Source organism: Streptomyces netropsis, assembly GCF_014203545.1.
In the GTDB taxonomy this organism is placed as follows: Bacteria; Actinomycetota; Actinomycetes; order Streptomycetales; family Streptomycetaceae; genus Streptomyces; species Streptomyces netropsis.
Genome location: NZ_JACHJG010000008.1, coordinates 168,846 through 224,438 on the forward strand (window position 1 = coordinate 168,846; position 55,593 = coordinate 224,438).

The 55,593-nt window shown below is 70.3% G+C and carries 57 protein-coding genes and 1 tRNA gene (2 of these 58 running past the window's edge); 27 read left to right on the plus strand and 31 right to left on the minus strand.

What is annotated here, in order from left to right; translation table 11 throughout:
- Both FHS38_RS20230 and FHS38_RS20235 read right to left on the minus strand, forming a co-directional pair.
- A protein-coding gene (locus FHS38_RS20230) for an MSMEG_1061 family FMN-dependent PPOX-type flavoprotein (RefSeq protein ID WP_184735331.1) crosses the window boundary here: on the minus strand, positions 1-424 show its 5' portion. Its footprint begins 236 nt before the window's first position; only the first 424 of its 660 coding nucleotides appear in the window; it begins with the start codon at positions 422-424; the stop codon falls past the left edge of the window.
- A gap of 154 nt (positions 425-578) precedes the next feature.
- The gene (locus FHS38_RS20235; protein WP_184735333.1) at positions 579-1,616 is read right to left on the minus strand and encodes a D-alanine--D-alanine ligase family protein; all 1,038 of its coding nucleotides are present in this window, start codon (positions 1,614-1,616) and stop codon (positions 579-581) included.
- Positions 1,617-1,752: 136 nt separating this feature from the next.
- Between FHS38_RS20235 and FHS38_RS20240 the strand changes: the two genes are divergently transcribed.
- Complete coding sequence (locus FHS38_RS20240) at positions 1,753-2,319, plus strand: hypothetical protein (protein ID WP_184735335.1); 567 nt, start codon at positions 1,753-1,755, stop codon at positions 2,317-2,319.
- A gap of 136 nt (positions 2,320-2,455) precedes the next feature.
- Here the strand turns inward: FHS38_RS20240 and FHS38_RS20245 are convergent, their stop codons facing one another.
- The gene (locus FHS38_RS20245) at positions 2,456-2,998 is read right to left on the minus strand and encodes an RICIN domain-containing protein (protein WP_184735337.1); all 543 of its coding nucleotides are present in this window, start codon (positions 2,996-2,998) and stop codon (positions 2,456-2,458) included.
- 351 nt (positions 2,999-3,349) lie between these two features.
- Between FHS38_RS20245 and FHS38_RS20250 the strand changes: the two genes are divergently transcribed.
- Together FHS38_RS20250 and FHS38_RS20255 are read left to right on the plus strand one after the other, a co-directional pair.
- Positions 3,350-4,372, plus strand: a complete 1,023-nt coding sequence (locus FHS38_RS20250) for an ArsR/SmtB family transcription factor (protein WP_184735339.1) — start codon at positions 3,350-3,352, stop codon at positions 4,370-4,372.
- Positions 4,373-4,437: 65 nt separating this feature from the next.
- Positions 4,438-4,511, plus strand: a tRNA-Met gene (locus FHS38_RS20255).
- A 101-nt stretch (positions 4,512-4,612) separates the two neighbouring features.
- On the opposite strand, the gene FHS38_RS20260 is transcribed toward FHS38_RS20255, so the two are convergent.
- Positions 4,613-6,997, minus strand: coding sequence for a collagenase (locus FHS38_RS20260; protein WP_184735341.1), 2,385 nt, complete (start codon positions 6,995-6,997; stop codon positions 4,613-4,615).
- 276 nt (positions 6,998-7,273) lie between these two features.
- Between FHS38_RS20260 and FHS38_RS20265 the strand changes: the two genes are divergently transcribed.
- Complete coding sequence (locus tag FHS38_RS20265; protein ID WP_184735343.1) at positions 7,274-8,476, plus strand: M6 family metalloprotease domain-containing protein; 1,203 nt, start codon at positions 7,274-7,276, stop codon at positions 8,474-8,476.
- Between the two features lie 60 nt (positions 8,477-8,536).
- Here the strand turns inward: FHS38_RS20265 and FHS38_RS20270 are convergent, their stop codons facing one another.
- From FHS38_RS20270 to FHS38_RS20290, 5 genes are read right to left on the minus strand one after another with little or no spacing between them, the layout of a single operon-like run.
- Entirely contained in the window at positions 8,537-9,517 is a 981-nt protein-coding gene (locus FHS38_RS20270) for an ABC transporter ATP-binding protein (RefSeq protein WP_184735345.1), read from the minus strand.
- Positions 9,514-10,536 (minus strand): ABC transporter ATP-binding protein, encoded by a 1,023-nt coding sequence (locus FHS38_RS20275; protein WP_184735347.1) that lies wholly within the window; start codon positions 10,534-10,536, stop codon positions 9,514-9,516. The genes FHS38_RS20270 and FHS38_RS20275 overlap by 4 nt, the downstream gene beginning before the upstream one ends.
- Positions 10,536-11,522 (minus strand): ABC transporter permease, encoded by a 987-nt coding sequence (locus FHS38_RS20280; RefSeq protein WP_184735349.1) that lies wholly within the window; start codon positions 11,520-11,522, stop codon positions 10,536-10,538. The genes FHS38_RS20275 and FHS38_RS20280 overlap by 1 nt, the downstream gene beginning before the upstream one ends.
- Entirely contained in the window at positions 11,519-12,454 is a 936-nt protein-coding gene (locus tag FHS38_RS20285) for an ABC transporter permease (RefSeq protein ID WP_184735351.1), read from the minus strand. The genes FHS38_RS20280 and FHS38_RS20285 overlap by 4 nt, the downstream gene beginning before the upstream one ends.
- A gap of 14 nt (positions 12,455-12,468) precedes the next feature.
- Positions 12,469-14,217: an ABC transporter substrate-binding protein gene (locus FHS38_RS20290; RefSeq protein WP_184735353.1), complete on the minus strand. Its 1,749-nt coding sequence runs from the start codon at positions 14,215-14,217 to the stop codon at positions 12,469-12,471.
- Between the two features lie 128 nt (positions 14,218-14,345).
- On the opposite strand from FHS38_RS20290, the gene FHS38_RS20295 reads away from it, so the two are divergent.
- From FHS38_RS20295 to FHS38_RS20335, 9 genes are all read left to right on the plus strand, one after another.
- Positions 14,346-15,716, plus strand: a complete 1,371-nt coding sequence (locus FHS38_RS20295) for an aminopeptidase P family protein (protein WP_184735354.1) — start codon at positions 14,346-14,348, stop codon at positions 15,714-15,716.
- A 58-nt stretch (positions 15,717-15,774) separates the two neighbouring features.
- Positions 15,775-16,923 carry an NAD(P)/FAD-dependent oxidoreductase gene (locus FHS38_RS20300; RefSeq protein WP_184735355.1) on the plus strand — a complete coding sequence of 383 codons (1,149 nt, stop codon included), beginning with the start codon at positions 15,775-15,777 and terminating at the stop codon, positions 16,921-16,923.
- 72 nt (positions 16,924-16,995) lie between these two features.
- A complete protein-coding gene (locus tag FHS38_RS20305; RefSeq protein WP_184735356.1) occupies positions 16,996-17,310 on the plus strand; it encodes a (2Fe-2S)-binding protein in 315 nt (104 codons plus the stop codon).
- Entirely contained in the window at positions 17,291-18,754 is a 1,464-nt protein-coding gene (locus tag FHS38_RS20310; RefSeq protein WP_184735357.1) for an FAD/NAD(P)-dependent oxidoreductase, read from the plus strand. Before FHS38_RS20305 ends, FHS38_RS20310 begins: the two co-directional genes overlap by 20 nt.
- A gap of 82 nt (positions 18,755-18,836) precedes the next feature.
- Entirely contained in the window at positions 18,837-19,745 is a 909-nt protein-coding gene (locus tag FHS38_RS20315) for a dihydrodipicolinate synthase family protein (RefSeq protein WP_184735358.1), read from the plus strand.
- A gap of 42 nt (positions 19,746-19,787) precedes the next feature.
- Positions 19,788-20,792: a proline racemase family protein gene (locus FHS38_RS20320; RefSeq protein WP_184735359.1), complete on the plus strand. Its 1,005-nt coding sequence runs from the start codon at positions 19,788-19,790 to the stop codon at positions 20,790-20,792.
- Positions 20,789-22,174 (plus strand): aldehyde dehydrogenase family protein, encoded by a 1,386-nt coding sequence (locus FHS38_RS20325; RefSeq protein WP_184735360.1) that lies wholly within the window; start codon positions 20,789-20,791, stop codon positions 22,172-22,174. The genes FHS38_RS20320 and FHS38_RS20325 overlap by 4 nt, the downstream gene beginning before the upstream one ends.
- Before the next feature lie 57 nt (positions 22,175-22,231).
- Positions 22,232-22,906, plus strand: a complete 675-nt coding sequence (locus FHS38_RS20330) for a GntR family transcriptional regulator (RefSeq protein WP_184735362.1) — start codon at positions 22,232-22,234, stop codon at positions 22,904-22,906.
- 225 nt (positions 22,907-23,131) lie between these two features.
- On the plus strand, positions 23,132-23,926 hold the full coding sequence (locus tag FHS38_RS20335; protein WP_184735364.1) for a matrixin family metalloprotease: 795 nt from the start codon (positions 23,132-23,134) through the stop codon (positions 23,924-23,926).
- Between the two features lie 103 nt (positions 23,927-24,029).
- On the opposite strand, the gene FHS38_RS20340 is transcribed toward FHS38_RS20335, so the two are convergent.
- The 4 genes from FHS38_RS20340 to FHS38_RS20355 all read right to left on the minus strand — a co-directional run bounded on the left by FHS38_RS20340 (position 24,030) and on the right by FHS38_RS20355 (position 26,522).
- On the minus strand, positions 24,030-24,527 hold the full coding sequence (locus FHS38_RS20340; protein ID WP_184735366.1) for a peptidylprolyl isomerase: 498 nt from the start codon (positions 24,525-24,527) through the stop codon (positions 24,030-24,032).
- 12 nt (positions 24,528-24,539) lie between these two features.
- A complete protein-coding gene (locus FHS38_RS20345) occupies positions 24,540-25,007 on the minus strand; it encodes a Fic family protein (protein WP_184735368.1) in 468 nt (155 codons plus the stop codon).
- 248 nt (positions 25,008-25,255) lie between these two features.
- Positions 25,256-25,516 (minus strand): hypothetical protein, encoded by a 261-nt coding sequence (locus tag FHS38_RS20350; protein WP_184735370.1) that lies wholly within the window; start codon positions 25,514-25,516, stop codon positions 25,256-25,258.
- A gap of 127 nt (positions 25,517-25,643) precedes the next feature.
- Positions 25,644-26,522 (minus strand): ATP-grasp domain-containing protein, encoded by an 879-nt coding sequence (locus FHS38_RS20355; RefSeq protein ID WP_184735372.1) that lies wholly within the window; start codon positions 26,520-26,522, stop codon positions 25,644-25,646.
- A gap of 214 nt (positions 26,523-26,736) precedes the next feature.
- Between FHS38_RS20355 and FHS38_RS20360 the strand changes: the two genes are divergently transcribed.
- Positions 26,737-27,495 (plus strand): class I SAM-dependent methyltransferase, encoded by a 759-nt coding sequence (locus FHS38_RS20360; RefSeq protein ID WP_184735374.1) that lies wholly within the window; start codon positions 26,737-26,739, stop codon positions 27,493-27,495.
- Here the strand turns inward: FHS38_RS20360 and FHS38_RS20365 are convergent.
- Positions 27,440-28,477 (minus strand): NADP-dependent oxidoreductase, encoded by a 1,038-nt coding sequence (locus tag FHS38_RS20365; RefSeq protein ID WP_373301833.1) that lies wholly within the window; start codon positions 28,475-28,477, stop codon positions 27,440-27,442. The genes FHS38_RS20360 and FHS38_RS20365 overlap by 56 nt on opposite strands.
- Positions 28,478-28,576: 99 nt before the next feature.
- On the opposite strand from FHS38_RS20365, the gene FHS38_RS20370 reads away from it, so the two are divergent.
- The 5 genes from FHS38_RS20370 to FHS38_RS20385 all read left to right on the plus strand — a co-directional run bounded on the left by FHS38_RS20370 (position 28,577) and on the right by FHS38_RS20385 (position 31,397).
- Complete coding sequence (locus FHS38_RS20370) at positions 28,577-29,548, plus strand: GlxA family transcriptional regulator (RefSeq protein WP_184735376.1); 972 nt, start codon at positions 28,577-28,579, stop codon at positions 29,546-29,548.
- Between the two features lie 149 nt (positions 29,549-29,697).
- A complete protein-coding gene (locus FHS38_RS20375) occupies positions 29,698-30,138 on the plus strand; it encodes a YdeI/OmpD-associated family protein (RefSeq protein ID WP_308433552.1) in 441 nt (146 codons plus the stop codon).
- Positions 30,135-30,275: a YdeI/OmpD-associated family protein gene (locus tag FHS38_RS36130; RefSeq protein WP_308433551.1), complete on the plus strand. Its 141-nt coding sequence runs from the start codon at positions 30,135-30,137 to the stop codon at positions 30,273-30,275. The genes FHS38_RS20375 and FHS38_RS36130 overlap by 4 nt, the downstream gene beginning before the upstream one ends.
- A 232-nt stretch (positions 30,276-30,507) precedes the next feature.
- Entirely contained in the window at positions 30,508-30,663 is a 156-nt protein-coding gene (locus tag FHS38_RS20380) for a DUF6131 family protein (protein WP_184735378.1), read from the plus strand.
- Between the two features lie 335 nt (positions 30,664-30,998).
- Positions 30,999-31,397 carry an STAS domain-containing protein gene (locus tag FHS38_RS20385; RefSeq protein WP_184735380.1) on the plus strand — a complete coding sequence of 133 codons (399 nt, stop codon included), beginning with the start codon at positions 30,999-31,001 and terminating at the stop codon, positions 31,395-31,397.
- Positions 31,398-31,523: 126 nt separating this feature from the next.
- On the opposite strand, the gene FHS38_RS20390 is transcribed toward FHS38_RS20385, so the two are convergent.
- Entirely contained in the window at positions 31,524-31,697 is a 174-nt protein-coding gene (locus FHS38_RS20390; RefSeq protein WP_184735382.1) for a CsbD family protein, read from the minus strand.
- Between the two features lie 60 nt (positions 31,698-31,757).
- Here FHS38_RS20390 and FHS38_RS20395 point away from each other — a divergent pair, with 60 nt between their 5' ends.
- On the plus strand, positions 31,758-31,907 hold the full coding sequence (locus FHS38_RS20395; protein ID WP_184735385.1) for a hypothetical protein: 150 nt from the start codon (positions 31,758-31,760) through the stop codon (positions 31,905-31,907).
- A gap of 34 nt (positions 31,908-31,941) precedes the next feature.
- On the opposite strand, the gene FHS38_RS20400 is transcribed toward FHS38_RS20395, so the two are convergent.
- Positions 31,942-32,922 carry a sensor histidine kinase gene (locus FHS38_RS20400; RefSeq protein ID WP_184735387.1) on the minus strand — a complete coding sequence of 327 codons (981 nt, stop codon included), beginning with the start codon at positions 32,920-32,922 and terminating at the stop codon, positions 31,942-31,944.
- A gap of 426 nt (positions 32,923-33,348) precedes the next feature.
- Here FHS38_RS20400 and FHS38_RS20405 point away from each other — a divergent pair, with 426 nt between their 5' ends.
- On the plus strand, positions 33,349-34,503 hold the full coding sequence (locus FHS38_RS20405; RefSeq protein WP_229822638.1) for a vanadium-dependent haloperoxidase: 1,155 nt from the start codon (positions 33,349-33,351) through the stop codon (positions 34,501-34,503).
- 229 nt (positions 34,504-34,732) lie between these two features.
- Here FHS38_RS20405 and FHS38_RS20410 read toward each other — a convergent pair whose 3' ends face one another.
- From FHS38_RS20410 to FHS38_RS20435, 6 genes are all read right to left on the minus strand, one after another.
- Positions 34,733-36,454, minus strand: a complete 1,722-nt coding sequence (locus FHS38_RS20410) for an acyl-CoA dehydrogenase family protein (RefSeq protein WP_184735391.1) — start codon at positions 36,452-36,454, stop codon at positions 34,733-34,735.
- 100 nt (positions 36,455-36,554) lie between these two features.
- Positions 36,555-37,106: a PadR family transcriptional regulator gene (locus tag FHS38_RS20415; RefSeq protein WP_184735392.1), complete on the minus strand. Its 552-nt coding sequence runs from the start codon at positions 37,104-37,106 to the stop codon at positions 36,555-36,557.
- 127 nt (positions 37,107-37,233) lie between these two features.
- The gene (locus FHS38_RS20420) at positions 37,234-38,148 is read right to left on the minus strand and encodes a LysR family transcriptional regulator (RefSeq protein WP_184735394.1); all 915 of its coding nucleotides are present in this window, start codon (positions 38,146-38,148) and stop codon (positions 37,234-37,236) included.
- Positions 38,145-39,326: a glycine C-acetyltransferase gene (locus FHS38_RS20425; protein ID WP_184735396.1), complete on the minus strand. Its 1,182-nt coding sequence runs from the start codon at positions 39,324-39,326 to the stop codon at positions 38,145-38,147. Before FHS38_RS20425 ends, FHS38_RS20420 begins: the two co-directional genes overlap by 4 nt.
- An 85-nt stretch (positions 39,327-39,411) precedes the next feature.
- Entirely contained in the window at positions 39,412-40,440 is a 1,029-nt protein-coding gene (tdh, locus tag FHS38_RS20430) for an L-threonine 3-dehydrogenase (protein ID WP_184735398.1), read from the minus strand.
- Positions 40,441-40,550: 110 nt separating this feature from the next.
- Positions 40,551-42,149: an MFS transporter gene (locus tag FHS38_RS20435; RefSeq protein WP_184735400.1), complete on the minus strand. Its 1,599-nt coding sequence runs from the start codon at positions 42,147-42,149 to the stop codon at positions 40,551-40,553.
- A gap of 156 nt (positions 42,150-42,305) precedes the next feature.
- Here FHS38_RS20435 and FHS38_RS20440 point away from each other — a divergent pair, with 156 nt between their 5' ends.
- On the plus strand, positions 42,306-42,827 hold the full coding sequence (locus FHS38_RS20440) for a MarR family winged helix-turn-helix transcriptional regulator (RefSeq protein WP_373301832.1): 522 nt from the start codon (positions 42,306-42,308) through the stop codon (positions 42,825-42,827).
- 39 nt (positions 42,828-42,866) lie between these two features.
- On the opposite strand, the gene FHS38_RS20445 is transcribed toward FHS38_RS20440, so the two are convergent.
- From FHS38_RS20445 to FHS38_RS36135, 4 genes are all read right to left on the minus strand, one after another.
- Entirely contained in the window at positions 42,867-43,535 is a 669-nt protein-coding gene (locus tag FHS38_RS20445) for a dioxygenase family protein (RefSeq protein WP_184735404.1), read from the minus strand.
- Between the two features lie 38 nt (positions 43,536-43,573).
- Positions 43,574-44,521 (minus strand): AraC family transcriptional regulator, encoded by a 948-nt coding sequence (locus tag FHS38_RS20450; protein WP_229822637.1) that lies wholly within the window; start codon positions 44,519-44,521, stop codon positions 43,574-43,576.
- A 9-nt stretch (positions 44,522-44,530) separates the two neighbouring features.
- Complete coding sequence (locus FHS38_RS20455) at positions 44,531-45,583, minus strand: chitinase (RefSeq protein ID WP_184735406.1); 1,053 nt, start codon at positions 45,581-45,583, stop codon at positions 44,531-44,533.
- 153 nt (positions 45,584-45,736) lie between these two features.
- Positions 45,737-47,740 carry a S9 family peptidase gene (locus tag FHS38_RS36135; RefSeq protein WP_229822634.1) on the minus strand — a complete coding sequence of 668 codons (2,004 nt, stop codon included), beginning with the start codon at positions 47,738-47,740 and terminating at the stop codon, positions 45,737-45,739.
- A gap of 117 nt (positions 47,741-47,857) precedes the next feature.
- Between FHS38_RS36135 and FHS38_RS20465 the strand changes: the two genes are divergently transcribed.
- Positions 47,858-48,079 (plus strand): response regulator transcription factor, encoded by a 222-nt coding sequence (locus FHS38_RS20465; protein WP_184735410.1) that lies wholly within the window; start codon positions 47,858-47,860, stop codon positions 48,077-48,079.
- Between the two features lie 66 nt (positions 48,080-48,145).
- Here the strand turns inward: FHS38_RS20465 and FHS38_RS20470 are convergent, their stop codons facing one another.
- Entirely contained in the window at positions 48,146-48,634 is a 489-nt protein-coding gene (locus FHS38_RS20470) for a hypothetical protein (RefSeq protein ID WP_184735412.1), read from the minus strand.
- Between the two features lie 349 nt (positions 48,635-48,983).
- Between FHS38_RS20470 and FHS38_RS20475 the strand changes: the two genes are divergently transcribed.
- The 4 genes from FHS38_RS20475 (at position 48,984) to FHS38_RS20490 (ending at position 51,856) form a co-directional block, all read left to right on the plus strand.
- On the plus strand, positions 48,984-50,213 hold the full coding sequence (locus FHS38_RS20475; RefSeq protein WP_184735414.1) for an MFS transporter: 1,230 nt from the start codon (positions 48,984-48,986) through the stop codon (positions 50,211-50,213).
- 36 nt (positions 50,214-50,249) lie between these two features.
- Positions 50,250-50,693, plus strand: coding sequence for a hypothetical protein (locus FHS38_RS20480; protein WP_184735416.1), 444 nt, complete (start codon positions 50,250-50,252; stop codon positions 50,691-50,693).
- A gap of 111 nt (positions 50,694-50,804) precedes the next feature.
- The gene (locus FHS38_RS20485; protein ID WP_184735418.1) at positions 50,805-51,368 is read left to right on the plus strand and encodes a GNAT family N-acetyltransferase; all 564 of its coding nucleotides are present in this window, start codon (positions 50,805-50,807) and stop codon (positions 51,366-51,368) included.
- A gap of 74 nt (positions 51,369-51,442) precedes the next feature.
- Positions 51,443-51,856 (plus strand): Rossmann-fold NAD(P)-binding domain-containing protein, encoded by a 414-nt coding sequence (locus tag FHS38_RS20490; protein WP_184735420.1) that lies wholly within the window; start codon positions 51,443-51,445, stop codon positions 51,854-51,856.
- Between the two features lie 340 nt (positions 51,857-52,196).
- On the opposite strand, the gene FHS38_RS20495 is transcribed toward FHS38_RS20490, so the two are convergent.
- The 4 genes from FHS38_RS20495 to FHS38_RS20510 all read right to left on the minus strand — a co-directional run.
- Positions 52,197-53,336, minus strand: a complete 1,140-nt coding sequence (locus tag FHS38_RS20495) for a T6SS phospholipase effector Tle1-like catalytic domain-containing protein (protein WP_184735422.1) — start codon at positions 53,334-53,336, stop codon at positions 52,197-52,199.
- Between the two features lie 800 nt (positions 53,337-54,136).
- Positions 54,137-54,367 (minus strand): DUF5959 family protein, encoded by a 231-nt coding sequence (locus FHS38_RS20500; protein WP_184735424.1) that lies wholly within the window; start codon positions 54,365-54,367, stop codon positions 54,137-54,139.
- Positions 54,368-54,498: 131 nt separating this feature from the next.
- Positions 54,499-55,038: a hypothetical protein gene (locus FHS38_RS20505; protein ID WP_184735426.1), complete on the minus strand. Its 540-nt coding sequence runs from the start codon at positions 55,036-55,038 to the stop codon at positions 54,499-54,501.
- A gap of 212 nt (positions 55,039-55,250) precedes the next feature.
- A protein-coding gene (locus tag FHS38_RS20510; protein WP_229822633.1) for a hypothetical protein crosses the window boundary here: on the minus strand, positions 55,251-55,593 show its 3' portion. Its footprint extends 248 nt past the window's final position; only the last 343 of its 591 coding nucleotides appear in the window; its start codon lies off the right edge, out of view — the gene reads right to left on this strand; the stop codon is at positions 55,251-55,253.

Genomic DNA, 55,593 nt, shown 5'->3' on the forward strand with positions numbered 1-55,593 from the left:
GCCGGTCGAGAAGTCCGGGCCGTGCGGAGACACAGGCCCGACCGTTCACACGGAGCGTGCTGGTGCGGCCGGGGATGACGAAGAGCAGGCCGACCTGGCCGTTCTCCAGCACGTTCAGCATGCTGTCGAGGCGCTTGTTGCCGGTGGCGTCGGGGATGACGAGGGTCCGCTCGTCGAGCACGGTCACAAAGCCGGCCGGACCGCCGCGCGGGGTCGAGTCGCAGCGGCCGTCCGCATCGGCGGTCGCGACGAAGACGAGGGAAGAGAGTCCCACCAACTCCCGTGCCTTGTCGGTGAGATGTCCCGTCTCCTTGCGGACCGCGGCGGTGCCCGGCAGCTCGTACAGCGAACGCAGCCCCGCGACGTCCCGTACGGAATCCTTGCGCAGCTCGTCGAACAAGCTGGTGGTGACGGCGTCAGTCATGCATCGCACCCTAGAACAATGTCTTCGGGGCCTCCCGCGAGGGGGCCGTGGCCTCGGCCGGCGGAAGGTTGCCGTGCGGGGCGGGGCCGGACACCGGCCGCGGTCCGGCCCCGCAGCCGGCGCCAGGCTCACCGACGCTGCGGGGCGTCCCCGCTCAGCGCGTCGCGAGGTCCACGATGCGCTGGATCAGGTCGGGGTAGGTCCAGTCGGCCCCTGCCGCTGCGAGCGGCAGGAGGCTCGCCGCCGTCAGGCCCGGGAGCGTGTTCACTTCCAGGCACATCGGCTCGCCGTCGGCGTCGCAGCGGAAGTCGGTGCGCGAGTACGCATCACCGCCGAACCCCAGAGCACCGTGCGCGCGCAGCGCCAACTCCTGCAGTCGGGACGCGAAGTCGGCCGGGACGCGCGCCGGACACACTTCACTGACCGCCCCCGGCTGGTACTTGGCCGTGTAGTCGAACATCGGCGTCGTCAGCTCGATCTCGATCACGGGGAGCACCTGGTCGCCGACCACGGCCACGGTGAATTCCCGCCCCGGAAGGAACGGCTCCACCAGCAGCTCGACATCACCGGAGTGCACCTCGGCCGCAACCTGTGCCAGCTGCGACGGCGAGTCGACCCGGTAGACCGACACGCTCGAACCGTCCGCAACCGGCTTGGCCACCACCGGCCCGGCCGCCACCAGTCGCTTCACGTCCTGCGGCACCTCACTCACCCCAGGCCGCCACAGCACCCGCTCGGCCACCGGCAGACCTGCCGCACCCAGCACCGCCTGCGCCCGCCCCTTGTGCCACGCCGCCGCGCAGACCGCGCTGTCCGCACCCGTGAACCGCACACCGGCCATCTCCAGCAGCGCCTGCACGTGCCCGTCCTCGCCCCAGCCGCCGTGCAACGCCAGGAACACCAACTCCGCGCCGCGGAGGAGCTCCAGGACCGGACCGCCGGTCAGGGCGGCGTGCATGCGCCCCCGCAACTGATGCCGGTCCGCCAGGGACGGCGGCTCCTTCCCGACCGCGACCCCGTCGACCACATCACCGGGGTGCAGCGGCCCGGCCAGGACGGGTACCGCGGCGGCCGGGTCGACCAGCACCACCTCGTGCCCCCTCTCGAGCAGAGCCCGGGCAACCGACCAGCCCGAGGCCAGGGAAACGTCCCGCTCCGAGCTCTCTCCACCGCACAAGATCACAATTCGCATACCGGGATTCTGCCGCACTCCCCCTGCACGATCTCGACGCCGGTCGCGAGCATCCTGGTGATGATCCGATCTGCCGGCGTTCCGTGTGGGCCGGGCTGGGATCGTCCGGCGCGGGTGCGGGCCGTACCGTGGCGGGGTGACTGACACCGTCGAGGCCGTCGAGGCCGCTCTGCGCCAGCGGGAATGGGTCCCGACCGAGGACGAACAGGCACTGGGCGGGGAATTCCTCTTCCGCCGTGGTGAACTGCAGAAGGACCCGCGCCCGGTGATGCCCGTGCGACCGGAACCGTGGGGCCCCTGGACGACGCAGTACCTGGCATGGCTCACCGATCTCGTGACCATGGCGGACGTACTCGTCGACCAGTGGCGGACCCGGCCGGCCGCCGGGAGCCCCATGGTGACCCTCATACGGGCCTACGTCGCCCCGGCGCGACCCTTCGGCCCGCTCGCCCACCATATGGAGCAGGCATGGGTGACCGACCCGCCGGCCCTGCCCACGCCGGACGAGGTCACGCACCACGCCGAGCAGCACGGATGCTCCCGGGAGGAGGCCGAGCGGAACCTGAGCGACCGCGCGGTCAAGGCATGGGAGGACGGCTGCCTGCCGGTCGCCGCGCGCAGACAGATCGACGACGTCACACGCAGCATGATCGGCACCGGCTCCGTGCTCGCCACAGCCGTCATCGGCGACGCGGGCCACTGAAGGGGCCCGGTGGCCGCGGCGGCGTGAGCAGGGCGTGCCCCGAGACCGGGTCGGCCAAGGCGCTCACATCCGCTGCCGGTACCGCGCCAGGCGCGGAGGAGGCCGCACGCGGGCGCGTGCGGCCTCAGGGGCGCGGTTACGCCGCGTACCGGGACCAGATCTGGCCGGCGCTGCCGAGGCAGACCACCTGGCGCACCTCGCGGCGGCTGCCGGACGGCATACCACCGTCGTCCAGGCACAGACCTGAGGCGACGTTCTTGATGGAGACGGCGTTGTTGCCGAGGTCGACGATCTCCCAGCGCTGGCTGAGGGTGTTGTTGCAGGTCCGCTGGATGATCCCGGCCCCGGGCTGACCGTTCAGCGTGTCGACGCACTTGCCGGAGTGGTTGGGTCTGATCACGGTGGTCGGGTCACCCACGAAGAACTGCGTCGCGAACTTCTGCTGTTCGCCGCTCTTGCAGTTGAACTGCTGGACGACGGCGCCGTCGTCGCGGGAGGCGGCGCGGACGTCCAGGCACTTGCCGGTGGCGCCATTGGTGTACTTGTGCACCCCCACGGGCTGGGCCGGACCGTCCGGAGCGCCGGCCGCCTGCGCGGACGTGACGGCACCCACGAGGCTCGCCGAGGCGGCGAAGGCAACAACGGCCGCGTGTAAGCGGAAGGAAGACATGCGGGACATGACGACTCCTTGACGTTGGATAGCTCTATGTCACGTGAAACACGCACAATTCATGACGTAGCAGCCGGACGACCGCGGCCCGGAGACGGGCCGGGCCCGGAGACGCGGTGCCGGCCCGCTCAGTGTCACCGCGGGTCACAGCGATATTCAAAGCCTTTCGATGTGCCTTGAATCCGGACAGCGCGTCTCCTCGCACGGTGCCTTCCGGCCAGATCTCCCGGGGCCGGCCGCCCGCCGTCGAACGGTCCGGCTACCTTCGTCCGCAAGTGCCGCTGTCATCTGCCGTCCCGCCCGTTCGGACCGGCAGGACGCGGCCTTGCTCGTCGCACCGCGAAGTCGACCCCTGGAGAGGTGACCTTGCTGCGTATCCACTTCGCTCCCGACGACTTGGCACGCGTGCGCATAGCGCCCTCGCCCGACCCGCTCGCGGAAACGATCCTGAGCCTGCCGGTCCTCCAGACCGACCGGCTGGGCGGCGCCGCTCTGGCCGGATGGCGCGAGCGCACCCGCAGGAGCCTGCGGCCCGGGATGCGCCCACTGCTGGACCTCGCGCCGGCCGGCGCGGGAGAGTACGTCCCCGAAGCGTTCACCCATGCGACCACCGCCACGCTCGCCGGCAGCCTCGACCACACCTGGTCCCTGCCCCGCCGCCAGTGGGCGGCGGACTTCCATGCCACTGAGCGGTTACGGCCGCGCGTACCGCGCTGGATCCATGAACTCCACCGGGGAGAGCGGAAGTGGAGCAATCTCCTCCACCGAACCCTCCACGACTACCACGCCGTGGCCGTCGCCCCCTACTGGGCCCAGCTCCTGGCCGCAGCGCACACCGACCGCACTCAACGGGCGCTGACCGCGGCCGATGCCGGTGTCGGCGCGCTCCTCGCGACGCTGCATCCCGAGATCCGCTGGGCCTCGCCCGTCCTGTCCGTCCCGTGCGACACCACCGCGGATGTGTGGCTGGAAGGCCGCGGTCTCCTGCTCGTCCCGACGTTCTTCTGGCCCAAGCCCCTCGCACTGCTCGACAACGCGGAGCCCGAGCGGCCTCTCGTCCTGCGCTACCCCCTCGCCCGCGACCTCGCCACCTACCGGTCCGTCTGGGCGGCAGCCGCTCCGGCGGGACCGGACGGCGCCCTCGCCTCGCTGGTGGGCACCACCCGGGCACGGGTGCTCCAGGCGGTGGCGACCCCGGCGAGCACCACCGAGCTGGCCCGGCGCACCCACACGTCCCCCGCCACGGCCAGCCACCACACCACCGTCCTTCGCACCGCGGGCCTGCTCACCACGGAACGGGACGGGACCGGTGTCCGTCATGCGCTGACGCCGATGGGACGGGCGCTGTTGCACGGAACGGGCATGTCTCCGCCGGCATCGTGAGCGTGGCGTCGTGAGAGCCGTTGGCGCGGCCGGCCCGGCTGATGCCGTACTGTTGACCCTACCGACGCGGGGTGGAGCAGCTCGGTAGCTCGCTGGGCTCATAACCCAGAGGTCGCAGGTTCAAATCCTGTCCCCGCTACTGACACGTGAAGGGCCCGGCATTCCGTCGGGCCCTTCACTGTGTTCATGCCCGCCGCGACGTGTTTTCCGTCGGGCCACGCGCCCGGATCACGGCGGCCGTCAGCCGCGGAGGGGGCCTTCGCAGGTGAAGTCGGCCGAGCCCGCGGGACGGTCGGTCCAGATGTCGACCTTGCCGAAGGAGCAGTTCATGTCGGCGAAGTTGTTGGTGCCCTTCTTCGTCCGCTCGAGTATGAAGTAGTCGACCGTATCGGACATGTCCTTGAAGACCAGGTCGGCGTTGCCCGGGCCGCTCAGGTTGGCGGTGATCCGGCCCGTGCAGGTGAAGCGGGGGCGCTGCGGGTCGCCGTTGCTGCGGCAGTCGGGCGTGTTGCCGGTCGTGGCGGTGAAGGACGCGCGAACCGTGGCCGGGTGACCGGCGTCCAGCCCACCGACGGGCGTGAACGTGGTGTTCGGCACGTACAGGTCCTTCACCTTGGCGATCTGCTTGTCCAGGAACGTGTCGTACGCGCGCTGAAGGTTCGAGTCCCTGCCGAGACGGTTGCGCCAGGCGTCGAAGCCGGCCGGGTCGTCGGCCCGTGTGTATCCGTACATCTCCTTGAGCAGTGACGGGCGTTCGGCCCAGAGGAACTCGAAGAACGTTCCGGCGTAGGAGTAGAAGCGGAAGCCGTCCCTGTCGTACTCCGCGTGCAGCAGCTGGTCGACGCTCATGCGCGGCTTGCCGCCGGCCGTGTCGTTGATGATGCTCTGCACCAGCGACTTGCGGACCTTGATGCCGCCGTCGCGGGTGGCGCCGTCGAAGAACTCCGCCGTGCCCTCGTCCATCGCGGTGGTGCGGTCGCCCTGGTACCACGGCCCCTCGCCGAAGAGGCCGGGCACCGCCCAGCGGCCGTTGAGGTAGTGCGTGTACTCGTGGCGGAACAGCTCCTCCAGCGTGAGGGTCGAGTCCTGCGGGACCCGGCGCTCGTAGGTGTAGAAGGTGGCGCCGTTCTCGATGTAGATGCCGCCGTTGTTGGTGCCCATGCCCGTCAGCAGCGGGTGGTAGATCTCGTAGTCGGAGCGCGAGGCGTACAGCACGATGTTCAGGCTGGTGTTGGTGTCGCCCGCCAACGGCCGCTCGGTGCCCAGGACCCGATGGAACTGCGCTTTGACCTGCTTGCTCGCGTAGTAGAGGCGGTCGACGGTGGACCGTGGCAGGGCCGTGCGGACCTTGATGCCGCCGTTGTCGTACGTGTAGGTGGAGGGGAAGATGCGGCGCTCGATGTCGGCCTTGCACACCCCGTACTGCTTGCATGCGCCGAACTCGTTGAGCCAGGTGACGACCTTGGCCCAGGGTTCGCTGCCCTCTCCGAAGTTGCCGGCCGTGGTGGTCAGCAGCCCGCCGAGGTCGGAGGCGATCTCGCCCTTGAGCGCGTCGATCTGGCCCATCCGCCCGTACTCCCCGACGGCGTCGCGCGCCACCCAGGCGTTGGACGTGCCCTTGAGGTGGGTGTAGCCCGCGAAGGCCTTGAAGGCAGCGCGATAGGAGCGGTCGGCGGTGACGGCGGCGTGGAAGGCGCTGTCGTGGTTGCCCGGGTAGACGCCCAGGTAGTTGAGGGAGAGGGCGGCGAGCGCGGCGCCGGCCCAGGAGGCGTCCTTGGCGGTGTCGGGGTGGGCCGCGTCCATGGTGGCCAGGACGCGCTTCATCAACGGGAGCTGGTGCTGACGCAGACCGGGTGAGCTCGCCGCGTAGAGGGCCTCGCGCAGGGACTCGGCGTTGGTGCGGGTGACGTCGAAGGTGCGGGCGGCCGAGCCGAAGGAGTGCACCGCGCGGCGCATGGCCTCCACGGTCGGTGCGTCGGTGATGTCGATCTCGCTGCGCGAGAAGTCGTGGTAGGCGACCGCGTGGAGGTAGGTGAACATCTCCAGCAGGTGACTGCCGTTCTTCCCGTCGTGCGCGGAGGCCAGGCCCTCGATCCGGCGGGAGACGGCCTGCACGTGTGCCCTCGACATGACCGGGACCAGCCGCTGGTCCCAGGTCCACAGAATGTCGCGCAGGCAGCCGTCGGCGGTGACGGCCCGGTCGGCGAGGAAGTCGGCGAACTGCTCGGGACCGAGCCTGGTGACGCCGTCGAGCGTGCAGGGAACGGCGGTGTTCCCGACGGTGATGGTGGGAGCGGGGGACTTGGACTTCCCCTTCCCCTGGTCGGCCTTGCCGTTGCCGGTCTTCGGTCTGTCGGCGCGCAGGCCCGGCACGCGCCCGTCGGTGAGGCCGCCCGGCGCGGACGGGGACTGGATGGCGGGCCGCGGGGCCTTGGCCAGTCGGGTGACCTCGTCGAAGGGGTTGGGCGTGAGGGCGTCCGGGCGCGCGGTCGTCGCGGGAACCGCCGTGGACGAGGACGCGGGCGAAGGAGAGTCCGCGTAGCCGGGCTGGACGGCGGTGGCGCAGAGCGTTGCCGCTATCGCGGCGGTGAGCAGGGATCTGCGCAGGGTTCTGGACTGGTACACCGATGACTCCTGTGTGGGAGGTGTGAAGTGAGCCGCACGCGAAGAAGGACGACGGCGTGCGTGCTGATGGCGGCGCAACGGTGCTTCAGCCGCCTTCCGACAAGCGGTACGTGGGGGACTGCTGCGGCGCCATGTGATGTGTAACGTAGTAATGTGAAATGTTACTGACAAGCCCTCAGCGACCCTGAGTTCGGTAAAACGCCAAGCGGATGACTGGATTCCGAATTCCCGTCAGTCCGTCAACTGTGCCGCCAACGACGGGAGTTTCACGCAGCCATGAGAAGAGTGCATCCTTCGAGGCCGGTGCTGCCGACCCTGCTGTCGACGGTGCTCACCGTCGCACTGTTGCTCTGTACGCCGCCCGCCTGGGCGGGAACCGGCGCGGGGGTACGCGACAGGGCGCTCGCGTGCGCCCTGCCCGGCACCACCGGCTGGACCGACGTCGGCCACGACACCGACTACTCCGTCTTCAAACGCCCCACCGGGGTCATCAAGGTCGCCATGATCTTCGTGGACTTCCCCGACGCGCCCGCCACCGAGTCCCCGGCCGCCGACAGTGCCCGCATCACCCCCGGCGCGGACTGGGTGAGGAAGGCCTCCTACGGCAAGACGTGGCTGTCCATCACCCAGCACCGGCAATGGGTGCGCATGCCGCACCGCTCCACGGACTACGGCTTCGCCCGCGGACTCAGCCACGAGACGCACGAGGCGTACCTCAAGGACGCCGTGACCGCGGCCGATCCGTACGTGGACTTCTCCCGCTACGACATGGTCCATGTGGTCCCCACCCGCAACGCGTCGGCCATCTCCTTCACCCCGACCTACATCTACGAGCCGGGCACAGCGGGCGTGGTCGCCGACGGCAGGCGCGTCACCTGGGCGGTGACCTTCGGTCAGGACATGTGGCACTGGGACCACCGGCTGGTGGGCCACGAGACCGCGCACGCCTTCGGCCTGCCCGACCTCTACGCCTTCGACGCGGGCGGCGACACCCACCGCTTCACCGGAGGCTGGGACGTGATGGGTCTGATCGGCGGAGCCGGCTCGCAGTACCTGGCCTGGCAGTCGTGGAAGCTCGGCTGGACGCACGACAGCCAGGTCGTCTGCCGGGCGTCGAGGGGCAGTGACACCGTCCGCATGACCGCCGTGGAGTACGGCGGCGGCACCAAGATGGCCGTGATCCGCACCGGCCCGACGACCGCCTACGTCGTCGAGTCACGACGAGCGGTGCGGGCGGACGCGCGGGCCTGCTCGACCGGCGCCCTGGTCTACGCGGTGGACTCGTCCGTGCCGACCGGCAAGGGGCCGGTCCGGGTGATGGACGCCGAGCCCGACACCACCCCCGCGAGCGGCTGCCGGCCGCTGGACGACGCCCCCTACCGGGCGGGCCGGTCGTTCACCGACCCCGCCGCCGGCGTCCGCATCGACGTACTGCGGTCCGGGGGCTACGGCGAGACCGTCCGCGTCACCAAGTCATGACCCCATGAGCGCCTCCTCACGCCCTGGGTCCCCTGGACCCAGGGCGTGAGGAGCGCCCGGTCAGGGCTCCTCGGGGAAGTGGCAGGCCACCTGCCGCGCCTCCCCCGGTACCGCGATCCTCAAGCGCGGGGCCTCGCTCCGGCAGATCTCCCGCGCCTTGGGGCAGCGCGGATGAAAGGTGCAGCCGGGCGGGGGCGCGGCCGGGCTCGGCGGGTCGCCGAGCAGGGTGATCCGCTCCCGCTGCCGTTCCGCGGCCGGGTCCGGGAGCGGGACGGCGGAGAGCAGGGCCCGTGTGTACGGATGGGCCGGGGCCGTGTACACCCGCTCCTTGTCGCCGACTTCGACGATCCGCCCCAGGTACATCACGGCCACCCGGTCGCACACCCGCTTCACCACCGACAGGTCGTGGGCGATGAAGAGATAGGCGAGGCCGAGCTCCCGCTGCAGCCGTTCCATCAGGTTGACGATCTGGGCCTGTACGGAGACGTCGAGGGCCGAGACCGGCTCGTCGGCGACGATCAGGCGGGGGCCGGTGGCGAGGGAGCGGGCGATGCCGATGCGCTGCGCCTGCCCGCCGGAGAACTCGTGCGGGTAGCGGTCGATGTGCTCGGGGATGAGGCCCACGAGTGCCATCAGCTCCGCCGCCCGCTTGCGCGCCTCCGCCGCCGAATGCCCCTGCACCAGCAGCGGGTCGGCGATGATCCGGGCTACGGTCTGGCGCGGGTTGAGGGAGGAGTGCGGGTCCTGGAAGACCATCTGCAGGTCCCGGCGGAGCGGTTTGAGTTCGCGCTGCCGGAGATGGCTGATGTCGCGGCCGTCGTAGGTGATCGATCCGGCGGTCGGTTCCAGGAGCCGTACGATCATGCGGCCGGTGGTGGACTTCCCGCAGCCGGACTCGCCGACCAGCCCCAGGGTCTCGCCCGCCGCCACCTCGAAGGAGATGCCGTCGACGGCCCGTACGGGAGCCGCACGGCCCCGCTTGCCCGGGAAGGTCATGGTCACATCCCGGACGGAGAGCAGGGGTTCGGCCGTCGCGGTCATCGGGTGCCTCCGCACGTGTGGGCAGCGGTGTGCAGGGACAGGTGGCAGGCGACCAGATGGCCGTGGGACGGGGTGAGCTCGGGCCTGGTCCCCGTGCAGCGGGCGCGGTCGGCCGGCGTCGCGGCCGCCGCGCGCGGACAGCGCGGCGCGAAGGCACACCCGGGGGCAGGGGTGAGCAGGGAGGGCGGGCTGCCCGGGATGGCCCGCAGCGGCTGGTCGTCGCCGTCGTCGAGGCGGGGCAGGGAGTCGAGCAGGCCCCGGGTGTAAGGGTGGGCCGGTTCGGCGAACAGGGAGTCCACCGGGGCCTGTTCGGCCACTCGGCCGCCGTACATCACCAGCACGTCCTGGGCGACGCGGGCGACGACGCCCAGGTCGTGCGTGATCATGACGACGGCGAGTCCGCGCTCCTCCTGCAGCCGGGCGATCAGCTCCAGGATCTGCGCTTGGACGGTGACGTCGAGGGCGGTGGTCGGCTCGTCGGCGATGAGCAGCTCGGGTTCGCAGGCGAGCGCCATGGCGATCATGACGCGCTGTCGCATGCCGCCGGAGAACTGGTGCGGGTACTCCCCCGCCCGGCGTGCGGGCTCCGGGATGCCGACTTCGCCGAGCATCTCGACGGCCCGTCTGCGGGCGGCCGCGCGGCGGGAGCCGAAGTGGACGCGGTGGTGTTCGGCGATCTGCTCGCCGACGGTGTAGTAGGGGTGAAGGCTGGAGAGCGGGTCCTGGAAGATCATCGCCATCCGGCGGCCGCGCAGCCGGCGCAGTTCACGTTCGGGGAGGCCCACGAGTTCCCGGCCGTCGAGGGTGATGGAGCCGGTGACCTCGGCGTCGGTGTGCAGGCCCATGACCGCCATGGAGGTGACGGACTTGCCGGACCCGGATTCGCCGACGATGCCCAGGGTCCGGCCGCGGTGCACCGTCAGGGCGAGGGAGTCCACGACGCGTGCGGGGCCGTGCTTCGTGGGGAAGGTGACGTTGAGGTCCTTCACGTGGAGCAGGGGCGGCTGTGGGGCGGCCATCAGTACCTCACTCGCGGGTCGACGACGGCGTAGAGCAGGTCGACGGCCAGGTTGGCGACGACGATGAAGGCGGCGGCCAGCAGGGTGACGCCGAGGATGACCGGCTGGTCGCCGGTGGACAGTGCGCCGTAGAAGAGCCGCCCGATGCCGGGGAGTCCGAAGATGGACTCGGTGATGACCGCACCGGCGAGCAGTCCGCCGAGGTCCATACCGAAGAGGGTGAGGATCGGGGTCATGCCCGCCCGCAGCCCGTGTTTGACGACGACGGTGCGGCGCGGCAGGCCCTTGGCGCGGGCGGTGCGGATGTAGGGCTCCGCCATGGTCTCGATCATCGAATTGCGGCTCTGGCGCGCGTACATCGCGGCGTACAGCACGGCCAGCGCCAGCCAGGGCAGGAGCAGGTTCGACGCCCAGTCCAGGGGGTCGTGGCCGAACGGGACGTACTGCGGGTAGGGCAGCAGTCCGGCCACCCGGATGAGGCCGTAGATGAGCATCATCGAGGTGAAGTAGACGGGCAGGGAGGCGGCGGCGACGGCGCCGACCATCAGGGCGCGGTCGGTGAGGGTGTCCTTGTGCAGCGCCGCGGTGACCCCTGCCGTGAGTCCGAGCAGCAGCCAGAGCACGGCCGCACCCAGGGCGAGGGACGCCGAGACCGGCAGGCGGTCCATGAGCAGGTCCCAGACGGCCTGGGAGTTCTCGTAGGAGTAGCCGAGGCAGGGGAAGTCGCAGTGCAGGGCGTACTGACCGCTGCCCACGGTCCGGCCGGTGAAGATGCCGGTGACGAAGTCCGCGAACTGCCGCCACAGTGGCTGGTCGAGGCCCATGTGGGCGCGGATCGCGGTCAGTCGTTCCGTGCTGCACGACTTGCCGCAGGCGGCGGCCGCGGGGTCGGAGGGCAGCACGTAGAAGATGGTGAAGGTGACGGCGGCGATGGCGATGAGCACCCCGATGACGCCGAGGAGCCGGCGGCCGATGTAGAGGATCATGCGCGGCCGCTCCTGGGGTCGAGGACGTCGCGCAGCGCGTCGCCGAGCAGGGTGAAGGCGAGCACCGTCAGGAACAGGCAGGTGCTCGGGATGACGAAGTACATGGGGTCGGTGTCGTAGAAGGCGACGCTCTCGGCGATCATCTGCCCCCACGAGGGGGTGGGCGGTCGGACGCCGACGCCCAGGTAGCTCAACGCCGCCTCGGTGGCGATCATGCCGGGGATGATGAGGGTGGTGTACGCGATGACGGGCCCGAGGACGCCGGGGAGGATGTCGCGGGTGAGGATGCGCCAGGGCCCCGAGCCGCTGACGCGGGCGGCGTCGACGTACTCGCGGTGTTTGAGCGAGAGGGTCTGGCCGCGGACGACGCGGGCGATGCCGGGCCAGCCGAACAGCCCGATGACGGCGGTCATCAGCACGATCCGGTTGACGTCCTTCGCCACCGACATCATCGCGATCATGAAGATGAGGGAGGGGAAGGACATGGTGAGGTCCATCAGGCGGGAGAGGACGGTGTCGGTGCGGCCGCCGAAGTAGCCGGCCGCGATACCGGCCGCCGTTCCGGCGACGACGACGATCGCGGTGGCGGTCAGGGCGATGAGGAGCGATACCTGGGCTCCGTGGACGACCCGGGCGAAGAGGTCGCGGCCGGTGACGGGTTCCACGCCGAGCCAGTGGTCGGCGGAGATGCCGCCGAGCGGGCCGAGGGGCTGGCCGCCGAGGTAGGGGTCGACGGCGCTCTTGTCGAACTCCTCGGGTGTCCAGCCGGCGAGTGAGCTCAGCAGCGGGGCTCCCGCGGCCATGAGCAGGAAGAGCGCGACGACGAGGAGCGAGATCCGCACGGAGGCGCGCCGGCCCAGTTCGGTGCGGGCGAGCCGCCAGGGGCCGCTGCCCGAGGGGACGCCGGCCGCCGGGGGTGTGATGGTGGTCATGGGGGTACCGGTCCTCAGCCCTGGCTCTTGGCGGGGTCCTTGAGGCCGACCGTGGCGTAGTCGATCTGGCCGCCGAAGGAGGTGTGCCCGTACGCGCCCGCGATGTTGGTGCCCAGGACCAGCGGCCAGCGGCGGATCAGCACCGGCACGGCCGGGGCTTTGGCGAGGATGTCGCCGTCCAGCCGCTGCCAGGCCCGGCCGGCCTGCTTGGCGTCGGTCATGGCGGCGATCTCGTCCATGCGCTTCATCGTCGCTGTGTCGCGGAAGAGGGAGTGGTTGCCGGAGTTGCCCTTCTCCTTGATGAAGCGACCGTCGAAGACGAAGGGCAGGAAGGTGGAGCCGGAGGGGTAGTCGGGGCACCAGCCGGTGTAGACCATGTCGGTACGGTTCTTGGTGTCGCCGATGGTGGCGTAGAAGGCGGACGGGTCCACGGTCTCGATGGTGACCTTGATGCCGGCCTTGGCGAGGGACTGCTGTATCGCCTCGGCCCGGCCCTTGTCGCCGGACGAGACCGTGATCTTGGTGGAGAAGCCGTCCTGCTTGCCGGCCTCCTTCAGCAGCTGCTTGGCCTTCTCGACGTCGCCGGTGGCGGGGATCTTCAGGGTGTCGGGCTGCCTGCCGCCGAAGAGCGCGGCCGGCATGTAGGCGGTGGAGGGGTCGTTGAAGGCGGGGCCGCCGGAGGCCGTCAGGACGGCGTCCCGGTCGAGGGCGTACTGCACGGCCCTGCGGACCTTGACGTTGTCGAAGGGGGCCCGGCCGGTGTGCATCTGGACCATGTCCGTGCAGTTCTGGGACTCGGCGAGCAGTCGCTTCCGTACCTCGGCCCTGGGCAGCACCTTGGCCGCGCTCTCCGGCCGCAGGGCGTACCAGGGGACGGCGGAGGCGTCGGCGCCCTGGCTCGCGATCATCCGGTCGTCGATCTGGTTCGCCTTGAGCCCCATAAGGACGACCAGCTTGTCCGGGTGCGCCTTGCGCACCTCGTCGGTCTTCGGGTCCCACTTGTCGTTGCGTACGAGGACGAGCTTCTTGCCCCGGTCGTAGGAGTCGATCTTGTAGGGCCCGGAGGAGAAGGGCCGGTTGTCGTACCGCGGGCCCTTGTCCTGCCCCTGGGGTACGGGCGCGAAGGTCGGCATCACCGTGGCGCTGGGGAACTCCGCGAAGGGCTTGTTCAGTTCGAAGACGATGGTGTGGTCGTCCGGGGTCCTGACGGAGTCCAGGTGCTTGCCCTGGGCGGGGCCGCGGTAGCCCTCGACGCCGGAGAGATAGCGGGCCGCGTAGTCGGCGCCGCCGGGGAGGTCGGGAGAGAAGGACCGCTCCACGTTGTATTTCACGTCCCGCGCGGTGACGGGCGAGCCGTCCTCGTACTGCACCCCCTTCTTGAGGTGGAACGTCCACGTCCTGGCGCCGTTGGAGGAGGTGCCGAGGTCGGTGGCGAGGTCGGGCACCAGCTGATTGCCCGGTGTGCCGGGGGCCGACTTGTAGGTCACCAGCGTCCGGTAGAGCAGCCGGGTCCCGAAGTCCATTTCGCTCATGACCCAGTTGCGAGCCGGGTCGAGGTGGGTGAAGTCCTGGTTGGACAGCACGGTGAGCGTGCCGCCCTTCTGCGGGGTGCCGCCGATCACGGAGCCCTCGCCGGCGACGGCGGGGTTCTTGCCGTTCCTGCCGTCGCCTCCTGCCTGCTTCCCGCCGGAACATCCGGCCGCGCCGAGCGCGAGGGGGGCCGCCAGTACGGCGGCGAGGGCGGTACAGGTGCGCTTGTTCATCAGTGGTCACTCCGTGAACAGTCGAACAGTCAGCTGACTGAAATGTGACCCGTAACATAGTAATGTGAAATTGCACTGACAAGGTGTCAGTCACTCCGTTATCCACCTGTGTCCGAGGAGGAGTCCCCATGAACGAACCAGCGGTCGCCGCGCTCCGCACGGTAAGTCACGACCTGCCCGTTTCACCGGAGTTCGAGACCTTCATGGCCGGCGACTGGGCGGCGACCCCGCTGCCCGCCGACATCCGGCTACCCGTGGCGGACATCACCGCCGCACGCCGGAAGAGGCTCTCCGCGCTCTTTCCGGGCGAGCGGCTGATCGTGCCGGCGGGGGAACTGAAGGTCCGCTCCAACGACTGCGACCACCGCTTCCGGCCGCACAGCGCCTACGCGTGGCTGACCGGGCTGACCGGCGAGGACCAGGCCGGTCACGTACTGGTCCTGGAGCCGGACGGCCCGCACCGGCACGAGGCGGTGCTCTACGTGCGGCCGCGCTCTCCGCGCGACGGCGCGGAGTTCTACCGCGACCGGCGCTACGGCGAGTTCTGGGTCGGCGCGCGCCCCGACCTCGGCGAGAGCGAGCGCATGACCGGCATCCGCTGCGCCCACCGGGACACCTACGACCAACTGCCGCCCGGGCGCGACGCGTCCCGCGACACCGACCTGGCCGCCGCCCTGAGCGAACTGCGGCTGGTCAAGGACGCGTGGGAGGTCGAGCAGCTGCAACTGGCCGTGGACCACACCGCCGCCGGCTTCACGGACGTCGTGCGGGCGCTGCCCCGCGCGCTGGCACACCCGCGCGGCGAGCGGTGGATCGAGGGCGTCTTCGCCCTGCGCGCCCGCACGGAGGGCAACGGCACCGGCTACGAGACCATCGCCGCGTCGGGCGCGCACGCGTGCGTGCTGCACTGGATACGCAACGACGGGCGGCTGAACCCCCGCGAACTGCTGCTTCTGGACGCCGGCGTGGAGACCGACACCCTCTACACCTCCGACATCACCCGCACCCTGCCGTTGTCCGGGCGCTTCTCGCCCGTCCAGCGGCAGGTCTACGAACTCGTCCTCGCCGCCCAGGAGGCGGGCATCGCCGCGCTCAAGCCGGGTGCGAGCTTCCGCGACTTCCACCGGGCCGGCATGCGGGTGATCGCGGAGGGCCTCGCCGAGTGGGGCGTGCTGCGGAGCGCCGAAGGTGACCTCCACCGCCGCTACACCCTGTGCAGCAGCGGGCACATGCTCGGCCTCGACGTCCACGACTGCGCCCAGGCGCGGGCGGACGCCTACCTCGACGGCGTCCTGGAGGAGGGGCAGGTGCTCACCGTCGAACCCGGGCTCTACCTCCAGCCCGACGACGAGACGCTGCCGGCCGCGCTGCGCGGGATCGGGGTGCGCATCGAGGACGACCTGGTGATCACCGCCGACGGGGCGCGGTTGATGTCGGGGGCACTGCCGCGGACCCCGGACGCGATCGAGGCGTGGATGGGCGAACTGATGGAAGGGTGAGAAGAGTTATCCGGGGACGACCCTTGGCAGCGGTAGTGCAATGTGAAATATTACTGCTGTGCCCACGAGAAACTCCTCGGACGTCATCGTCGTCGGAGCGGGCGTGATCGGCGCCGCCTGCGCCTATTACGCCGCCCGTTCCGGCCTCTCCGTCACCGTGATCGACCGTGGTCCCGTCGCGGGCGGGACCACGGGGGCCGGCGAAGGCAACCTGCTGGTCTCGGACAAGGAGCCCGGCCCCGAACTCGATCTGGCCCTGCTCTCCACACGCTTGTGGCGGGAGCTGTCCGAACGGCTCCCGGCGGGCATCGAGTTCGAGGCGAAGGGCGGACTGGTCGTCGCCTCAGGCGATCCGGGGATGAATGCCCTGCGGGACTTCGCCGCGGCGCAGACGAAGGCGGGCGTGCAGGCCGACGAGGTCCCGGCTCCCCTGCTGCGCGATCTGGAACCGCACCTCTCCCCCGCCCTCACGGGCGGTTTCCACTACCCCCAGGACGCCCAGGTCCAACCCGCCCTCGCTGCCGCCCACCTGCTGCGCGCCTCGGGCGCCCGCATCCGCACCGGCGAGGAGGTCACCGCGGTCCTCACCGGCGCGGGCGGCGAAGTGCGGGGCGTACGGACACCGGCCGGCGATCTCCACGCGCCGTACGTGGTGAACGCGGCAGGCACCTGGGGCGGCGAACTGGCCCGGCTCGCGGGGGCCTTCCTGCCGGTGATGCCGCGCCGGGGCTTCGTGCTCGTCACCGAACCGCTGCCGCGCGTCGTGCGGCACAAGGTGTACGCGGCCGACTACGTCGCCGATGTGGCGAGCGGCTCGGCGGCCCTGCAGACCTCGGCCGTGGTCGAGGGCACCCCGGCGGGGCCGGTCCTGATCGGCGCCAGCCGTGAACGGGTCGGCTTCGACCGCACCCTGTCGGTGGAGGTGCTCCGACGCCTCGCCGACGGGGCCACCGCCCTGTTCCCGATGCTGGCCAAGGTGCGGGCGATACGGACCTACACGGGGTTCCGCCCGTATCTGCCGGACCATCTGCCCGCGATCGGAGCCGATCCCGGCGTGCCCGGACTGCTGCACGCCTGTGGCCACGAAGGCGCGGGGATCGGCCTCGCCCCGGCCACCGGTCTGCTCGTCGCCCGACTGCTGACGGGCGACGAACCGCCCTTGGACGTACGGCCGTTCCTTCCCGGCCGGTTCGCGCCCGCCGCCTGACTCCTTGACCGTCCCCTTCTGCCCCTGTCTCATCGCGTCTGTTCCCGTCCCGTCCCCGAGAGGAGGCCCGCAGTGACCCGTACCCCCGCCGACCTGGTCAGGGCGGAGCCCGGTCCGCCGTTCGAGATCACCTTCGACGGCCGTACGGTCACCGCCCTGCCCGGCCAGTCCATCGCCGCCGCACTGTGGGGGGCCGGCATCCTCGCCTGGCGCACCACACGCGAAGGCGGCCGCCCGCGCGGGGCGTTCTGCGGCATCGGGCAGTGCTACGACTGCCTCGCCACCGTCAACGGGGAACCCAACCGACGGGCATGCCTGGTGCCCGCCCGGCCCGGCGACGCGATCACCACCCAGGAAGGCCACGGCCATGCCGAGCTCAGCGTCTGAGCCGTACGACCTCACGGTGATCGGTGCGGGCGCGGCCGGTCTCGCGGGTGCCGGGGCAGCTGCCCGCCTCGGACTGTCCGTCGCGCTCCTGGACGCTTCCGGGCAGCCCGGCGGCCAGTACTTCCGGCACCCCGCCCCTGCCCTGGGCGCCCGGCGACCACAGGCCCTGCACCACGACTGGTCCGCCTTCACCCACTTGCGCCGGGGCCTCGCGAGCGGGGGCATCGACCACCGCACGTTCCACCACGTCTGGACCGTGACCCGGGACAGCGACGGCCTGTGGAGCGCGCACGCCCTCACCGGAGCCGACGGCGACGGCGACCGCCCGGCCCGCGTGCGAGCCCGCGCGATCCTGCTCGCGACCGGCGCCTACGAACGGCAACTGCCCTTCCCCGGCTGGACACTGCCCGGCGTCGTGGGCGCCGGCGGCGCCCAGGCGATGCTCAAGTCCGGGCTCGTCCTGCCCGGGAAGCGGATCGTCGTCGCGGGCAGCGGCCCCCTGCTGCTCGCCGTCGCCTCCTCGCTCGCGGGCGCGGGCGCGGACGTCCCCGTCGTCGTCGAGGCCTCCGGCTACCTCGGCTACGCCCGGCATCCGCGGGCACTGGCCACCAACCCGCACAAGCTCCTCGAGGCCGCCGTGCACGGCTCGGCGCTGCTGCGCCACCGGGTCTCTCTGCGCACCCGCAGCGCGGTCACCGAGGCACACGGCACCGACCGTGTGGAGGCCGTCACGGTCTCCCGCATCGACCGCCACTGGCGGCCGGTGCCGGGCACGGACCGCCGCATCGCCTGCGACGCGCTGGCCGTGGGGCACGGACTGATACCGCAGACCGAGCTCGTCACCGGGCTCGGCTGCGCGACCCGGCGCACACCGGACGGAACACAGGCCCTCTCCCTGGACGACTTTCAGGAGACCTCGGTCGCGGGCCTGTGGGCCGCCGGGGAGACCGGGGGGACCGGCGGCTGGCAGCTGGCCCGCACCGAAGGCGAGTTGGCGGGCATCGCCGTGGCCGCCCGGCTGCGCGGCGAGCCGACGCTCACCGGCAGTGCGCGCGTGCGGAAACTGCGCCGCCGCCGCGACCGCATGCGCGCCTTCGCCGACGCCATGGCCGCCGCCCACTCCCCCGGCCCCGGCTGGAGCGACTGGCTCACGGACGACACGGACGTCTGCCGGTGCGAAGAGGTGACCGCGGGCCGGATCCACGAAGCGGTCACCTGCTTCGGCGCCCATGACGCGCGCACCGTCAAGCTCCTCACCCGTGCGGGCATGGGGTGGTGCCAGGGACGGATGTGCGCGACGGCCGTGGCCTGCCTCGCCGCGTCGGGTACGGCGGAGGGGACCGTACCGCCGTCGGCCGAGCGCAGGCCGCTCGCCGTGCCCGTCCCCCTCGGGGTGCTCGGCGCGCTCGAAGAGCCACCATCCACCGCCGAGAGCGCCGACTAGCCTCTGCGGCACCTCTTTTGACCGTATCCACTTTGACCGTATTCACGTCAAGGAAACGTCACCCATCGGAAGGGTTACCGGCATGACCGCCACCTCCTGGAACACCGACCGCCCCTGGCGCGGCATCATGGTCGCCACCGCGCTCCCGCTGCGCGAGGACCTCTCCGTCGACCACGACGCCTACGCCGAGCACGTCCGGTGGCTCCTGGAAAGCGGCTGCGACGGCGTCGTCCCCAACGGCTCCCTCGGCGAGTACCAGACCCTCACCGACGAGGAGCGCGTCCGCGTGGTCCGCACCGCCGTCGAGGCGGCGGGCGACGGCGCGCGAGTGATGCCCGGCGTCGCCGCCTACGGCAGCTCCGAGGCGCGCCGCTGGGCGGACCAGGCCGCTGAGGCGGGCTGTGGCTCCGTCCTGCTGCTGCCGCCGAACGCCTACCGCGCCGACGAACGCGCCGTACGCGCACACTACGCCGAGGTCGCGGCGGCAGGAGTGCCGGTCGTGGCGTACAACAACCCCATCGACACCAAGACCGATCTGACCCCCGCCCTCCTGGCCCGGCTGCATCTCGACGGCAGCATCGTGGCGGTCAAGGAGTTCAGCGGCGACGTCCGGCGCGCCTACGAGATAGCCGAACTCGCCCCGGAACTCGATCTGCTCATCGGCGCGGACGACGTCCTGCACGAGCTCGCCACCGCCGGAGCCGTCGGCTGGATCGCCGGCTACCCCAACGCCTTCCCCACCACCTGCGCCGAGCTCTACCACGCCGCCGTCGCCGGAGACCTGGAGACGGCCCTGCCGCTCTACAGGTCGCTGCACCCGCTGCTGCGCTGGGACTCCAAGACCGAGTTCGTGCAGTCGATCAAGCTCTCGATGGACATCGTCGGCCGCCACGGCGGCCCCACCCGCCCGCCGCGCTTCCCGCTCACCGGGGAGGCCGAGGCCCAGGTCCGCGCCGCCACCGAGAAGGCCGTCGCCGACGGCCACCGCTGACCGCCGCCGACCGCCGAAAGGCCCACTGCCGAAAGGACGCTCGTGCGTACCCGTCATGTCTTCCATGCCGTCGACTCGCACACCGAGGGCATGCCCACCCGCGTCATCACCGGCGGCGTCGGGGTGATACCCGGCACCACCATGGCCGAGCGCCGGCTCCACTTCATCGAGCACCTGGACCACCTTCGTACGCTCCTGATGTACGAACCACGCGGTCACGCCGCCATGAGCGGCGCGATCCTCCAGCCGGCCACCCGGCCCGACGCCGACTACGGGGTCCTGTTCATCGAGGTGTCCGGGCTGTTGCCGATGTGCGGACACGGCACCATCGGGGTCGCCACCGTGCTGGTCGAGACCGGGATGGTGCCGGTCACCGAGCCCGTCACCACCGTGCGGCTGGACGCGCCGGCCGGACTGATCACGGTGGAGGTGCGGGTCGAGGACGGCGCGGCGAAGTCCGCCACACTCACCAACGTGCCGGCCTTCTGCGTCGGCCTGGACCGGAAGGTGACCGTACCCGGGTACGGGACGGTGACGTACGACCTGGCCTTCGGGGGCAACTTCTACGCCTTCGTCGAACTCGAAGCGCTGGGCCTGCCCCTCGACCGGGACCGCAAGGACGAGCTCCTCGCCGCCGGGCTCGCCGTCATGGACGCCGTCAACGCCTCCGCGGACCGGCCCGTCCACCCCGAGCGCCCCGAGATCAACGGCCTCAAGCACGTCTACCTCGCCGCGCCCGGCTCGGACGCCTATCGCTCGCGGCACGCCATGGCCATTCACCCGGGCTGGTTCGACCGTTCCCCCTGTGGCACCGGAACGTCCGCCCGGATGGCCCAGCTGCATGCCCGTGGCGCCCTCCCGCTCGACCGTGACTTCGTCAACGAGTCCTTCATCGGCACGGAGTTCACCGGCCGCCTGGTGGGAGAGACGGAGGTCGGCGGGCTGCCCGCGGTCGTGCCGACCATCACCGGCCGCGCCTGGATCACCGGCACCGCCCAGTACTTCCTCGACCCGGACGACCCCTTCCCCGGAGGCTTCCTCCTATGACCACCCAGCAGAAACCGGCCGACGCGACCTCCTTCGTCTCCCGCAATCCGGCCGACCCCTCGGACGTCCTCGCCGAGTTCACCGCACCCGGCGCCCTCGCCACCGCCGATGCCACAGACCGGGCCCGCGCCGCCCAGCCGGGCTGGCTGCACGGCGGAGCGGCCGCACGCTCCTCGGCCCTTTCGGCGATCGCCGGGGCGGTCGAGGCCGCCGCCGACGAGCTGGCCGCGCTCGCCGTGCGGGAGGTGGGCAAGCCGATCGCCGAGGCACGGGCCGAGGTGGCCCGCACCGCCGCGATCTGGCGGTACTACGCCCAGGCCCCCTACGAGCCCACCGGCGCCGTCCACGAGACGGCGGCCGGCCCCGGACTCCTACTGACCCGCCGCCGCCCGCACGGCGTCGCGGGCCTGATCACCCCCTGGAACTTCCCCTTCGCCATTCCGAGCTGGAAGGCCGCGCCCGCCCTGGCGGCCGGCAACACGGTCGTCCTCAAGCCCGCGCCCGAGGCCACGGCCTGCGCCCTTCGCCTCACCGAGATCGCCCAACAGATCCTGCCGAGCGGGGTGTTCACGCTCGTGCCCGGCGGGCCGGCCGAGGGGGGCGCCCTGCTCTCCACCGCCGATGTCGTCTCGTTCACCGGCTCGACGGCCGTGGGCGCCACGGTGGTCCGCGCGGCCACCGCCCGGGGCATCCCGGTCCAGGCCGAAATGGGCGGACTCAACGCGGCGATCGTGCTGCCCGACGCCGACATCGAACGGGCCGCCGCCCACATCGCCTCGGCCATCGCCGGATACGCGGGGCAGAAGTGCACCGCCACCAGCCGGGTGATCGCCGTCGGCGCTGCCCTGGAACCCCTGCGCGAGGCGCTGGCCGAGGCGGTGCGCGCACTCCCCGTCGGCGACCCGGCCGATCCGGCCACGGTGTGCGGACCGCTCATCTCGGCGTGGGCGCGCGACCGGGTCGGTGCGGTCCACGGCGACGTCGCCGTTCTCGCCGCCGGCGCCACCCCCGACGGGCCCGGCTGGTACGCCGCCCCGACGCTGGTCGAGAAGGTGCCGCAGGGCCACCGGCTGCTCGGCGAGGAGGTCTTCGGCCCGATCGCTGCCCTGCTGCCGGCCGACGACCTGGCCGATGCCGTACGGATCAGCAACTCCGTCCCCTACGGCCTGGTCACCTCCGTCCACACCGCCGACCTCGGCGCGGCGCTGCACGGTCTCGACGGGCTCGACACCGGCATGGTCCGCGTCAACGCCCCGTCCACCGGCGTCGACTTCCATCTGCCCTTCGGCGGCGCCAAGGCGTCCGCGCACGGACCGCGCGAACAGGGCCACGCGGCAACGGAGTTCTTCACGTCGAGCCGGACCTACACCCTGACGCCCTAAAAGCAATGTGACATTGTACGCTGGTGGTCCAGTCCATCGGGGCACGAAAGGGACACCATGGGGCACCTCAAGCAGCGCAACCTCATCACCGCCACGGAGCGGCTGCGCGATCAGGTCGCCCACGCCCTGAGGGCCGCCCTGATCTCCGGTGAACTCCGCCCGGGCCAGGTCTATTCGGCACCGGGTCTCGCGGAGGACTTCGGCATCTCCGCGACACCCGTGCGCGAGGCCATGCTCGACCTGGCCCGGGAGGGCCTGGTCGAGCCGGTCCGCAACAAGGGCTTCCGGGTGACCGAGGTCAACGAGCGTGACCTCGACCAGTACACCGAGATCCGCACGCTGATCGAGGTGCCGATGGCGGGCCGGATCACCCGCACCGCGGCCCGCGAGGACCTCGAGGCCCTCCGCCCCGTCGCCGAGGAGATCGTGCGCGCCGCGCGCGACCACGATCTCATCGGCTATCTGGAAGCCGACCGTCAGTTCCACCTCTCCCTGTTGGCCCTCTCCGGCAACGAACGCCTCGTCGAAACCGTCAGCGACCTGCGCAAGCGCTCGCGTCTGTACGGGCTGACCGGCTTGGACGAGCGCGGCGAGCTGATCCACTCGGCCGAGGAGCACCTGGAACTCCTCGATCTGATGCTGGCCGGCGACGCCAAGGGATCCGAGAAGTGCATGGCCCGGCACCTCGGGCATGTGCGCTCGCTGTGGGCGAAGGGCGCAGGCCGCGCGTAGGAGCCGCCGCAGGCCGCGCGTAGGAGCCGATCCAACTTTTGACGCGTTCCGGCAGGACTGTGTCGGTTATGGCCACGGCGGCCTGTTCGGGCGAGGGTTTTCGACAGGGTGAGACACGCCCTCGGCGACCGAAGTGCGGAGTCGCGGAGGAATGTTCACGATGGAAGTAGGCCCGGGCACACGGAATCAGGGGGGATCGAAGCAGGCCGAAGACCGGGAGACGAGATGGCTGAGCAACGGTTCACGATCGGGCTCGAGCACGCCACCAGAGGCGCGGAGGACTCCGAGCTCGTCAAGGTCCAAGAGTATCTGTCACGTTACGGCTACCTTCGCGACAGCGGGGAGCGCGGTCGGCTCGACAATGCGACGAGCGACGCGGTGGCCACGTTCCAGCGTTTCTATGGGCTCGAGGAGACGGGTGAGGTTGACCGGGCAACCATAGAGGCGATGGAGAAGTTCCGCTGCGGAGTGCCCGACACACGGAGCGTCGAACGGGTGCTGGACGGCGCCAGTGCCGAATTCGTACTGAGAGGCTGCAAGTATGAGCAACAAAATCTGACGTACCGGTTCTTCAACGGCACTCAGGACATCACTGCGGAAGACGAGCGGGGCTCGGTCGGGAACGCCTTCGAGACCTGGGCCCATGCGCTGTTCGGCATGAGCTTCGAGGCGACCACCTCGTCCGACGCGGACTTCGCGGTCGGATGGGCCAGTGGATCACATGGCGACGGCTCCAGCTTCGACGGCATCGGCAATACGCTCGCCCACGCGTTCTTCCCTCCGCCGTGCGGTGGACCCAATGCCGGAGCTCTGCACTTCGACGACGCCGAGAAGTGGAGCATGACGGGCAACATTCCGACCTTTGACACGGAGACCGTCGCGCTGCACGAGATCGGGCACCTTCTGGGGCTGGATCATTCCCAGGTGGCCACAGCGGTCATGGCGCCTACGTACAGCGGAGTCCACCGGACTCTTTCCCAGGACGACATCGACGGAATCCGCACGCTCTACCCGGCGTGACGCGGCGGCGGGATCTCCGGGGGGCCAGGACCCCAGGGCCTGGGGCCATCGGCCGGAGTCGTCTCCGGCCGATGGCCCCGAGAACCCACTTGATGAGGCGGTGTTACTCGCCCACGACGCCCGACGCGGAGATGACGACCTTGGCCCGGGGGGTGCCGGACTGGCTGCCCAGGGACTCGATCTTCGTCACGAGCTCCTGGCCCTCGACGACCTCGCCGAACACCACGTGCTTGCCGTCCAGCCACGACGTCACCACCGTGGTGATGAAGAACTGGGAGCCGTTGGTGTTCTTGCCGGCGTTGGCCATGGACAGCAGGAACGGCCGGTCGTGCTTGAGCTTGAAGTTCTCGTCGGCGAACTTCTCGCCGTAGATGCTCTTGCCACCGGTGCCGTCGCCGCGGGTGAAGTCACCGCCCTGGAGCATGAAGTCCGGGATGACCCGGTGGAAGCCCGAGCCCTCGTAGCCGAAGCCGTGCTGGCCGGTGGCCAGCTCGCGGAAGTTCTGCGCCGTCTTGGGAACGACGTCGTCGTACAGCTTGAAGACGATCCGCCCGGCGGCGTCGCCGTCAATGGTGATGTCGAAGAAAACGTTGGTAGACATACGGACATCCTGTCATGGCTCCGACCCTGCACTGGGCACCCCATGGGCGGGTCGCCCATGACCCGGGTGGTGTATTGCTCCATACGGCCCGCACCCGGCGCCGACATGCGGGGTTCCGGCGGCCCGGCGGTGGGCCGCGCGGATGAGGACGGCGAGCAGGACGACGAGGTCCACGGCGCCGGCGGAATCGTCCGCGTAACGCGCGGTCTGCAAAGGGCCGACCCGATCGAGCCGCACTCCGTCCCTCTCCAGGACGTAAGCGAGGGCCAGCAGCGCCAGGCGGGCGTTGCCGTCCGAAAAGGGATGGAAGAAGGCAACGTCGAGGTAGGCCCTGGCCGCGCGAGCGGCCAGGGGGACCTCCCGGTCGCCGCTCTGGCGCAGACATCCGGCAAAGTCCTGCCGCGTACGAGGCGTCAGTGCGTAGCGTTCCCGGCCGCCCTTGGCGAAGGCGTCGCCCTGACGGAAGGGAGTCCCGGGCACGCCGAGGACAAGCCGCTGCCATTCAGCCAGAAGGGTGAAGGCGAGGGGGCGCTTGCGGGCGGCACCGGCGCGGGACCGGGCCGGCGACCGGCTGCGGACCGCGGTAGACAGGTCGGGGCAAGCTCGGAGTCGAGGGCCGTGGTGTTCCTCCGGAACGGGCTGGGACAGGACAACTGATCAATCATGCCGAACCGCACACGATCTTGTCATGCCGCACCCGGTGGAACCACACTCCATGGCGGGGCCAACTAGCAGTTCTCGGTGATGACATCCTGCAGCGTGGACAGAGAGCTCTGGTCTTCCTCCCGCTTCTTCTGGAGCTGTTCCACGATCTTTTCGAGGGCCTGGATCTCCTTCAGGTCCGGATTTGCTTGCGCCTTGAGAGCTGCGATTTTCTCTTCGAGCTCATTGATCCGTTTACCAGTGCGGTCGATTTCCTTCTCGAGATCCTTCGCGATGCGCTTCATCATCTCGCAGCCGGATTCGTTTGGTGGGGCCAACTCGATCACTCCCTGTACGGTCCTCACGAGCCGCGTCGACACACGGCTCGATCAGTCTTCGGCACTCCTGCGCACCCCGCATGCCCGGAGGCCGGCCGTTCAGCCGTTCGGGGCCTGGGCAGGGCAGCGGTGACTGTCACCTTCGGCTCTCCGCCGCCACGGCTTCCACAAAACGCTCCAGCGCTCGCGGGTTGCCTTGAAGGAACAGATTCGGCTCGATGAGTTCCAGTTCCATGACCACGGGTTCCCTGGCCTCGTTCAACGCCAGGTCCACACGGGCGAACATCAGGGTGCGCGACGACGGAATCGCTGCCAGCGCCCCCAGCGCTGTACGGATCTCCGCCTCGGTCGGCTGATACGGGGCGACACCAGGGTGCACCTCCCTGAAATTGTCGATCACTCCGGGTTCGGTCAGCACGGGGTCCTTCCGGATCGCATGGCTGAAGCAGCCGGAGAAGAAGACCAGAGCGCGTTCCCCCTCCTCCACGAGAGGCAGATACGGCTGGATCACCACGACGCGACCTTGGTCCAGCAGTACCCGGGCATGGCGCATGGCGTCCGCGTGCCGGCCGGGCTCGTAGCGGGCGGTGTCACACGCGCCCGCGGAAACCGCGGGCTTGACCACCACTCCATCAGCCCGGTCGAAGTCCCCTTCGCTGCACCGCCCGCCCGGTTCGATGATGTGCGTGGGCACGACGGGCACCCCGCGCTCGGCGAGTTGCAGCAGATAGCGCTTGTCGATGTTCCACCGCACCACCGGCGCCGGATTCCACAGCCGGGTGACGCGGGCCGTCGCGTCGACCCATGCCAGGAACTCGCCGGGGCGTTCGGCGTAGTCCCAGGTCGACCGGATGACCGCCAGATCAAAGCCGGCCCACGCCGCACGGTCCGCATCCCAGGCCACCGCTTCCGCTGCCGAGCCGTCGGCTCGCAGCGCGTCCACGATCAGCGGGAGATCCACGTCCTCGTCGAGGCCGAAGCCGCTCGTCACGACCGCGATCCTGGCAGCGCTCATGCGCTCTCCCGTCGTCACACGCCAGACCCGCCCCTTGTGAGACGGCAACGTCTTGGCCAGGGCGAGACCTCCGGTCAAGCACTCTTCCACGGCTCCAGGGCGGGCACCCCTTGTGCCGGAGAGGAGGGGGCCGCCGCCGGGGAACGGCAGCCGACGCTGCCCGCCGGGGTCAGGGATCGATACGTGGGCGGCCGGGGACGCCTACGAGCGGTACATGGGCCGGTGGAGCCGTCTGGTCGCGGACGAGTTCATGACGTGGCTCGGCTGCGCGGACGGTGGGCGGTGGCTGGATGTGGGCTGCGGTACGGGGGCACTGACCGCGACGGTTACTGACCGCTGCCGGCCCCGGTGCGTGGTGGGGCTGGAGCGGTCCGCCGGGTTCGCGGTCTCGGCCCGCGCCGCCGTTCCCCCACCGGCGCGCTTCGTGGTGGGCGACGCGCTGTCACTGCCGGTGGGTGACGAAACGTGCGACGTGGCCGTCAGCGGACTGGTGCTCAACTTCCTGCCCACGCCGGGCGCGGCGGTGGCCGAGGCGGCGCGGGTGGTCCGGCCAGGCGGGCTGGTCGCCGCGTACGTGTGGGACTACGCGGAGGGCATGGCGTTCCTGCGCCGCTTCTGGGACGCCGCGGTCACGGTGGACCCGTCCGCCGCCTCGCTGGACGAGGGCCACCGGTTCCCGGTGTGCCGCCCGGATCCCCTCCGCGCGCTGTGGACGGAGGCGGGGCTGGTCGACGTGGCCGTCGCCCCGATCGAGGTGTCCACCGTCTTCGCCGGGTTCGCGGATCTGTGGGAGCCCTTCCTGGCGGGTCAGGGGCCCGCCCCCGGCTACGTCGCGGCCCTCGCACCCGCTACCCGGGGCCGCTTGCGTGACACGCTGCGCGGGGCATTGCCGACGCGACCGGACGGGGCGATCGCGCTCACCGCCCGCGCATGGGCGATCCGGGGCCGAACGCCGGTCCTCCCGGGCCCCTGACGGAAAGGACGATCTTCCCCGTGGTGCGGCCGGCCTCGCCGAGCGCGTGCGCCTCGGCGGCGTTCTCCAGCGGGAAGACCGCGTCGACTGCGACGCGCAGCCGGCCGCCGTCCACCAGCGCGGCGATCTGGCGCAGCCCCGCCTGGTCGGGCTCCACGAGCATGAACACCGCATGGACCCCTGCGGCGTCGGCCTGTTCGGCGGGGAAGGTCTCGTCCAGCGGCAGGATGGAGATCAGCGAGCCGCCGCGGCGCAGGGTGCGCAGCGAGCGCTCCCAGTAGGAGCCGCCGATGGTGTCCAGGACGACATCGACGTCACGCACGGCCTCGGCGAAGTCCACCTCGGTGTAGTCGACGAGTTCATCGGCGCCCAGCGTGCGCAGGAAGGCGTGTTTGGCCCGGCGGGCGGTGCCGATGACGTGCGCGCCGCGGGCCTTGGCGATCTGTACGGCCAGGTGGCCGACCCCTCCGGCGGCGGCGTGGATCAGAACGCGTTGGCCGGGCTGAATGTCGGCGGTGTCCACCAGGGCCTGCCAGGCGGTCAGCGCGGCCAGCGGGAGGGCGGCCGCCTGGGTGTGGTCGAGTGCCTTGGGCCCGTGGGCGAAGTGGCGGGCGGGGGCGGTGACGTACTCGGCATAGGCGCCGGCGGGGTGGGGGAAGCGCGGCATCCCGAACACCTCGTCACCCGGCTTGAAGATCGTGACACCGGGGCCGGTCGCCTCGACGACGCCGGAGACGTCGAAACCCAGGATGAAGGGGGGCTCGGCTCCGGTGGCGAACCGGCCTCGGGCACGGGTCTTCCAGTCGGCCGGGTTGACTCCGGCCGACTGTACGCGCACCAGGATCTCCGTCCGGTCCGGGACGGGCCGCGCGGTCTCGACGACCTTGAGGACCTCCGGACCGCCGGGGGCGTCCTGGGTGACGGCCCGCATCGTGGTGGGGGTGGTGGCCTGGGACATGTTCGTCTCTTTCAGGAAGTTCATTCGTGCGGTGTGCCCGTTCGCTTGGGCACGTGCCAAGACTGTTCGGCCGGCAGGTCCCCCAGTAGCGGCTTGACGGCCAAGGTCTGAAAGGATCGGGTCATGCATCGCGTTGGCGTCCTGGCCTTGGACGGCGTCCTCCCCTTCGAGCTGGGCATTCCCGCGCGAATCTTCGGCGCCGCCCGCGACGCGGCAGGCAAGTCGCTGTACACCGTGACCACATGCAGCCTGGACGGCCGCCCCGTACGTGCCGAGGCCGACTACGACCTCACCGTCTCCCACGACGCATCGCTGCTGGCCACCGTCGACACCGTGGTGATCCCGCCCTCCCACGCGTTGGGTCCCATCCGTGCGGAAGGCCGCCTGCCGGACGGCCTCCGTGACGCGCTGGCCGCCGTACGGCCCGGCACACGGATGGTGGCGATCTGTACCGGCACCTATGTCCTGGCCGCCGCCGGGCTGCTCGAAGGCCGCCCGGCCACCACCCACTGGCGCGAAGCCGACCGCTTGCAACGCATGTTCACCACGGCGCGCGTCGACCCCGACGTGCTCTTCGTCGACGACGGCGACATCCTCACCTCGGCCGGGGTGGCCGCCGGCATCGATCTGTGCCTGCACATCGTCCGCCGCGACCACGGCAGTCGGATCGCCAACGAGGTCGCCCGCTCCTGCGTCGTGCCACCCTGGCGCGACGGCGGGCAGGCCCAGTACATCCAGCGCCCCGTCCCCGACCCGGCCGGCAACGGCACCGCGCCCACACGCGCCTGGGCCATGGAGCGCCTCGCCGCACCCCTCACGCTCGCCGACCTGGCCGCCCACGCCAAGGTCAGCGTGCGCACCCTGACCCGCCGCTTCCGCGAGGAAGTCGGCCTCAGCCCCGGCCAGTGGCTCACCCGGCAGCGCGTCGACCTCGCCCGTCATCTGCTGGAGACCACCGACTGGCCCGTCGACCTCGTCGCGCATCGGGCCGGCTTCGGCACGGGCACCTCAATGCGCCAGCACCTCCATGCCGCGATCGGTGTCTCACCCCAGGCGTACCGCCGCACCTTCCGCCCCACGCGCACAGCCGCCTGACGCCCGCTTCCGCGCCGCTCCGGCGATGCCGGGGCAGGAGAAGGTGTGCGGGAAAAAGCCCAAGCCCGAATACTCCGCGTCTCGCTGCTCCCAACCCCTGCTCCCCCTCCCCCCCGGGCCCGCTTCGGGTGGGCAATAGCCTGAGTCGTATGGATGAGATCGACGGGGTGGAGGTCATCACCTTCTTGGACGCCGAGGCGTTCGAGAACTGGCTGGCCGAGCACTGCACACGCCACGAGGGTGTGTGGATCAAAATGGCCAAGAAGAAGTCAGGCATTCCGACGGTCACCGACGACGAGGTGGTCGACATCGGGCTGTGCTACGGCTGGATCTCCGGGCAACGGCGGTCCTTCGACGAGCAGTACTACCTGCAGAAGTACGTGCCCCGTCGGCCCAAAAGCCTGTGGTCACAGGTGAATGTGGACAAGGTCGCGATGCTGACGGCATCGGGGCGGATGCGCGAACCCGGGCTGGCGGAAGTGCGCAAGGCACAGGAGGACGTGCAGGGGCGGGGGCCTACGAATCGCAGAAGACGGCGACGGTCCCGTCCGATCTCGCGGCGGCGCTCGACGCGAACCCCGAGGCCATGAAGGCGTTCGAGGCACTCGACACGACCGGGCGCTACCTGATGATCCTGCCGTTGCTCCAGGCTCGCACCCCGAAGTCCCGGAAGATTCGGCTCGAGAAGGCACTGAAGGCACTGACGATCGGTGAAGTACCCGGATAGTCCGGCCATTTGCGAGCTCGGCGATGTCCGAAGGCAGGCCGGGCAGCTCCTCGCTCGCACAGGCATCAGGCAGACATCGGGTGTCGGCCTGACAAGAGCGTGGCCTCACCGGAACCAGAGACCTCCAGGCCCCTCGCCGCTCATCTGAGCGCACGCGGGGGAATCCGTTGCCGTGGGACCAAACGCGGCACATAGTGGAACTGAGCTTGCACTCGCGAGATCGGAGGATACCGTGATCGTCCTCGGAGTCATTCTGCTCATCATCGGCTTCCTCGCCGGCATCGCCATCCTGTGGACCATCGGGATCGTCCTGGTCGTCATCGGTGTGATCCTGTGGATCCTCGGCGCGGTCGGACATGCCGTCGGCGGGCGGCGGCACTACTGGTAGCGGCACTACCGGTGGAGGACCGCTACCTGCGGGCCGGAGAGCGCTGACGCGCAGCCTCCGGTGGCCTCACGTATTGCTGCCTGTGGACTGAGTGCACGGCGGCGTGAAAAAGCCCTGCCCCCGTGCACTCCAGCAGGAAATTAACCCCGAACCAGTAACATATCTATCTCAGGTGCGGTAGCTTTCAGGGAGGTCGCGGGGGAGCTTTACTGTGCCCTTCGGCTCTGACCCCACGGCTGGGCAGCTGAAGAGCGCTGTGCTGTGGGGAACAGGGCTGTGGGGAACAAGGACACCCCGCAGCCGCCGCGATCGCGTCGGACGAGGAGGCAGGAGCAGTGAACGCCAGGCTGGTGGCCCTCCCCGCGAGCCGGGAGCAGGAGGAGCAGGTCGTGCTCCAGCTGACGGGTGAGCTCGACCTGGACAGTGAGGCCGTATTGGCTGCGGCCATGACAGAGGTTCTGGAGAGCGGGCGACGGTGGATCGTTCTGGACTGCTCTCGTCTCGCCTTCTGCGACTCGCGCGGGATGAACGCCCTCCTCGGCGCACAGCAGCGCGCCCGGGCATCCGGCGGCGGAATCGCCCTGGCCGCGGTCGGTGGACACGTACGGCACGTACTCGCCCTGACCGGCATGGACCAGGCCGTCACCACGGCGGCCTCGGTGGACGCGTGCTTCGACCTCATCGCCCCCTCACCGGCCGGCACCACACCGGAGCAGCCGGACGCCACCGCCTGACGGCATGCGCCGCCACAGCACCTGGGCGGGGCGACGCGTCATGCCGGAGGTCGGTCCGCTGCCACATGCGGTGGGGCCCGGCCTTGAAGGCCGGGCCCCACCAACTCCCATGACGAGTGCGCTGCGTCAGTCCTTGAAGGCATCCTTGGCCTTTTCCTTGGCCTCGCGCAGATCGCCCTTGGACTTCTCGGCCCGGCCTTCGGCGGTCTTGCTCTCGTTGCCGACCGCACGGCCCGCTTCCTTCTTGACCGTGCCCTTGACCTGCTCGCCCTTGGCCTTGGCCTTCTCGTTGGCGCTCATGATGCGATCACTTCCTTCTCGTCGCCCCCGCTGCTGCCACCCTCCGGCTGCCCTCGCATCGTGCACGCAAACACTGTCGGGCAGCCGGCGGCGTGCGGTCTCGGCGACCGGCTCCACGACGAGCACCTCGATCCGGCCGTCAAACAGTCGCCGCTGTGGCGGCCGCCGTGGCGGCTCGAAGCCGCGGTGGCACAGCCGGTGGCAGGATGAGGCACCGGGCGACAGGACCGCACGACATCGTGACCTAGGACGGGACGGGCAGGGTGAACATCACCTCGAAACCCGCAGGCCGCCGGGGCGCGGCACGGAACGCTCCGCCGTACATGTTGACCCGCTCCCGCATCCCGATCAGCCCCTGACCGCCTCCTGTCACCTGCCGGGGAGCCGCACCCGGATCCCCGCCGTCGTCGACCACCCGGACGGTGAGCTGCTCCGGGGTGTAGTCCAAGGACACGGTCACGTGAGCCGGTCCGGCATGCTTGAGCACATTGGTCAGCGCCTCTTGGACCATCCGGTACGCGCACAGATCGGGGCCCGGTGCCAGTGGCCGCTCGACCCCGTTTGCCATGACCTCGACGGTGACACCCGCGGCCCTCATGCGTTCGACGAGCTCGGGCAGGCTGCCCAGGCCGGGTGTCGGCCCGCTGGGCGAACCGGCGATGACGTCGGTGCCGTCGGGCGGGATCCGCAGCACCTTCAGCAGGCCCCGCATCTCCTCCAGTGTCCGGCCGGCGGTGGTGTTGATGGTGTCCAACGCGGCTCGGGCGGTCTGCGGGGCGGAGTCGAAAACGTACTGGGCCAGCCCGCTCTGCACGGACAGCACGGACACGTGGTGCGCCACCACGTCATGCAGCTCCCGGGCGATGCGGAGGCGTTCCTCGGTCACCGCGTGGCGCGCCCTCGCCTCCTGCTCCCGTTGGAGCTGACGGCTCAGCTCGGCCAACTCCACGTTACGGAGGCCGAGTTGGCGCAGACTCGCACCGAAGGCCCAGGCGATGCCCAGGACGATGACCGTCTGCGCGACGGAGACTCCGACCGACAGGACCCCCGTGGCCAAGGAGCCGTAGGTCCACACGACGGCCGTCGGGATCGCCGCAGCCGTCACCGCCCGGGCCGGCCGGAGGGTGGCGACGGTGAAGAAGGCGAGTACGGGTCCCCAGACGTTGACCGATGGCTGGTACCCCGAAGCCGAGTAGGCGAGGAACCCCGTAGGAGCGCCGTTCACCGATGCCGGCCCGCCCGTGCTCCACACACCGTGGGCTGGGGTCCGTGAGCTCTGCGGCGATTCGCGAACTCCCCGGATCGGCCTCATCGTTCACCTTTTCGGACTACGTCAGCCGACACACTTGAGGGCTCCATTCGGGCGGAATCAGATGAAACCGATCCGTTGAGGTCCGCGGCCGGGGCATGCTCTCCCCCGACAGGGTCCCGCTCCGGCTCGGCCCCTGTAAGGGTCCGCCGGGACCCGGCATGAGTGTCATGCCGGTATGCGAGGGAGCGTGCCATGCACCACAACGGTTCGACGTCGTTCTCTTTGCCGCGTGCGGCCGCGAGGACCGTCGTCACAGGTCTGGCTGTGTTCGCACTTGCCGTCGGCCCTGGTCCCGCGTCTGCTGAGAGCAGAAGCGTCTCTTCCATCACGGACCCCAGCATGGTCTGCGATTGGGTCGCCACTGCGTCCGCCACGATCCAGACCGATGCCCAGCGCCCCATCCCCGAGCCGATGATCTGGCATTCCTTCGTCTCCACCGCCATGTACAACGCCGTCGTCGGCATTCAGGGCCGATACGCCCCCTACAAGTGGACGGCGCGTGGGCCCCGCTCCGCCTCTCCCGCCGCTGCCGCGGCGGCTGCCGCTCACCGCGTGCTCCTGACGTACTTCCCGGCCTCGAAATCCCGTCTGCAAGCCGCCTACGCCGCCTCGCTCGCCAAGATCCCCGACGGGCGGGCCAAGGATCAGGGAGTGGCGTTCGGGCAACGCGCCGCCGACCACATCATCACGACCCGGAAGGGCGACGGCCGCTCCGCGCGCGTGGTCTTCGCCGCCCGTCCCGCCCCCGGGGTCTGGCGACCGACCCCGACCGCCCATGAGCCCTTCAGCAGCGCTTGGATGGGCAAGCTGCGGCCGATGCTGCTCACTTCTCCGGGGCAGTTCCGCCCCGGCGGGCCCCCGAAGCTCACCTCCGCCCGCTACGCCAAGGACGTCACCGAGGTGAAGGCGTTCGGGTCGAAGAGCGGGTCGAAGAGAAGCCCGGAGCAGACGGATACCGCCCGGTTCTTCTCCGGCGCCCTGAGCACTCAGGAAGCCTTGTGCGACTACGCGGCGCGGCACCGCTTCGGCATCGCCGCGACGGCGCGGCTGCTCGCCGCCGCGAACACCACCACAGCCGATGCGGTCATCACCGCCTGGGACTCCAAGATCCACTACCGGTCGTGGCGGCCCATCACCGCCATCCGTTTGGCCGACACCGACGGCAACCCGAAGACCGTGCCCGATCGGGCGTGGGAGCCCCTGCTCCGCACGCCCGCGCATCCGGAATATCTGAGCGGACACGCGACGACAGCCGGTGCCTTCATGCGGGCGCTGACCGAGATCCTCGGCACCTCCCGAGTCGACCTCTCCATCACGTCACAAGCCACGGGCTCCACCCGGCACTACACGTACGCGGACCAGTACAACCGCGACGTGATCAATGCCCGTGTCTGGGGAGGCATCCACTTCCGGTCCGCCGACACCGTCGGCAACGACACCGGCCAACGCCTCGCGTCCTGGGCGCTCGCCCGCTACTTCCGACCGCTCCGCTAGGTGTCGATCGCGCCCATGCCTCAGAACCGCCCGCCCGGGAACGAGGATGGGCTCCAGGGCCGTGGCGGCCTCCAGATAGTCGTCGAGCGGCATGCCGCCCAGTCAACAGTGCCCCTCTCCGGAGGGTCGGTGACGCGCGGAGCGCCTGGACCGCGGGAAGCACCGTGGCTTCCCGCGGTCCAGGGCAGCTACCGGCCGGGCCAGGCCGGACGGACCGGTCGCCGCGTTCTCACGGCTTCATCTCGTACGCGCCGGACAGTGCCTCCACGCGCTCCCAGACCCGCGCCGAGCGGGCGTCGTCGATGACCGGGCGCCGGACCGCGCCCAGTGCCCAGCGCTGCTGCTCCTCCGTGGCGGAGTCCTTGCCGTGCAGCTCGACGGCGTGCGAGGAGAAGTCGCGGACCAGGACGGCGAACAGTTCGTCCAGCACGTCTTCGTCGAGGCCGGTCAGGCGGGCCTGCTCCAGGATCAGCTGGCCGTGCACGACGAGCGCGAACAGCTGGCCGACGGCGAGGAGGAGGTCGAGGTCACGGCTCTGCTCTTCGTCGGGGGCGGCGGTGGTGACGAACTCGCACAGCGCGTCCGCCTGCTCGCGGAAGCGCGCGACGTTGGACACGCCGGCGTACGCGTCGTAGGCGGTGCGCCAGTCGTGGAAGCGGATGGCGCCGAGGCCGCGGGCCGGGCCCTGACCGAAGAGGAACGCGTCGTCGGCCGCGTCGAGGCGGGTCGGCACGGGCGCGTACTCGGCGGGGTTCAGCAGGTGGTTGCCCATGAACTTGAGGATCAGCGCGAGGTTGACGTGAACCGTGCCCTCCAGCTTGGGCAGCCCGCGTATCTCGGTGGCGGCCTGGGCGAAGTAGGTGTCCTTCTCGAAGCCCTTGGCCGCGATGACGTCCCACATCAGGTCGATGACCTTTTCGCCCTCGGTGGTCACCTTCATCTTCGTCATGGGGTTGAAGAGCAAGTAGCGGCGGTCGTCGGGCCCGGCCGAGCGGAAGTAGTCGACGGCGCGGTCGCTGAACAGCTTCATTCCGACGAGGCGGACGTAGGCGTCGGTCAGCTCGCGGCGCACGTGCGGGAAGGCGGTGACGGGGCGGCCGTAGAGGATGCGGTTGTGTGCGTGGGTGACGGCCTCGTACATCGCGTGCTCGCAGATGCCGATCGAGGCGGTGCAGAGGTTGAACTTGCCGACGTTGACGGTGTTGAGGGCGGCGTCGAACGCGGCGCGGCCGGTGTGCAGCACGTCCTCGGCGGCCACCGGGTAGTTCTCCAGGCGGAACTCGCTGACGTACTTCGAGGAGTCGACGACGTTCTTCACCAGGTGGTACGCCTCGTGGCGGCTGTCGGCGGCGAAGAAGACGTAGCCGTCGGGGCCCTCGACGTCGGTGCGGCGGCCGAAGACGGAGACGAGCCCGGCGGCGTTGCCGTTGCCGATGTAGTACTTGGAGCCGCTGGCCCGGAAGCCACCGTCGCCGTCGGGCTCCAGCAGCATGTCGGTGGAGTAGATGTCCGCGCCGTGGGACTTCTCGGACAGTCCGAAGGCGAACACCTCACCCTGGGTGAGGAGTTCCGCGGCGCGGGTCCGGGCGGCGGCGTTGTCGCTCTGCCAGACCGGGCCGAGACCGAGGATGGTCACCTGCCAGGCGTACCAGTAGTCGAGACCGTAGAAGCCGAAGATCTCGTTGAGGGCGGCGATCCGGGCGGTGTCCCAGCGCTTGTCCTGCTGCCCGTCGGCGGCGGAGGCCGGGGTGAGGAAGGTCGCGAACAGCCCCTCCTTGGCGGAGAACGCCAGGAAGTCCGCCAGCCAGGCACGGGAACGGTAGTCCTCGATCAGCTTGCGCTTGCCGCGCTCCTCGAACCAGTCGACGGTGGCGCGCAGCAGCCTGCGGGTCTCGGGGTCGAAGTGCGCGGGGTCGTAGGTGCGCGGGTTGAACAGAAGCGGGTCAGCCATGGGTGTTCGCCTTTCCTGCTGGGCAGTTGACGGGTGACGCATGCGGTGGGGAGGGCGTTGCGGGGGCCGGACCGGTGGCTCGCCGGTACCGGTCCAGCGCTCAGGGCCGGAGCCGGTGGAGGGTGGCGAGTACGTCGTCGAGCCAGGCGAGCATCATCCGCTCGTAGGCGATACCGCCGCGCAGCACGGCGTGCTGCAGCTCCCGTCCGGCGTCGGGCGTTCGGGGAGCGTCGGGTCCGGTGAAGTCGCGCAGCTCCCCCGCGAGGTAGTGCGCGAGCCGGTCGGCGTGCTCCTGGTGGTGCCGCTCGACCTCGCGGATCAGCGCGGCCGGGTCGTCGAAGGCCGCGCCGCGGATCTTCACGGCGAGGTCGTGCCGGACGCTCTCGGGTTCGATCGGCTCGTGGAGCCATCCGGAGAGGGCGGCCCGGCCGACGGCGGCGACGGAGTACTCCTTCTTGTCCGGCCGGCCCTGTTGCGGCACCTCGCGGACGTCGATCCAGCCGTCGCCCTCCATGCGCTTGAGGACGCGGTAGATCTGCTGGTGGGTGGCGGTCCAGAAGTAGCCGATGGACCGCTCGAAGCGCCGGGCCAGCTCATAGCCGGAGCCGGGCTTCTCCAGCAGGGAGACGAGGATCGCGTGCTCGAGCGCCATAGCCCGGATCTTCCTATGCAACTCGTTGCATATACAAGACCGCCTGGATGAGACACGGCTCACCCCCGCAGGGCGGAGCGACAGCCCGCACAGGGGGCAGCGGGAAGGGGCCCTCGGTGCTGTGTCGTCAGTCGATGGAGAGCCCGGCCGCCGATTCGGCCAGCGCGTCCAGAACCGGCCTGATCAGCGGGTGGTGCTCGGCCCCCCGGCGCACGGCGGCGAAGACCCGGCGGGTCGCGGCCGGGCCCGTCACGGGGAGCACCACCGTGTCCTTGAGCTCCATGCCGCGCAGCGCGGAGCGCGGGACGAGCGCCACCCCGGCACCTGCTCCCGCCAGCGCCACGACGGCGCGGAAATCGTCCGAGGAGTGCACGAGGCGTGGCTGGAATCCCGCGAGCTCGCAGGCCAGCAGCATCACGTCGTGGCAGGGGTTGCCGGGGTAGGGGCCGATCCAGTCGTTGTCGGCCAGCTCGGCGAGCGCGACGTGCGCGCCCCGTCCGAGGGGGTGCGAGGTGTGCAGGACCGCGTCGAACGGCTCCGCGTAGAGGGGTACGCGCGCCAAGCGCCGGTCGTCCTCGCCCGGCGAGCCCCGGTACTCGACGGCCAGGACGACGTCGGCTTCCCCGTCGAGCACCAGCCGCAGGCTCTCCGCACCCTCGGCGTCCCGCACCCGTACCCGGATGTCGGGGTGCCGGTCGGCGAGCCGCCCGATGGCCGGGGCCAGTACCTCCGCGATGCCCGTCGCGAAGGCCACCACCCGCACCTCGCCGGCCGCCCCGCCCGCGTACGCCGCGAGCTCGGCCTCGGCCCGCTCCAGCTGGGCGAGGACGGCGTTGGCATGGGCCAGCAGGATGTCGCCGGCCGCCGTCAGCCGTACGCCCTTGCCACTGCGGGTCAGCAGGGTGTGGCCGGTCTCCTGCTCCAGCGCGGCGAGCTGCTGGGACACGGCGGACGGGGTCAGATACAGCGCTGCGGCCGCGGCGGTCACCGTCCGGTGGTCCGCCACGGCTCGCAGGATGCGCAGCCTTCGGGGGTCGATCACCCAGCCATTGTCGCCCGGGCGTCGATGAAGGCCGCCACGGCCCGCTCCACGTCGGCGGTGGAGTGCGCGGCGGAGAGCTGCACACGGATCCGGGCCGCGCCCATGGGGACGACGGGGTAGGAGAAGCCGATCACGTACACACCGCGCTCGAGCAGCAGCTCGGCCATCCGGCCGGCCTCGGCCGCGTCGCCGATCATCACGGGGGCGATGGCGTGGTCGCCGGGCAGGATCTCGAAGCCCGCCTCGGTCATCTTCGTACGGAAGAGCTCGGTGTTGGCGTTGAGGCGCTCTCGCAGCTCACCGGCCGACTCCAGCAGGTCGAGGACCTTGATCGACGCGGCGGCGATCACCGGGGCGAGGGAGTTGGAGAAGAGGTACGGGCGCGAGCGCTGGCGCAGCAGCTCGACGATCTCGGCGCGGGCCGCGACGTAGCCGCCCGAGGCGCCGCCGAGGGCCTTGCCGAGGGTGCCGGTGATGATGTCGACGCGGTCCATGACGCCGTGCAGCTCGGGGGTGCCGCGGCCACCGGGGCCGACGAAGCCGACGGCGTGCGAGTCGTCGACCATGACCATGGCGTCGTACCGGTCGGCCAGGTCGCAGATCTCGGCGAGCGGGGCGATGTACCCGTCCATCGAGAAGACGCCGTCGGTGACGATGAGCCTGCGGCGGGCGTCCTGGGTGTCCTTGAGCTGCTGCTCCAGGTCCGCGAGGTCACGGTTGGCGTAGCGGTGCCGGCGGGCCTTGGAGAGGCGGATGCCGTCGATGATCGAGGCGTGGTTGAGGGCGTCGGAGATGACCGCGTCCTCGGGGCCGAGGAGGGTCTCGAAGACACCGCCGTTGGCGTCGAAGCAGGAGGAGTAGAGGATCGTGTCCTCCTGGCCCAGGAAGGCGGAGAGCCGCTGCTCCAGCTCCTTGTGGATCTCCTGGGTGCCGCAGATGAAGCGCACGGAGGCCATGCCGTAGCCCCAGCGGTCGAGCGCGTCCTTGGCGGCGGCGACGACGTCGGGGTGGTCGGCGAGGCCGAGGTAGTTGTTGGCGCAGAAGTTGAGCACGTCGCCGGACGCGACGGCGACGGAGGCGCTCTGCGGGGTGCCGATGACGCGCTCGGGCTTGTAGAGACCGGCGGTGCGGATCTCGTCGAGGGTGGCGCGGAGGTCGTCGCGGACGGATGCGTACATGCGGGGGTTCTCCTGGCGGTGGTTCTGCGGGGCCGGGGCGCGGCCCGGTTCGGGAGGGCGGAACGGGGCGGGGCCCGTCGGTGGCTCAGGTCGTCCAGTCGAGGATGATCTTGCCGCTGCGGGCGGTGGCGGCCTCGTCGAAGGCCGCGCCGAAGTCCTGGTAGCCGTACTTGCCGGTGATCACGGGGCTGAGGTCGAGGCCGGCCTCCAGCAGGACGGTCATCGCGTACCACGTCTCGTACATTTCCCGGCCGTAGATGCCCTTGATCGTGATCATCGAGGTGACGATCTTCGACCAGTCGACCGCGAACTCCTCGGCGGGCAGGCCGAGCATGGCGATCCGGCCGCCGTGCGTCATGTTCGCGACCATGTCGCGCATCGCCTCGGGTCGGCCCGACATCTCCAGACCGATGTCGAAGCCCTCCTTGAGGCCCAACTGCCGCTGCGCGTCGGCGATGTCCGACTGCGCGACGTTGAGCGCCAGGTTCGCGCCGGCCTTGCGGGCGATCGCCAGGCGGGACTCGCTGACGTCGGTGATCACGACATTGCGCGCGCCGGCGTGCCGGGCGACGGCCGCCGCCATGATGCCGATCGGGCCCGCGCCGGTGATCAGTACGTCCTCGCCGACGAGCGGGAAGGAGAGCGCGGTGTGCACGGCGTTGCCGAACGGGTCGAAGATCGCGGCCACGTCCAGATCCACCTTGGTGCGGTGCACCCAGACATTGGACGCGGGCAGGGCCACGTACTCGGCGAAGGCGCCGTTGCGGCCGACGCCGAGTCCGACGGTGGAGCGGCAGAGGTGGCGACGGCCGGCCAGACAGTTGCGGCACTTCCCGCACACCAGGTGGCCCTCGCCGCTCACCAGGTCACCGACCGCGATGTCCGGGACGTCCGCGCCGACGGCCGCGACCTCCCCCACGAACTCGTGACCGAGCACGAGCGGTGTGGCGACGGCCTGCTGCGCCCAGCCGTCCCAGGACCGGATGTGCAGGTCGGTGCCGCAGATGCCGGTACGGAGCACCTTGATCAGCACATCGCCCGGGCCCACCTCCGGCTCCGGCACGTCCATCAGCCACAGCCCGGGCTCGGCGTACTGCTTGACAAGTGCCTTCATGGCTGTGGCTCCAGGCGAAGTGAAAGAACTGACGACGAACGCGTACCAATCTGACGGGCCGGAGGGACGCCGTCCATCGAGGATTTCTTAACCGGGCCAACAGCGGAGCTTCACGCGCGCGGGGTCGGTTCCCGAGGTGAAGGCTCGCGCTCCGTGGTGACGGCCGCAGCCACGGCCCTGGGGGCGACGAAGAGGGTGACCGCGAGCGCCAGCAGGAGCAGCCCCGCGCAGGTGTAAGCACAGACCTCCAGCCCGGTGGTCATCGCCTCGCGCGCGGCGTCCGCGACCGCCGCGGTCTCCGGATCGGCCGAGAGCGAGGGGATCACCGCTCCCGCGCTCTCGGTCACGACCGTGCCGAGCCGTTCGGCGTCCTGGCCCGGAAGACCCGTGCGGGCGAGACGGTCGTGCAGGCTGGAGGCGAGCGTGCTGAAGAACAGGGTGGTGAGTACGGCGATGCCGAGCGCGGAGCCCAGTTCGCGTGCCGTGCTCTGGATGCCCGACCCCTGTCCGGCGCTCTCGACGGGTACGTCCGCGAGGGCGACGTTGGTGACCTGCGCGGTGGCGAACCCGACGCCGACGCCGTAGACGAACAACGCGATCACGATCAGCCACCAGGCGCTGTCGGTGGCGGCGATCAGCCCCAGCATCACCAGACCGGCGGCCTCCAGGAGCAGACCGGTCCGTACGTGCACCAGCGGCGGTGCGGGCATCGAGAAGCTCGCACCGCTGGCGCAGAAACTGCCCACGGCGAGGGCGGCGAGCGCGAGCCCCGCCTGGAACACGCTGTAGTCCAGAGCGAACTGCAACCACAACGGCAGCACCGCGATGATGCCGAACTCTCCGACGCCGACCATCAGCGTCACGACATTGCCGTTGCGGAACGAGGGGACGGAGAACAGCCGGACGTCCATCAGCGGCTCACCGTTCTTGCGGCCGAGCGCCGTCTGCCGGCGCCAGAAGGCGAACAGCGCCAGCGCCGACACGAGGAAGGCGACGAGGGCCGGAGAGGGGCCGTCGCGCCATGTGAGACCGCCCACGGTCAGCGGCTCGGTGGTCATCAGCCAGCCGTAGGTGCGTCCTTCGATGAGCGCGAACGCGAGCAGGCCGAGCCCGATCGTCGACAGGGCGCCGCCGAGGACGTCGATACGCCCCGGGGTGCGGGGCGACGCGGGCAGGTGGAACAGAACGCCCGCGGTGATCAGCGCCACGAGGGGGACGTTGACGCCGAAGGCCCAGCGCCAGGAGAAGTCGGCGAGCCAGCCGCCCAGCAGCGGGCCGACGGCCGCCGCGGCGCCGATCGTCGATCCCCAGACCGCGAACGCCTGCCCTCGGGCCTTGCCGGTGAACGACGCGTTCACCAGGGCCAACGACGTCGGAAGGATCATCGCACCACCGATGCCCTGCAAGAACCGGGCCAGGATCAGCAGGCCGACGTTCGGCGCGAACGCGGCCACCACACTGGTCGCGCCGAACACGCCGAGACCGATGAGGAAGATCCTGCGGGCGCCGTGCAGATCGGAGAGGCGTCCGGTGAGCAGGAGCAACGCGGCGAAGACGATCGCGTAGGACTCCTGGATCCACTGGGCCTCGACCGCGCCGATCGAGAGGTCCTCGATGATCGGGGCGAGGATCACGTTGACGATGGTGATGTCCACGACGATGAGGGCCACACCCAGAGATACGGCGATGAGGCCTAACCACCGGCTCATGAGAGGGGATTGCGCTGTGCCGTCCACGATGACTCCGCCCTGAGATGCCTTTACGGCAAAGGTAGATAGCTTTGCGGCAAAGCTAGTTTGGGCAGGGTAGGTTGTCAACCGAGCGGTGGAGCGCGCCACCCGCGCAGATCGAAAGTGGAGATGTCCATGGAGAATCCGGAGTCCGGCCACCTTGAGGTGCAGCGCGATCGCCTCATGGAGGGGCTGCGAGCGTTCGGCGCCAACTACACCGAGTTCACCCAGCGCTTCGCGACCTGGCTGGGGCTGCACTCCACGGACGCCGCGGCACTGGCCGAGATCCTGTACGCCGAGGACAAGGGCTCTCCCCTGTCCCCCGCCCGGCTGGGCGAGCGCATTTCCCTGTCCTCCGGCGCGACGACCATCCTGCTGAACCGCCTCGAGCGGGCAGGGCACATCGTCCGCACCCGCGAGCACACCGACCGCAGGGTCGTGACCCTTCGCAGCAGCCCCGAAATCAAGCCCCGGGCGGTGGAGTTCTTCGGTCCGTACGCCGAGCGCATGGCCGGGGAGATGGCGCAGTACCCCCCCGAGCAGCTCCGACAGTTCGAGGACTTCATCGGCCACCTCCGCGGGACCATGGATTCGCTGCTGACGAACGAATACCGGGAGTGCCGCCCGGGCAGCCGTCCCTCATCGGAGACCGCCTGAGCCGTGCGCGGAGGCGACCGCCGACAGGCCCCGCCGGCGCTACCGGCCGGGCCCGCCGGAGTCGACGACGAAGTCGAAGGTCGCCTGCTTCGCCGGTCCGGCCTGGCGGACGTTCATCAGCAGGGCGGCGTTGAAGAGCGGGTCGGTGTGGTTGCGGGGCTCGCCGGGGAAGTAGAGCTGCGTGGTGAGAACGGGCCGGCCGGGCGCCTGCACCTTGACGTGAAGGTGACGGGTGCGCCCTGGGTAGAGTCCGGGAACGATCGTCGTGAGCGTGAAGGCCCCCCGCGCGTCGGTGTACTGGTGCCCCCTCAGCCTGAATCCCCGGTTGTCGTACGCGCCCGCGTCGTCCGCCTGCCAGAAGTCCAGCAGGGCGTGCGCGACCGGCTGACAGGTGAGCCCGAAGACGTAGCCGCCGACCGTGAGCCGGGTTCCCCGCGTCCCGGGCTCCAGCAGGGAGACGCGCTCGGGTGAGCGTGGCTTGAAGTAGGGGCCCTCGGTCTGCGGCGGCGTGGGATCGTCCCCGTCGTCGCAGAACGGCGTCGGCGCCAAGGGCGCGTCCGAGGGCCGACGGTCACGGGCGAGGGCCGCGCCGCCACCGAGCAGCGCGGGCAGGGATACGGCGACGAGGGTCGCCTTGAGCAGGGTCTTACGACTGACCGGCCGTCCCTCGGCCTCCGTGTCGTGGGTGTGGATGTGCTCGTCCGCCATGGTCTGCCTCCAGGGGGGTGAGTTCCTCACTCACGAAGCTAGGGCGGCGGACCGTGCGGATCGATGTACTCCGTTCGGTGAACGTGGTGATTCCCACCCCCCGTGCGGCGGAACTCCCCGGGACTCGCGCCGGTCTCCCGTCGGAAGAAGCGGCAGAAGTACGCGGGGTCGGAGAACCCCATACGCCGGGCGACCTGGCCGACACCGAGGTCGGAGCCGGTCAGCAGCCGCTTCGCCTCGAGTGTCCGGGCCGCGCGGACCAGCTCGCCGGGTGTCCGGCCCGTGGTCCGTTTGACGGCCTCGTTCAGATAGCCGACCGAGACCCCGAGCCGCGCGGCGTACGCCCCGACCGACCACTCGGCGGCCCCGCCGGTCCCGGTGAGCAGCAGGCCGAACTCCCGGGAGACCCCCGCGGCCCGGCCCGTGGCCGTGTCGGGTCTGCGGGCACCGGGCAGCCGCAGCGCGTGGACGAGCAGGATGTGCAGATACGCCTCGAGCACGGAGGCGCAGCCGTCCGCCCGGGCGGCGAACTCCCGCTCCATCGCCCGGATCAGCGCACCGAGCCCGGCGGCGTCGCTGCCGGCCGGTCCGGGAGGCAGGTGCAGCCATGACCGCTCGCCGAGAACCCGCAGGAGTTGCCGGTCGCCGGGGCGGGCCAGCAGGAAGTCCTCGGTGAACAGCATCAGCACACCCCGCAGACCGGAGACCCGGTCCCAGTAGTGCACCTGTCCCGGCAGCAGAACGCACAGGTGCGGAGGGCGCAGCGGCCGGCGGACGAGGTCGATGACGTGGGCGCCGGAGCCCGCGGTCACGTAGACGATCTCGTAGAAGGAGTGCCGGTGCGGATAGCCCGCGCGGGAGTCGGGGCCGAACGCGTCGAAGGACCCGATGGTGAAGGGCGCGACCTCCGGTGGCGAGGGCGTCAGCCGGTGCAGGGGTACGGGGTGGTCGGCGGGTGGCGTCCCGTCGTGCGCTCGTGTGTTCACGGCCCGGTCTCAGCGGCCTTGCAGGGCCTTGACGTTGTTGCCGAACGTCCACCCTTTCGAGCCGTCCCAGTTGAGTGACCAGGTCATCAGTCCCTTGAGTTGGTTGTTGTAGGTGTTCCAGGCCTGCGCCACGAGGTTCGGCGTCATGTGGCCGCCTCCGGCGCCGGGCTGTGCCGGCAGCCCCGGGACCTGCTTGTCGTACGGGACCCTGATCGTGGTGCCCTGGATCACCAGGCCCTTGTTGAGGCAGTCCGTCTGTGCGGTGAACCCCTTGACCGTTCCGGCGGAGTAGGAGTCCCCGGAGCAGCCGTACATGTTGCCGTTGTAGTACTGCATGTTCAGCCACCACAGACGGCCGTTGTCCGCGTACTTCTTCACTATCGGCAGGTAGGCGCCCCAGATCGAGCCGTACGTCACGCTGCCTCCGGTGACGTAGGCGGTTTCGGGCGCCATCGTGAGGCCGAAGTCCGAGGGCATCCGGGCGAGCACGCCGTCGATGATGCGCACGAGGTTGGCCTGCGAGGCCGACAGCCTGTTGATGTCGCCGCTGCCGGTGAGGCCCGTCTCGATGTCGATGTCGATGCCGTCGAAGTTGAACGTCTTCAGGATCGGCACCACCGTCTCGACGAACCGGTCGGCAACGGTGCTGGAGCTGAGGTCGATACCGGCCGTCGCGCCGCCGATGGACATCAGGATCGTGACACCGGCCGCCTTGGCCTGGCACATCTCGGCGGGGGCCGCGACCTTCACCGTCGCGTCCATCGCGTTCTCCCACAGGACGGTGCCGTCCGGGCGGATCACCGGGAACGCCGCATTGACGACGTTGTAACCGTGTTCGCGGATGCGGGAGTCCGTGATCGGAGTCCATCCGAAGGGCGGGTGGACACCGTTCGCCGCGCCGTCCCAGTTCTCCCAGTACCCCTGGAGCACCTTGCCCGTGGGCCTCGACTTGATCGCGCAGGTGTCCTCGCCGGCCGCGCTCGCCTTCGCAGCGAGCGGCACTTGAGCGACGAGGGCCAAGGCCAGGCCGACCCCCAGCAGCGGTGACATCCGACCGACCATTGCTTCTCTCCCTTCCACCCGGAGAGGCAGCCGATGGCGGGACGAGCGGTGCGCGCCCGGATTTCTTCGAACGTAAGACGGCCCTGACATGTCGTCAATAGGTCTGTACCAACTCGGGAAATCCTTCGGTGCCGTCACCCGGCGTCCGTCCGTTCAGGACAGTTCCACCGGTGGCACACCAGGCGGGTCGAAGCCGAGGGTCCTGCCGTAGAAGGCCAGCTCCGTCTCCAGGGCCCGGGCGATCGTTTCGGCCGCGCGGAAGCCGTGGGACTCGCCGGCGAAGGCCAGGTGGAGATGGCCGACACCGTGGGACGCCAGCTCCCGGACCAGGGCCTCCGCCTGCGCGGGCGGCACGACGGGGTCGTCCGTGCCGTGCAGCAGCAGCACCGGGCAGGTGTCGTCGGTGACATGGCCGAGGGGCGACCGCTCCCGGTAGCTTTCGGCACGGGCGGGCAGCGGGCCGATGAGCCCGTCCAGGTAGCGGGACTCGAAGTCGTGCAACTGCGCGACGAGAAGCCGGGGGTCCGCGACACCGAAGTAGGAGGTGGCGGCCCGGAACACCGGGCCGTGGGTCGCGATGCCCGTGGTGACGGCGGCGAGGGCCGTCCAGCCGCCGGCCGACGGGCCCCGTACGGCCAGGCGCCGGCCGTCCGCCTCACCGCGTGCGGCGAGATGGCGGGCCGCCATGACGACATCGGCGACGTCCACCACTCCCCACCGCCCCTTGAGCCGTTCGCGGTAGGCACGGCCGTAGCCGCTCGAACCGCTGTAGTCCACGGCGAGGACACCGATGCCCCGGCTGGTGAAGTAGGCCTTGGAGAGGTCCACCACCCCGGACTCGCTGCCGGTCGGCCCGCCGTGGACCCACACCACGTACGGCGGCGGCTCACCCTCGGGCGCGCGGGCCGTGGGGTGGGACGGTGGGTAGACGGACGCGTGCACCACCTGACCGGACGCATCGCGGAACTCGGCCGGTCGGGGGGCCGGCAGATACGCCGGGTCGGGGAGGACGTCGAGTTCGCGGCGCAGTTCCTCGACCGCGCCGGTGGTGGTGTCGACCCGCACGACGCAGGGCGGCTTCGCGGGGCCTCCGGCCAGTCCGACGACGTAGGCCCGGTCGGTGGACAGCGCCGGGGAGAACACGGGGTATCCGCAGTCGAGGTCGGTCAGGGTGCCGGTCTTCGGGTCCAGCACGGCGAGCCGTTGATCACCCCGGCCGTGGACGACGGCGAGGCGCCCGTCGGCCAGCGGCGCGAAGGGTCGGCCGCCCAGGTCCCAGAGCGGGTGAGCGTACTCCTCCTCCGCCGGGTGCAGGGCCCGGGGCCGCGCGTGCCCTGCGAGGTCCACCTCGTAGAGGTTCCACCACCCCGAGCGGTCGGAGGCCGCGTAGAGGGTGTCCGTGTCGCGCCAGCACGGTGCGAGCACGGCCTCCCGGACGGGGCCGGCACCCATGACCGGTCGGCCTGTGGTCGCCGCCGCCCGGTCGGCCGGGCCGATCCGTAACTCGGTGGCGTCCCAGGGCATGTCGGGGTGGTTCCAGCAGATCCACGCCAGGCGCCGGCCGTCCGGCGAGGGGGTGGGGTAGGCGAAGAAGTCCGCTCCTACGGCCAGTTCGCGCAGGGCGTCCGGCGCCCCGGCGGCGGACCCGTCGAGCGGAACCGCCACGATGGAGCGGGTGATCCGCCCCGTGCCGCCGTGCCGTTCGTGTACGCACCACACCTCTCGGCCGTCGGGAGAGAGCGCGAAGTCGGCGTAGCGCAGCGCGGCGGGCGCAGCCGGTTCGGGCGTGAGGGGCACCGGCGGCCGCCCGTGTGGTGCGGTGAGGTAGAGCCGCTGGTCGGGGAAGTGGGCGAACACGATCTGCCGACTGCCGTCCCGTGGTGACCGCACGGGCAGGTAGGACAGCCCGCCGTACTCGTGGACGCGGCTGCGGGCGTCCCAGGGCGCCTGGAGCAGCTGCCGGTTTCCGTCGCCGGGGGTGTGCTCGACGACCGTCGTCCGACCGCCTTCCTCCGGCCGGGCCTCCTGCCACCACACGCGGCCGTGGGCCGTCAGGGGGTAGTCCAGGCGCAGTCGGGCTCGGGCCACGGTCCCGGCGGTGATGGGAGAGGGCCAGGCACCGTAGGGAATGGGGTCGGGGGTCGGGACGTCGGCCACGGCTTCTCCTGTGGGGAGGCACATGGAATAATCCACGCTGTTGACAGCAGGTCATGTGCACCGCGCTCGCCGGGGATCGCCCCGGTTCGCCAAGATCCTCTTTTGAGGGAGAGTCCCGTGCACCTGAGCCCCAAACAGGAACAGATCCTCTCTTTGATCGTGTCAGGCTGTTGCAACAAGGAAATAGCCCGGCAGCTGGATATGTCCACACGCACGGTCGAATCGCATCTTCAGCGTCTCTACGACCGACACAATGTGCACAATCGGGCCGCTCTGGTGGCCAAATGGCTCATCGAAGGCGGAATTCCGCGCAGCGTGCCGGACGCCCGCGAGGGCTGAGCCGGCACGCCGCCATGAGCAGCGGGAGAGACGGTCGGTGGGTCCGCTGCCGCTCCCGCGATCCCGTCAGCAGAGGACCATCACCGTGGCCCGGACGAACTTGTCGTGCTTGAAGTCCTGGACCAGCGGGGTGAACGCCTCGGCCGTGGACTTGGGGGCGGGCGCCGGGGCGCCGACGTGGATCTCGCGCTTGCTCTCGAGAGTGGCCTTGACCTGTTCACCGGGACAGTGCACGCCGCGGTTGGCGACGAGCACTTCGGTGATCTGGCTGACCAGGCCGTGCATGTCGTCCTCGGCCCAGCTCGAGACCGTGCCCTCGGTGTCCTCGAGGTTGAAGCGCTCGAAGATCCGGGCCTCGGCGTGGCTGTCGCCCTGGATGAGGAGCATGTACACCCGCCGGCCCACGAGCTCGTCGGGCAGGCCGGCCAGATTCTCGATCACCGTCTCCGGCGAGCCCATGAAGACGTGCGACTGGCAGTCCCATGCCGCCGTCTTGCACGCCTGGGCCGTCGCGGCGGTGATGTGCTGGGATACGCGTGCTGATTGGGTGGTCATTGCGGCGGTACCTCCGTGGTCCGGATCTTTCCGGATGCGTTTCCGGGTGGACGTTGCGGGTCGATGTTCCGGCTGAGCTTTCCGGATGGGCCGCTTGAGGGGCGCCACGCTAGTCCCCGACCGGGAGGCAGGCGATGCCCGGCATTTCCCTGTCCGTGAGACACCGGTCCGTGAATTCACCGAGACCTTCCCGCCGCGTACGCCACATCGCGTACGCCCCTTCGCGTACATGCCGCGGGGGCGAATTCCGTCGGGGTTCTCCGCCTCACTTCCCGGATCACCGCTCGCCGGGTAGCGTCCGACCGTCGGCAGGACACCGGCTCGGTGGAGGTGGCCCGGGATGGCAGTCATGGCACGGTACCGAACGGCGCTCGCCCACCCGGGTATCGCACGTGTGGTGGCGGCCGCCTTCGTCTGCCGCATGCTGTCCGGCATGGTCAGCCTGGCGCTGCTGCTCGTCGCCAAGGACGCCAGCGGGAGCTACGCCAACGCCGGTTCCGTTTCCGGTGCCTACGCCGTGGCCCTCGCCTTCACCTCACCCCTGTGGGGGCGGATCGCGGACCGGCATGGCGCCCGGACCGCACTGGCCTGGGCGGCCTCTCTGCAGTCCCTCTCCTTCGGCCTGTTCGTGGCGCTCGTCGCCGCGTCGGCGTGGCCGGCCCTGCTGGTGCCGGCCGCCTTCCTGGCCGGTGCCGCCACTCCCCCGGCGGCCGCGGTCTCCAACGCCGTCTACATGGCGGTGGTTCCCGGGGAGGAGGACCGCAAGACCCTCTTCGCCTTGTGCGGACTCCTGACCGAGAGCGTCTTCGTCTGCGGCCCGCTGCTGGTGGCCGCCATCGTCATGGCCCTGCCCACGTTGTACGCCGTCGTGGTCACGGCCGCCGTGTCCGGCATCGGGGTGCTGTGGCTACGGGCGGCACCGGCCGTACGGCTCGTGGACCGGGAACGGCCGCCGCTGACGGGGCCGGGGATGCGCATCGACTGGAACCGGCGGCAGGTGCACATCCAACTCGTGGTGGCGGCCGCCGCGTTCGCGATCGGCGGGGTGCAGGTGTCGGTGACTGCACACGCGGGCGAGCTCGGCACCAACGCCGGGCTGTTTCTCGCCGCGCTCGCCTGCGGCGGCGTACTGGGCAGCTTCCTGTACGGCGGCCTGCGGCTGCCCGGCACCGGCCCGGCACAGCTCACGGTTGCCCTCGCCCTGTACGGCGGATGCATCCTGGCCCTGGGGCCGGGCCCGGCCACCCTCCTCACCCTTGCCCTGCTGGTGGCCATCGGTTTCGTCAACGGGCCGGCCGACGCCATCGAGACGGTCCTGGTCGGCGAGTACGCTTCGCCGGCCACCCGAGCGCAGGCCTTCGCGGTCCTGGTCGCGTCCAACTGGGTGGGCTTCGCGGCCGGGAGCTTCGTCACCGGCGTGGTCGTCCAGCATGTGTCCACCGGGTTCGGCGCGCTGACCGCCGCCGCGGCGGCGCTGCTCGCGGCGGCTTCCATGGCCCTGACCGTCGTGAGGAAACATCCGCGGCCCCGACCGTCGGCCGCTGCGGAGTCGGTGGAATCCCCCACCGGCCGCCCATGACCGGCCCACCCGACCGGACGAGCAAGGCGGATGACCATGACCGTCACACAACCTTCTTCGACCACCGGGACCCCGGCCCCTCCGGCCGCGGCCGAGTTCCACGCCTTCTCCGGCTCCGACGACGCCCTGGCACGACACCTGTTCGCCCTCCCTCGCGACGTCGTGGAACGCACCCTGTGGGCCCTCCTCCTGCAGAGCCACGACGGCGCGGGCATCCTGGTGCAGGAAAGGGCCGAGCCGGGCGACTCCGTGGCCCGGGTGCAGTCGTGGACGGGTGAGGACCTCGGCTCCCTCCCCGCCCGCCTCCTGGCCCTCCTGCCCGCCGCCTCCCACCAGGAGCTCCGCACCTCCCTCCTCGGTCACGGGGACTACGTGGACCTGGGCATCGTCCTGTGTCCGCCGACCCCGCGCGGCGCCTTCGGACATCCGCTCAAGCTGCACACGGGGTCCGGAGTACGGGCCTACGTCGTGGCTCGGTGACCGAGCAGCACGCTGCGCCCGAATCGCCGGTACCCGATTCCCGGCCCACGGGAACTCCGGAGCCTCCGCGAAGGTTGTGCCGTTGTTACGTACACGGCGTGGAGGGGCAAGATGTTCGCGATATCACTGGGAGACGACGGTGCCGAGCTGCGGCCTCTGGAGCCGTGGAACGCCGAGGAGTACCTGGCCCACATCGACCGGTCCCGCGAGCACATCGGCCGCCATATCGCGCTGGCCGACCGTGCCGTCGACCTCGCGTCCGCCACAGCGTTCCTCCAGTTGTACGCGGAGAAGAAGGCCAGTGACAGCGGGCGTATCTACGGCATCTGGGCGGACGGCACGCTCGTCGGAGGTGTCCTCTTCCGGACCTTCGACGCCGGGGCCGGCACCTGCGAGGTCGGCTGCTGGCTGGAGGAGTCGGCCGTCGGTCGCGGGCTGGTCACGCGCGCGATCAGGGTGCTCATCGACTGGGCGGTCGACGGACGCGGGATCCACCGCGTGGAGTGGATGGCTGCCTCCGCCAATACCGCGAGCATCAATGTCGCCAAGAGGCTCGGGATGGTGCGGGACGCGGTGCTGCGGGAGAGCGTTCTGTACCGAGGCGTACGCCACGACATGGAGCTCTGGTCGGTGCTGGCCCCGGCGTGGCGCGAGCGACGCGAAGCGGCGCGGTAGCCGTTCGGGCTGTGGGTCCCGGTTCAGGCGGCTGGACGGGTGGTCTGGGTGTCGAGGGCGGTGCGGAGCCAGTCGTGTACGGCACCGGGGGTCGGTTCCGACGGGCTCCGCTGGCAAGGCTGGCCCGTCCGCTGATCCACGAGGCGGACATTGCTGCGGTCGCCGTTCAGGCCCTGACGACCGACGCCCTGCTCGGCGCCCGCCCCCTGCTCACCGGCCCCGAACTGATCCCCCAGGAACAGCAGGTGGCCCTGATCAGCGAGGCGATCAGGCGACCGGTGCGGTTCGAGGAGATCGCGCTGGACGAGGCCGCCGAGCAGATGAAGGCCGCAGGCTACCCGGCAGAGCTGGTGGAGGCCGTGTTGCCGGCCCAGGCCGAGATGATCGACAATCCGGAGCCGGTCAACGATGAAGTGGAGCGCATCACGGGCACCCCGGCCCGATCCTTCCAGGAGTGGGCGGTGGACCACGCGGCGGACTTCCGCTGAGAGGGACGTCAATACACGTTGACATAACCGACCGAAGCACCGGATCTCGGCTCCGTCGCCCCCACGCATGACGCCGAGGTCGAGCCCCCTGCGCAGGGAAGCCCCGAGCGGTTGAATCGTGCAGGTCGGGAGGCCATCTCGTGGCTATGGTGTGCCGTCACTCAGAAGGATCCGCACCCATCCCAGAAAGCCATCTCTGCAAGAGTTCTTGAGCAATTCCGACACACGCCCTAGCGCAGGTCGACCTGGTCGACGTCAACGAGGGAATGCTCGCGCAGGCGGTGGCCGAGCTTGAAGCGCTGCTCGGAGCGTGCACGGCCTCCGGCCGGGCGCTGGTGGGCTACAGGTGCGCGTCGGGGGCGGTCAGCGGCACCGGTTCGAGACGCACCCGTCCCTGAGTGAGATAGCGAGTGAGTTCGGGGGCGTCCCCGTCGTGGTGGTCCTTGGCGGTCTCCGAGAGGTATTCGCACCCGTCGAGACGGCCCTGGTCGTCTGCGGCCTGTCCGATGGGCCGGTGCCACGGTCGGGCCAGTCGGTACGGGCCCCTGCGTGAGTTGTGCACTGTGCCCATGGGGTCGGGCCGCACCTCGAAGTCGATGCCCCGGTCCGGGGTCATGTCGCATGGGCCTGCCTCGCTGAGGGCCTCGGTGTCGAACTCCAGCCCGTATCTGTGGGCCTGGGCAACCATCCACAGAAGGGTGATGTCTGACAGCGCCGTCTCCTTGTCGCCGCCGCCGACCTGGCTGTGCGATCCGGTGAACCATACCTGCTTCAGTTCCTGGCCGTTCTCGGCCGCACCGGGCTTCTGGTGCCACAGCGTCGGCCGGAACGGTGTTCGCTGTTCGTCGACGGCCAGCGCGTGGAAGGCTCCCTTCACCCAGCTGCTCAGCTCTGTGTCATGGAACCCCCACCGACGGTTGGCCAGATCGACCGGCTTGCGCCACCAGGGACCATTGTTCGGCGTGCCACCGGCACCTGGAAGCGGGATACCGAGGGCACCGACCGTGTCCCACACGCCGATGAACTGGATCTCCGTCTCGTGTGCGTACGTCCGGCGGAACAGCGTTGAGGCCGTGCCGGACGGCTTCTCGAGCCGGTCGCGGTACAGGGCCCACGCATCCATGATCCGGTCTACGTTCTCCCGGCGCAGGATGCCGCTGTTGCGTACCAGGCCGGCCAGGCTGCGGGCGGTGAACGCGCCCCGGCTGAAGCCGAACAGGAACAGCTCGTCACCAGGTTCATAGTCGCCGACGAGGAACCGGTAGGCGTCCATGACGTTTCCGGACAGTCCCATGCCGAACGCGCCGCCGCGCAGGCGCTCCCATCGGCGTGTGCCGACACCGCTGTGGTAGTACACGCGCTGCTCCACCCCAGCGGCTCGCGGCCGGACCGCCAGGGCGACCTTGGTGACGTTCGTCTTGCTGAGCTGGTCGGCGAGGTTCCACGTACCGTCACAGCAGACGATCAGACGTTTGGCCATGACCTACTCCTCCGGGGAGAGATTCCAGCCCGCACATCATCGATGTCATCGCCCACCCCGGCCGGTCTCGCGGCGCCTCACCTTCGCGCGCCGAGGCCTACCCGCCGACAACACTGATTCGATGATCGCACCGCTCCGCCCGCCTTGCCATTCGCCGCAGCCGAGCGGCGCCGACCACCCCGGCCCCAGCGGCCTGTTTGAGGGGACAGCAGCCAGCAACCGGGCGAGGGCGAGGGTTCGTTCGCCTGGAAAACGATGAAGAGCGCTGCTCGGGTCAGCGCCGGTCCGGCAGCCGGGCCACGCCCGAGGCGTCCACAAGGTCGGCCTTGGCTTGCTCCAGTTCGAGGGAGAGCTCCGCGATGATCATTTCGCATGGTCTTGGTCCGTGCCCGCTCCTGGCGGAACTCGCCCCTCAAGTCGTCGGCCTCGGCCTTGAGCTGCCGGTTCGTGTCAGCGAGTTCCTGCATCGCGATCGGGTTGAAGTCCTGGGCCATCGCGCGGGACCGGGCGCGCGCTGGACAGCACAGTTGGAGGCTGCGGCAAGCCGGGTTCTCGGCGCATGGCGTAAGGACGGGCCCGGCGACAAGCCCGTCTCGCCGGGTTTCGCGGTCACGGTTGGACCGGATGGCAGACGCTACTCCACGCTGCACGGGTGCGGGGGGCAGGCCAAAAGGGAGGACTGTGTGACCGTCTCCATGACGACGGGCCAGCTGAACGGCGTCCCTACGGCCGTCCCAGCGAGGCGCCCTCCCGCGCTCCGTCCTCCCTCCGCCCACGAGGAGTGCGGGCCTTCCCGGCCTCTATCGCAGGGTGGCGGGGGTGGGGGCGCTCACCTCGGCGGATGAGGCGTTCCTGCGGATGTTCCTGCGTTCCCAGACGGTCCTCGGCTCCGCAGTGCAGGGCGTCTTGACGACGACCTCGGCGTTGACTCCGGCTGTCCACCTGGGGTCACGTCCCGTCACATTGACGGTGACGCTGTTCCCTTCGTCATCAGCGAGGGCGATGAGCTCCCTCGGAGGGTTGTCACCCATACGGGGCGGTGTCGGCATGCCCTCGTCGACGGCTTGGCCAGCTGGACTGCTGGCGCCGTGGCCCAGTAACAGCTGGTCATCGTGCTCGTTGCGGACCCGCCGCTGTCCCACGCAGGCTTCCAGGCTTCAGGTCAGGCCTGGCCGCTGAGACTCAGGCAGCTCCTCACCCAGTCGACCTCGTCCACGCCGTCTTGATCGTTCACCTCGTGGAAGATTGCTGCGGCCTGATCCAGTGCCTCACCCGCCTCGCGGAGTTGCTGGTCTTCATGGAGTAGGCGGCTGAAATTGACCAGCGCCCAGGCTTCACATCTGCGGTCGCCGTGCTCGCGGAAGATAGCCAGAGCCCTGGCCTGGGCGTCGACAGCAGAAGCCAGTAGGTCGTGCTTTTCATGGCTGCCGTGGTGCTCAAGCTCGCGGCCGAGGGCCGCCAGAACCTTTGCGACCAGGACATTCGAACCGTTCGGGAGGTGTGATATAGCCAGCACGGTTTCGGTAACGGCGACCAAGTCGTTGAAGAGCCACCTGGAGCTGAGGTACAGGCCAACGAACCAGGCGAGCGCCACGCTCCGGCCATGACGGCCCTGCGCCTTCAGAGCGGTGACCGCGGCTATCAGGTTCGGACGTTCGTCATCGAGCCATGCTTTAGCGTCCTCGTAGCTGCTGAACTGCATGTCGGTCAATCTGGGCGGGGAGAACGCTTTGGAAAGATGCCAGGGTTTCGCGGCCGTTTTGGTAAAAGAACGTCACATCCTGCGAAAGATGCTGACGGGCGTGCCCGCAGCCTCCGAAGGTCACGACGATGAGTCGTCAACTGGCGCCAGGATGGATGCGGATGCTTCCTCACTTGTCATGAAACGCTCTCGACGCCCAGCCACGAGGAATGTCATAGCCCCATCATGAAGCAGATCGCAGCGTTAACAGCAGCGACCATTGCGACAGCCGCCCTCGTTGCCGGCACAGCAGCACCCGCACAGGCGGCGGCACCCTTAGAAGGTGCCGAAGAGACGGTGCCACCAGCTGGGCCGCTGAACGTGCTGAGGCAGCTGGCTGGCCCGTTGTAGTCGCTCGCCAGCAGTTCCTCGGGAGCCACCGTATACCCGAGGTCGACCAGCGCTCGATTGACCTTAGTGAGATCGGCGGAGTCCAGCTCGGCTTGGGCGTCCTGCGTACTGAAGAAGGCTCCTGGGTTCTTAGCACAGACCAAAGCCAGGGAGCCGAACTTGCTT

Coding starts and splice junctions, on each gene's coding strand:
- FHS38_RS20475 (WP_184735414.1), top strand. CDS start 48,984: ATGGCACGGTACCGAACGGCGCTCGCCCACCCGGGTATCGCACGTGTG.
- FHS38_RS20245 (WP_184735337.1), bottom strand. CDS start 2,998: ATGTCCCGCATGTCTTCCTTCCGCTTACACGCGGCCGTTGTTGCCTTC.
- FHS38_RS20280 (WP_184735349.1), bottom strand. CDS start 11,522: ATGATCCTCTACATCGGCCGCCGGCTCCTCGGCGTCATCGGGGTGCTC.
- FHS38_RS20310 (WP_184735357.1), top strand. CDS start 17,291: ATGCCGAGCTCAGCGTCTGAGCCGTACGACCTCACGGTGATCGGTGCG.
- FHS38_RS20435 (WP_184735400.1), bottom strand. CDS start 42,149: ATGAGCCGGTGGTTAGGCCTCATCGCCGTATCTCTGGGTGTGGCCCTC.
- FHS38_RS20500 (WP_184735424.1), bottom strand. CDS start 54,367: ATGGGTGACAACCCTCCGAGGGAGCTCATCGCCCTCGCTGATGACGAA.
- FHS38_RS20415 (WP_184735392.1), bottom strand. CDS start 37,106: ATGGCGCTCGAGCACGCGATCCTCGTCTCCCTGCTGGAGAAGCCCGGC.
- FHS38_RS20410 (WP_184735391.1), bottom strand. CDS start 36,454: ATGGCTGACCCGCTTCTGTTCAACCCGCGCACCTACGACCCCGCGCAC.
- FHS38_RS20265 (WP_184735343.1), top strand. CDS start 7,274: ATGAGAAGAGTGCATCCTTCGAGGCCGGTGCTGCCGACCCTGCTGTCG.
- FHS38_RS20445 (WP_184735404.1), bottom strand. CDS start 43,535: ATGGCGGACGAGCACATCCACACCCACGACACGGAGGCCGAGGGACGG.
- FHS38_RS20235 (WP_184735333.1), bottom strand. CDS start 1,616: ATGCGAATTGTGATCTTGTGCGGTGGAGAGAGCTCGGAGCGGGACGTT.
- FHS38_RS20425 (WP_184735396.1), bottom strand. CDS start 39,326: ATGTACGCATCCGTCCGCGACGACCTCCGCGCCACCCTCGACGAGATC.
- FHS38_RS20325 (WP_184735360.1), top strand. CDS start 20,789: ATGACCACCCAGCAGAAACCGGCCGACGCGACCTCCTTCGTCTCCCGC.
- FHS38_RS20480 (WP_184735416.1), top strand. CDS start 50,250: ATGACCGTCACACAACCTTCTTCGACCACCGGGACCCCGGCCCCTCCG.
- FHS38_RS36130 (WP_308433551.1), top strand. CDS start 30,135: ATGAAGGCGTTCGAGGCACTCGACACGACCGGGCGCTACCTGATGATC.
- FHS38_RS20315 (WP_184735358.1), top strand. CDS start 18,837: ATGACCGCCACCTCCTGGAACACCGACCGCCCCTGGCGCGGCATCATG.
- FHS38_RS20485 (WP_184735418.1), top strand. CDS start 50,805: ATGTTCGCGATATCACTGGGAGACGACGGTGCCGAGCTGCGGCCTCTG.
- FHS38_RS20275 (WP_184735347.1), bottom strand. CDS start 10,536: ATGGCCGCCCCACAGCCGCCCCTGCTCCACGTGAAGGACCTCAACGTC.
- FHS38_RS20405 (WP_229822638.1), top strand. CDS start 33,349: ATGGTCTGCGATTGGGTCGCCACTGCGTCCGCCACGATCCAGACCGAT.
- FHS38_RS20365 (WP_373301833.1), bottom strand. CDS start 28,477: ATGAACTTCCTGAAAGAGACGAACATGTCCCAGGCCACCACCCCCACC.
- FHS38_RS20370 (WP_184735376.1), top strand. CDS start 28,577: ATGCATCGCGTTGGCGTCCTGGCCTTGGACGGCGTCCTCCCCTTCGAG.
- FHS38_RS20340 (WP_184735366.1), bottom strand. CDS start 24,527: ATGTCTACCAACGTTTTCTTCGACATCACCATTGACGGCGACGCCGCC.
- FHS38_RS20355 (WP_184735372.1), bottom strand. CDS start 26,522: ATGAGCGCTGCCAGGATCGCGGTCGTGACGAGCGGCTTCGGCCTCGAC.
- FHS38_RS20285 (WP_184735351.1), bottom strand. CDS start 12,454: ATGACCACCATCACACCCCCGGCGGCCGGCGTCCCCTCGGGCAGCGGC.
- FHS38_RS20440 (WP_373301832.1), top strand. CDS start 42,306: ATGGAGAATCCGGAGTCCGGCCACCTTGAGGTGCAGCGCGATCGCCTC.
- FHS38_RS20390 (WP_184735382.1), bottom strand. CDS start 31,697: ATGAGCGCCAACGAGAAGGCCAAGGCCAAGGGCGAGCAGGTCAAGGGC.
- FHS38_RS20470 (WP_184735412.1), bottom strand. CDS start 48,634: ATGACCACCCAATCAGCACGCGTATCCCAGCACATCACCGCCGCGACG.
- FHS38_RS20295 (WP_184735354.1), top strand. CDS start 14,346: ATGAACGAACCAGCGGTCGCCGCGCTCCGCACGGTAAGTCACGACCTG.
- FHS38_RS20360 (WP_184735374.1), top strand. CDS start 26,737: ATGGGCCGGTGGAGCCGTCTGGTCGCGGACGAGTTCATGACGTGGCTC.
- FHS38_RS20455 (WP_184735406.1), bottom strand. CDS start 45,583: ATGGTCGGTCGGATGTCACCGCTGCTGGGGGTCGGCCTGGCCTTGGCC.
- FHS38_RS20335 (WP_184735364.1), top strand. CDS start 23,132: ATGGCTGAGCAACGGTTCACGATCGGGCTCGAGCACGCCACCAGAGGC.
- FHS38_RS20330 (WP_184735362.1), top strand. CDS start 22,232: ATGGGGCACCTCAAGCAGCGCAACCTCATCACCGCCACGGAGCGGCTG.
- FHS38_RS20290 (WP_184735353.1), bottom strand. CDS start 14,217: ATGAACAAGCGCACCTGTACCGCCCTCGCCGCCGTACTGGCGGCCCCC.
- FHS38_RS20495 (WP_184735422.1), bottom strand. CDS start 53,336: ATGGCCAAACGTCTGATCGTCTGCTGTGACGGTACGTGGAACCTCGCC.
- FHS38_RS20505 (WP_184735426.1), bottom strand. CDS start 55,038: ATGCAGTTCAGCAGCTACGAGGACGCTAAAGCATGGCTCGATGACGAA.
- FHS38_RS20270 (WP_184735345.1), bottom strand. CDS start 9,517: ATGACCGCGACGGCCGAACCCCTGCTCTCCGTCCGGGATGTGACCATG.
- FHS38_RS20375 (WP_308433552.1), top strand. CDS start 29,698: ATGGATGAGATCGACGGGGTGGAGGTCATCACCTTCTTGGACGCCGAG.
- tdh (WP_184735398.1), bottom strand. CDS start 40,440: ATGAAGGCACTTGTCAAGCAGTACGCCGAGCCCGGGCTGTGGCTGATG.